Origin of the sequence: Curtobacterium sp. MCPF17_046 (assembly GCF_003224295.1) — a bacterium.
In the GTDB taxonomy this organism is placed as follows: domain Bacteria; phylum Actinomycetota; class Actinomycetes; order Actinomycetales; family Microbacteriaceae; genus Curtobacterium.
The window spans coordinates 1-56,427 of record NZ_QKLB01000020.1; the positions used below are offsets into that span (position 1 = coordinate 1).

The 56,427-nt window shown below is 72.2% G+C and carries 48 protein-coding genes and 1 tRNA gene; 32 read left to right on the forward strand and 17 right to left on the reverse strand.

The genetic code is table 11. The features are described 5' to 3' along the window. Positions 1–97 (reverse strand): NAD(P)-binding domain-containing protein (locus DEJ32_RS14420; protein WP_146234170.1); only part of this gene is annotated, 97 nt, incomplete at its 3' end. Positions 98–210: 113 nt separating this feature from the next. Between DEJ32_RS14420 and DEJ32_RS14425 the strand changes: the two genes are divergently transcribed. Continuing rightward, complete coding sequence (locus DEJ32_RS14425) at positions 211–738, forward strand: gluconokinase (RefSeq protein ID WP_110901782.1); 528 nt, start codon at positions 211–213, stop codon at positions 736–738. Positions 739–818: 80 nt separating this feature from the next. On the opposite strand, the gene DEJ32_RS14430 is transcribed toward DEJ32_RS14425, so the two are convergent. After that, positions 819–1,064 carry an SHOCT domain-containing protein gene (locus DEJ32_RS14430; RefSeq protein ID WP_258369085.1) on the reverse strand — a complete coding sequence of 82 codons (246 nt, stop codon included), beginning with the start codon at positions 1,062–1,064 and terminating at the stop codon, positions 819–821. A 216-nt stretch (positions 1,065–1,280) separates the two neighbouring features. Here DEJ32_RS14430 and DEJ32_RS14435 point away from each other — a divergent pair, with 216 nt between their 5' ends. The 7 genes from DEJ32_RS14435 to mfd all read left to right on the forward strand — a co-directional run bounded on the left by DEJ32_RS14435 (position 1,281) and on the right by mfd (position 11,178). Continuing rightward, positions 1,281–2,657, forward strand: a complete 1,377-nt coding sequence (locus DEJ32_RS14435; RefSeq protein WP_110901783.1) for a sensor histidine kinase — start codon at positions 1,281–1,283, stop codon at positions 2,655–2,657. A gap of 29 nt (positions 2,658–2,686) precedes the next feature. Continuing rightward, entirely contained in the window at positions 2,687–3,352 is a 666-nt protein-coding gene (locus DEJ32_RS14440; protein ID WP_110901802.1) for a response regulator transcription factor, read from the forward strand. Positions 3,353–3,597: 245 nt separating this feature from the next. Next, a complete protein-coding gene (gene manD, locus DEJ32_RS14445; RefSeq protein ID WP_375342326.1) occupies positions 3,598–4,938 on the forward strand; it encodes a D-mannonate dehydratase ManD in 1,341 nt (446 codons plus the stop codon). After that, on the forward strand, positions 4,935–5,978 hold the full coding sequence (locus DEJ32_RS14450; protein ID WP_146234171.1) for a hypothetical protein: 1,044 nt from the start codon (positions 4,935–4,937) through the stop codon (positions 5,976–5,978). The genes manD and DEJ32_RS14450 overlap by 4 nt, the downstream gene beginning before the upstream one ends. A 209-nt stretch (positions 5,979–6,187) precedes the next feature. After that, complete coding sequence (locus DEJ32_RS14455; protein ID WP_110901785.1) at positions 6,188–6,826, forward strand: 50S ribosomal protein L25/general stress protein Ctc; 639 nt, start codon at positions 6,188–6,190, stop codon at positions 6,824–6,826. 27 nt (positions 6,827–6,853) lie between these two features. Continuing rightward, positions 6,854–7,438, forward strand: a complete 585-nt coding sequence (gene pth, locus DEJ32_RS14460; protein ID WP_110823613.1) for an aminoacyl-tRNA hydrolase — start codon at positions 6,854–6,856, stop codon at positions 7,436–7,438. A 146-nt stretch (positions 7,439–7,584) separates the two neighbouring features. Beyond that, the gene (gene mfd, locus DEJ32_RS14465) at positions 7,585–11,178 is read left to right on the forward strand and encodes a transcription-repair coupling factor (protein ID WP_110901786.1); all 3,594 of its coding nucleotides are present in this window, start codon (positions 7,585–7,587) and stop codon (positions 11,176–11,178) included. Between the two features lie 100 nt (positions 11,179–11,278). Here mfd and nhaA read toward each other — a convergent pair whose 3' ends face one another. Further along, positions 11,279–12,457, reverse strand: a complete 1,179-nt coding sequence (nhaA, locus tag DEJ32_RS14470; RefSeq protein WP_110901787.1) for a Na+/H+ antiporter NhaA — start codon at positions 12,455–12,457, stop codon at positions 11,279–11,281. Positions 12,458–12,584: 127 nt separating this feature from the next. Here nhaA and DEJ32_RS16415 point away from each other — a divergent pair, with 127 nt between their 5' ends. The 8 genes from DEJ32_RS16415 (at position 12,585) to DEJ32_RS14510 (ending at position 21,461) form a co-directional block, all read left to right on the forward strand. Then, on the forward strand, positions 12,585–13,508 hold the full coding sequence (locus DEJ32_RS16415; RefSeq protein ID WP_220033038.1) for a MazG family protein: 924 nt from the start codon (positions 12,585–12,587) through the stop codon (positions 13,506–13,508). Between the two features lie 216 nt (positions 13,509–13,724). Further along, on the forward strand, positions 13,725–14,969 hold the full coding sequence (gene hisS / locus DEJ32_RS14480) for a histidine--tRNA ligase (RefSeq protein WP_110901788.1): 1,245 nt from the start codon (positions 13,725–13,727) through the stop codon (positions 14,967–14,969). Positions 14,970–15,067: 98 nt separating this feature from the next. Beyond that, the gene (gene eno / locus DEJ32_RS14485; protein WP_110890349.1) at positions 15,068–16,351 is read left to right on the forward strand and encodes a phosphopyruvate hydratase; all 1,284 of its coding nucleotides are present in this window, start codon (positions 15,068–15,070) and stop codon (positions 16,349–16,351) included. Positions 16,352–17,121: 770 nt separating this feature from the next. Next, on the forward strand, positions 17,122–17,697 hold the full coding sequence (locus DEJ32_RS14490) for a septum formation initiator family protein (protein WP_110823980.1): 576 nt from the start codon (positions 17,122–17,124) through the stop codon (positions 17,695–17,697). Between the two features lie 35 nt (positions 17,698–17,732). After that, the gene (locus DEJ32_RS14495) at positions 17,733–18,281 is read left to right on the forward strand and encodes a DUF501 domain-containing protein (RefSeq protein WP_110823620.1); all 549 of its coding nucleotides are present in this window, start codon (positions 17,733–17,735) and stop codon (positions 18,279–18,281) included. A 43-nt stretch (positions 18,282–18,324) separates the two neighbouring features. Beyond that, on the forward strand, positions 18,325–19,797 hold the full coding sequence (locus DEJ32_RS14500) for an NAD(P)/FAD-dependent oxidoreductase (RefSeq protein ID WP_110901789.1): 1,473 nt from the start codon (positions 18,325–18,327) through the stop codon (positions 19,795–19,797). Between the two features lie 95 nt (positions 19,798–19,892). Beyond that, positions 19,893–19,966: transfer RNA gene (locus tag DEJ32_RS14505), tRNA-Leu, on the forward strand. Positions 19,967–20,138: 172 nt separating this feature from the next. Continuing rightward, positions 20,139–21,461 carry a threonine/serine exporter family protein gene (locus DEJ32_RS14510; RefSeq protein WP_181420699.1) on the forward strand — a complete coding sequence of 441 codons (1,323 nt, stop codon included), beginning with the start codon at positions 20,139–20,141 and terminating at the stop codon, positions 21,459–21,461. 298 nt (positions 21,462–21,759) lie between these two features. Here the strand turns inward: DEJ32_RS14510 and DEJ32_RS14515 are convergent, their stop codons facing one another. Continuing rightward, entirely contained in the window at positions 21,760–23,973 is a 2,214-nt protein-coding gene (locus DEJ32_RS14515; protein WP_181420700.1) for an Ig-like domain-containing protein, read from the reverse strand. Between the two features lie 388 nt (positions 23,974–24,361). Here DEJ32_RS14515 and DEJ32_RS14520 point away from each other — a divergent pair, with 388 nt between their 5' ends. Further along, positions 24,362–24,943: a LemA family protein gene (locus DEJ32_RS14520; RefSeq protein WP_258367419.1), complete on the forward strand. Its 582-nt coding sequence runs from the start codon at positions 24,362–24,364 to the stop codon at positions 24,941–24,943. Between the two features lie 13 nt (positions 24,944–24,956). On the opposite strand, the gene DEJ32_RS14525 is transcribed toward DEJ32_RS14520, so the two are convergent. Continuing rightward, on the reverse strand, positions 24,957–26,174 hold the full coding sequence (locus tag DEJ32_RS14525) for a winged helix-turn-helix domain-containing protein (protein WP_110901791.1): 1,218 nt from the start codon (positions 26,172–26,174) through the stop codon (positions 24,957–24,959). 94 nt (positions 26,175–26,268) lie between these two features. On the opposite strand from DEJ32_RS14525, the gene DEJ32_RS14530 reads away from it, so the two are divergent. Together DEJ32_RS14530 and ilvA are read left to right on the forward strand one after the other, a co-directional pair. Continuing rightward, entirely contained in the window at positions 26,269–27,525 is a 1,257-nt protein-coding gene (locus tag DEJ32_RS14530) for an AI-2E family transporter (RefSeq protein WP_258369086.1), read from the forward strand. A 46-nt stretch (positions 27,526–27,571) separates the two neighbouring features. Beyond that, positions 27,572–28,816 carry a threonine ammonia-lyase gene (ilvA, locus tag DEJ32_RS14535; RefSeq protein ID WP_110901804.1) on the forward strand — a complete coding sequence of 415 codons (1,245 nt, stop codon included), beginning with the start codon at positions 27,572–27,574 and terminating at the stop codon, positions 28,814–28,816. 223 nt (positions 28,817–29,039) lie between these two features. Here the strand turns inward: ilvA and greA are convergent, their stop codons facing one another. Both greA and DEJ32_RS14545 read right to left on the reverse strand, forming a co-directional pair. Next, a complete protein-coding gene (gene greA / locus DEJ32_RS14540) occupies positions 29,040–29,528 on the reverse strand; it encodes a transcription elongation factor GreA (RefSeq protein WP_110823625.1) in 489 nt (162 codons plus the stop codon). A 102-nt stretch (positions 29,529–29,630) separates the two neighbouring features. Next, the gene (locus tag DEJ32_RS14545) at positions 29,631–30,149 is read right to left on the reverse strand and encodes a DUF4307 domain-containing protein (RefSeq protein WP_181420701.1); all 519 of its coding nucleotides are present in this window, start codon (positions 30,147–30,149) and stop codon (positions 29,631–29,633) included. Between the two features lie 36 nt (positions 30,150–30,185). Here DEJ32_RS14545 and mca point away from each other — a divergent pair, with 36 nt between their 5' ends. Together mca and DEJ32_RS14555 are read left to right on the forward strand one after the other, a co-directional pair. Continuing rightward, entirely contained in the window at positions 30,186–31,076 is an 891-nt protein-coding gene (gene mca, locus DEJ32_RS14550; RefSeq protein ID WP_110890345.1) for a mycothiol conjugate amidase Mca, read from the forward strand. Then, positions 31,073–31,378, forward strand: a complete 306-nt coding sequence (locus DEJ32_RS14555; protein WP_110890344.1) for a hypothetical protein — start codon at positions 31,073–31,075, stop codon at positions 31,376–31,378. The genes mca and DEJ32_RS14555 overlap by 4 nt, the downstream gene beginning before the upstream one ends. An 84-nt stretch (positions 31,379–31,462) precedes the next feature. On the opposite strand, the gene DEJ32_RS14560 is transcribed toward DEJ32_RS14555, so the two are convergent. Further along, positions 31,463–32,179: a hemolysin III family protein gene (locus DEJ32_RS14560; RefSeq protein WP_110823629.1), complete on the reverse strand. Its 717-nt coding sequence runs from the start codon at positions 32,177–32,179 to the stop codon at positions 31,463–31,465. Positions 32,180–32,255: 76 nt separating this feature from the next. Between DEJ32_RS14560 and DEJ32_RS14565 the strand changes: the two genes are divergently transcribed. From DEJ32_RS14565 to DEJ32_RS14575, 3 genes are all read left to right on the forward strand, one after another. Further along, positions 32,256–33,041 carry an isoprenyl transferase gene (locus DEJ32_RS14565; protein ID WP_258365747.1) on the forward strand — a complete coding sequence of 262 codons (786 nt, stop codon included), beginning with the start codon at positions 32,256–32,258 and terminating at the stop codon, positions 33,039–33,041. Between the two features lie 139 nt (positions 33,042–33,180). Continuing rightward, on the forward strand, positions 33,181–34,296 hold the full coding sequence (locus tag DEJ32_RS14570) for an aminotransferase class V-fold PLP-dependent enzyme (RefSeq protein ID WP_110901794.1): 1,116 nt from the start codon (positions 33,181–33,183) through the stop codon (positions 34,294–34,296). A 228-nt stretch (positions 34,297–34,524) separates the two neighbouring features. Beyond that, positions 34,525–35,874 carry a PhoH family protein gene (locus DEJ32_RS14575; protein ID WP_375342327.1) on the forward strand — a complete coding sequence of 450 codons (1,350 nt, stop codon included), beginning with the start codon at positions 34,525–34,527 and terminating at the stop codon, positions 35,872–35,874. A 452-nt stretch (positions 35,875–36,326) separates the two neighbouring features. On the opposite strand, the gene DEJ32_RS14580 is transcribed toward DEJ32_RS14575, so the two are convergent. From DEJ32_RS14580 to xseA, 5 genes are all read right to left on the reverse strand, one after another. After that, positions 36,327–37,739, reverse strand: a complete 1,413-nt coding sequence (locus DEJ32_RS14580) for an aspartate ammonia-lyase (RefSeq protein WP_110901807.1) — start codon at positions 37,737–37,739, stop codon at positions 36,327–36,329. 165 nt (positions 37,740–37,904) lie between these two features. Beyond that, complete coding sequence (locus DEJ32_RS14585; protein ID WP_110890341.1) at positions 37,905–38,519, reverse strand: carbonic anhydrase; 615 nt, start codon at positions 38,517–38,519, stop codon at positions 37,905–37,907. Positions 38,520–38,617: 98 nt separating this feature from the next. Continuing rightward, on the reverse strand, positions 38,618–39,256 hold the full coding sequence (locus tag DEJ32_RS14590; protein ID WP_110823633.1) for a DUF4245 domain-containing protein: 639 nt from the start codon (positions 39,254–39,256) through the stop codon (positions 38,618–38,620). Then, positions 39,253–39,519, reverse strand: coding sequence for an exodeoxyribonuclease VII small subunit (locus DEJ32_RS14595; RefSeq protein WP_110823634.1), 267 nt, complete (start codon positions 39,517–39,519; stop codon positions 39,253–39,255). Before DEJ32_RS14595 ends, DEJ32_RS14590 begins: the two co-directional genes overlap by 4 nt. Positions 39,520–39,664: 145 nt before the next feature. After that, entirely contained in the window at positions 39,665–40,930 is a 1,266-nt protein-coding gene (gene xseA / locus DEJ32_RS14600; protein WP_110901795.1) for an exodeoxyribonuclease VII large subunit, read from the reverse strand. A 124-nt stretch (positions 40,931–41,054) separates the two neighbouring features. On the opposite strand from xseA, the gene DEJ32_RS14605 reads away from it, so the two are divergent. Together DEJ32_RS14605 and DEJ32_RS14610 are read left to right on the forward strand one after the other, a co-directional pair. After that, positions 41,055–42,119, forward strand: coding sequence for a 4-hydroxy-3-methylbut-2-enyl diphosphate reductase (locus DEJ32_RS14605; RefSeq protein ID WP_110901808.1), 1,065 nt, complete (start codon positions 41,055–41,057; stop codon positions 42,117–42,119). Next, the gene (locus DEJ32_RS14610; RefSeq protein WP_110901796.1) at positions 42,116–42,847 is read left to right on the forward strand and encodes a DUF6264 family protein; all 732 of its coding nucleotides are present in this window, start codon (positions 42,116–42,118) and stop codon (positions 42,845–42,847) included. The genes DEJ32_RS14605 and DEJ32_RS14610 overlap by 4 nt, the downstream gene beginning before the upstream one ends. Positions 42,848–42,869: 22 nt before the next feature. Here the strand turns inward: DEJ32_RS14610 and DEJ32_RS14615 are convergent, their stop codons facing one another. Further along, complete coding sequence (locus tag DEJ32_RS14615; RefSeq protein WP_110901797.1) at positions 42,870–44,129, reverse strand: M18 family aminopeptidase; 1,260 nt, start codon at positions 44,127–44,129, stop codon at positions 42,870–42,872. Between the two features lie 116 nt (positions 44,130–44,245). Beyond that, on the reverse strand, positions 44,246–45,274 hold the full coding sequence (gene fbaA / locus DEJ32_RS14620; protein WP_110823638.1) for a class II fructose-bisphosphate aldolase: 1,029 nt from the start codon (positions 45,272–45,274) through the stop codon (positions 44,246–44,248). Between the two features lie 156 nt (positions 45,275–45,430). Here fbaA and glpX point away from each other — a divergent pair, with 156 nt between their 5' ends. After that, positions 45,431–46,420, forward strand: a complete 990-nt coding sequence (glpX, locus tag DEJ32_RS14625) for a class II fructose-bisphosphatase (RefSeq protein ID WP_110823639.1) — start codon at positions 45,431–45,433, stop codon at positions 46,418–46,420. Positions 46,421–46,536: 116 nt separating this feature from the next. On the opposite strand, the gene rmuC is transcribed toward glpX, so the two are convergent. Continuing rightward, entirely contained in the window at positions 46,537–47,799 is a 1,263-nt protein-coding gene (rmuC, locus tag DEJ32_RS14630) for a DNA recombination protein RmuC (RefSeq protein ID WP_110901798.1), read from the reverse strand. Positions 47,800–47,888: 89 nt separating this feature from the next. After that, a complete protein-coding gene (locus DEJ32_RS14635; RefSeq protein WP_309146402.1) occupies positions 47,889–48,524 on the reverse strand; it encodes an exonuclease domain-containing protein in 636 nt (211 codons plus the stop codon). Between the two features lie 90 nt (positions 48,525–48,614). On the opposite strand from DEJ32_RS14635, the gene DEJ32_RS14640 reads away from it, so the two are divergent. From DEJ32_RS14640 to DEJ32_RS16420, 5 genes are all read left to right on the forward strand, one after another. Further along, entirely contained in the window at positions 48,615–49,172 is a 558-nt protein-coding gene (locus DEJ32_RS14640; RefSeq protein ID WP_110901799.1) for a hypothetical protein, read from the forward strand. A 9-nt stretch (positions 49,173–49,181) separates the two neighbouring features. Further along, positions 49,182–49,391 carry a hypothetical protein gene (locus tag DEJ32_RS14645; RefSeq protein WP_110901800.1) on the forward strand — a complete coding sequence of 70 codons (210 nt, stop codon included), beginning with the start codon at positions 49,182–49,184 and terminating at the stop codon, positions 49,389–49,391. A gap of 118 nt (positions 49,392–49,509) precedes the next feature. After that, positions 49,510–50,583, forward strand: a complete 1,074-nt coding sequence (gene ychF / locus DEJ32_RS14650; protein ID WP_110823645.1) for a redox-regulated ATPase YchF — start codon at positions 49,510–49,512, stop codon at positions 50,581–50,583. Between the two features lie 124 nt (positions 50,584–50,707). Further along, positions 50,708–56,197 carry a DUF6531 domain-containing protein gene (locus DEJ32_RS14655; RefSeq protein ID WP_110901801.1) on the forward strand — a complete coding sequence of 1,830 codons (5,490 nt, stop codon included), beginning with the start codon at positions 50,708–50,710 and terminating at the stop codon, positions 56,195–56,197. Next, positions 56,194–56,427: hypothetical protein (locus DEJ32_RS16420; protein WP_220033039.1), on the forward strand; the 234-nt coding region annotated here is incomplete at its 3' end. The genes DEJ32_RS14655 and DEJ32_RS16420, both read left to right, overlap by 4 nt.

Consider the following 56,427-nt stretch of genomic DNA (forward strand, 5'->3'; position numbering starts at 1 on the left):
TGTTCCCCTCACGCGACGCGAGGTTCCGCGCCAGGTTCGAACCCATCACCGCGAGGCCGATGACCCCGATGTTCGCCTGTTCGTTGTTGTCTGCCACGTCGACTCCTTCGTGTCTGGACGGCCGTCGCCAATCTATGCAGCGCCCGATGTGCTCATCCAGGTCTTCCGCATCCTGGGGACAGTCGGTCCCCCCGTTCGTACTGTGGAGACATGGCCGATGCGACCGTCCTCCCGCCCGTGCTCGTGATGGGGGTCTCCGGATCCGGCAAGTCGACGATCGGTGAGGCCCTGACACAGGCGCTCGTCGACCGCGGACAGGCGGTCGAGTTCGTCGACGCGGATGCGCTGCACCCGGCGGCGAACAAGGAGAAGATGCACGCCGGCATCCCGCTCACCGACGACGACCGTCGCCCCTGGCTGGACGCGTGCTCGTCCCGCATCGCGGAGGTCGAGGCCTCCGGCTCGCGGTGTGTGATGGCGAACTCGGCGCTGAAGCGCGCGTACCGGGACCGCCTGCGTGAGGACGCCCCGGACCTCTTCATCGTGTTCCTCGACGGGTCGCGCGAGCTCATCGCCGATCGGCAGCGCCACCGTCACCACGAGTACATGCCGAACTCCCTGCTCGACTCGCAGTTCGCGACGCTCGAGCGCCCGGGCGCGGACGAAGCCGTCGCGGCGGTGCCGATCCACGGGATCGTGGACGACACCGTCGCGGCGATCCTCGCCGTCCTGCCCTGAGCCCGTCCTGCCCCGAGCCCGTCCGGCCCTGAACCCGCCCTGCCCTGAGCCCGTCGCGCTCGACGACCTGACCGTCGGGTCTACTTCCGGCTGAGCTCCGACCGTCGAGCGCGGTACTCCTCGGCGTCGATCTCGCCGCGGGCGAACCGGTCGGCCAGCACCGACCGCGCGTCGGCGATCGCCCGTCCGGCACCGCGGCGGAGGACGCCGAAGACGACGGCCCCGACGACGAGCAGGAGCAGGAGCGCCGGGAACACGGGGAAGCCGTGGGACGGCATCCCGCCTCCGTGCCAGTACGGAGCGGTGGCAGCGAGTGTGGTGAGCATGGGGACCTCCGAGGTCGGGTGTGGTGCCGCGGTCGCGACACGACAAGGCTGTCGGTCGGGAGGCCCCACCCGCGTCCGCCAGGAGAGCCCACTCGGACCTGCTCCCGCCGGCTCACCCGCGCCGGTTCGTCCACAGGCGACTACTCCTCCGGGCGTAGTCCACAGGCCCTCCCGCTGCGCGATGTGTCGGCGGAGGGCCGACCGTAGGCTCGCTGCATGACCACCGACACGCGCTCCGACACCCGCCCGGCGGGTGGACGGCGGTTCGCCCGCGTGGGACGGGTGCTGCCGGTGGCGCTCGTGCAGGTCGTCGGCACCGTCGCCGCCACCCGGTGGGCAGCCGGGGTCGGTCCCGGTGCCGTCGGTGCTGGTGGCCCGCCGTGGACAGAGCGCTTCGGTGACGGCGTCGACCCGGTGTTGCTCGGACCCCTGGCATGGGTGCTGCTCGTGGGCGGGATCGTCGTCCTGCCCTTCCGGTGGCGGTGGCCGGTCGTGGTCCTGGCCCTGACCCTCGGCACGACGATCGGCTACGCCCTGGTCGTCAGTCCGCGTGGGCCGTTCGTCGCGGCGCTGACCATGGCGCTGGCGAACGCCTGGTTCCGCGGCCACCGCGTCCCCACGTACGTCGCTGCCGCGGTCGCGCAGGTCGTCCTGCCCTCGGCGGACACCCTGACCGGCCGCGCGCCCTTCCCGACCGTCACCACGATGACGCTCTGCCTGGCGTGGCTGACGGTCACCATCGCCGTCACCGAGCTCGTCCGGGTACGGGTGGCCCGCGCCGCCGACGCCCGTCGCGCCCGCCTCGCGGCGGAGCAGCAGCGCGCCGGCGCCGAGCGCGTCCGCATCGCCCGGGAGCTCCACGACTCGGTCGCCCACAGCATGTCGCTCATCAACCTGCAGGCGGGGGTGGCCCTGCACCTCGGGGCCGAACTCCCCGAGCAGACCCGGGAGTCGCTGCTGAACATCCGCGACTCCAGCAAGCAGGCGCTCGTGGAGCTCCGGACGATCCTCGGCGTGCTGCGGGCCGTCGACGCACCGTCTGGCACCTCCGACCGCACCCCGGTCGCCGGTCTCGACCGCGTCCCCGACCTGGTCGATCGAGCCCGCCTGGCCGGGATGGACGTGGAGCTGCGCCTGGACGGCCCGGTGGAGACCGTCGCCGGCGTCGTCTCGCGCAACGCCTTCCGCATCGTGCAGGAGTCCGTCACGAACGTCATGAAGCACGTCCCTGACCACCACGCCTCGGTCGTGGTCGACGTGGGGGCCGAGGTCGTCGACATCACGGTGACCGACGTCCCGGCGCCGGTCGCGATCGGCGCCGGTGCCCCGCGGACCGAGGAGGCGCCCCGCGGGCACCGCTCCTCGTCCGCCCTCGCCCGTGCGGCGGGCCAGCACACCGTGACCGAGCAGGCGGACGGCGGCAGCGGCAGCAGTCCGGGGAACGGGCTGGTCGGGATGCACGAACGGGCCACGGCTGTCGGCGGCACACTCGCCGTCGGCCCGACGCCCGACGGCGGGTGGTCGGTCCACGCACGCCTGCCGATCGGCGAACCCGCACGCACTGCGTCCGGAGCGACGGAGACGACCGCATGACCATGTCCGCGACTCCCACCACGCCGGATCTGATCCGGATCGTGTTGGTGGACGACCAGAGCCTCATCCGTGCCGGACTCCGCGCACTCGTGTCCGCCGAGCCGGGGATGCAGGTCGTCGGTGAGGCGTCCGACGGCGAGGACGCCGTCGCGGTCGTCGCACGGGAACTGCCGGACGTCGTGCTCATGGACATCCGCATGCCGGGGACCGACGGCCTCGTCGCCACACGGCGGATCTCCGAGGACCCGGCGCTCAGCGCGGTGCACGTGGTGGTCCTCACGACCTTCGAGGAGGACGACACCGTGTTCGAGGCGATCCGTGGTGGTGCAGCCGGGTTCCTCGTGAAGGACACCGAGCCCGCCGAACTCCTCCGGGCGATCCGCACCGTCGTCGCGGGGGAGTCGTTGCTGTCGCCGGGCCCGACCCGGTCGCTCGTCGAGGCGTACGCGGCGCACGCGAAGCCGGCAGCGCTCGCACCCGAACTCGACGCCCTGACCGACCGCGAGCGCCAGGTCATGCGCCTGGTCGCGAGCGGCTTGACGAACGCCGAGATCGCCGAGCGCCTGTTCGTCAGTCCGGCCACGACGAAGACCCACGTCTCCCGGGCGATGATCAAGCTCGGCGCTCGCGACCGCGCCCAACTCGTGGTCTTCGCCTACGAGACCGGCCTCGTCACCCCGGGGTGGACGGGATGACGGGCACCAGCACGAGCAACGAGGGCGACGACCGAGCCGACAGCGTCGACGAGGTCCTCGAACGTGAGATCCCTCGCTACGTCGACGCGCTCGACCGCCTTGCGCGGTGCGCCCCCGGGCCTGTCGGGCCGGCCGCTGCCGATGGACACACGGCCGCCGCCGGTGCAGGCTCGACAGGTGGACGCCGGATGCATCCCGCACCGCCGCGGAGGAGCACCGCGCCCGCCTCGAGGAGGAGCAACGCCGTGACCGATCCCGCGAACCCGACCCCCGGTGCGACCGACGCACGCTCTGCGGGCGGAGGCACAGCCTCCAGGCCGGACACCTGGGCGAGCACGGACCGTGGACAGCTCGTCGACCGTGCCGAGGTGATCGTCACCAGTCCGGACCGGAACTTCGTCACCCTCAAGCTGACCACCGCGGACGGCGTCATCGGTCTCGGTGACGCGACCCTGAACGGCCGCGAGCTCGCGGTCGCCGCGTACCTGTCCGAGCACGTCGTCCCGCTGCTCACCGGTCGGGACGCCAGCCGCATCGAAGACGCCTGGCAGTTCCTCTACCGCTCGACCTACTGGCGTCGGGGTCCGGTGACGATGGCCGCGATCGCCGCCGTCGACATGGCGCTCTGGGACATCAAGGCCAAGGTCGCCGGGATGCCGCTCTACCAGCTGCTCGGCGGTGCTTCCCGGACCGGGCTGATGGCGTACGGGCACGCGTCGGGCAAGGACCTCCCGGAGCTGTTCGACTCGATCCGCCAGCACCAGGCCGAGGGGTACCGGTCGATCCGCGTCCAGACCGGCGTGCCGGGGCTCGAGTCCATCTACGGCATCGCCTCGAACCGCACCACCGAGGGCAACGCCGGCGTCCGCTACGACTTCGAGCCCGCGCAGCGTGGGGCGTTCCCGGCCATGGAGGACTGGGACACCCGCGCGTACCTCCGGCACCTGCCGACCGTCTTCGAGGCGGTCCGCAACGAGTTCGGTCCCGAGCTGCCGCTCCTGCACGACGGACACCACCGGATGACCCCGATCCAGGCCGCCAAGCTCGGGAAGTCGCTCGAGCCGTACGACCTCTTCTGGCTCGAGGACTGCACCCCCGCCGAGAACCAGGAAGCGCTCCGACTCGTCCGGCAGCACACCACGACCCCGCTCGCCATCGGTGAGGTCTTCAACACGGTCTGGGACTTCAAAGACCTCATCCGCGACCAGCTCATCGACTACGTCCGCGGCGCCGTCACGCACATGGGCGGCGTGACCCCGCTGCGGAAGACGATGGACTACGCCGCGATGTACCAGGTGAAGTCCGGGTTCCACGGGCCGACCGACATCTCGCCGGTGGGGATGGCGGCCCAGATGCACCTCGGACTCGCCATCCACAACTTCGGGATCCAGGAGTACATGCAGCACGGCCCGAGGACGAACCAGGTGTTCCAGCAGACGGCCACCTTCGCGGACGGGTACCTGCACCCCGGCGACGAGCCCGGCATCGGCGTCTCGCTCGACGTCGACGAGGCCGGGAAGTACCCGTTCGAGCAGGCGTACCTGCCGTTCAACCGCCTGGCGGACGGCACCGTGCACGACTGGTGAGCGTTCCCGGGCGCCGCACCGTGCCCGACGGGCAGAGTGGTGGCGTGGACCCCGCAGCGCTCGCCGACGTCGCCCGCGACCTGTTGCGCGCCGCTCCTGGCGACTTCGTGGCCGCGCGGACGGCACGGCAACGAGCGGTCCGGAAGGACGACCGGGAGCTCGCGGCCGCGATCGGGAAGCTGAAGAAGCCCGCGCCGGCCGCGTGGATCGTCGACCTGCTCGCCTCCGAGGACGCCCTCGACGACGCCGTCGACCTCGGTCCCGCCCTCCGGCAGGCGCAGGCCTCCGCGGACCCGCAGCAGATCGCGACGCTCCGGAAGCAGCGGTCACAGGTCGTGGCGGCGCTCGCCGACACCGGGGCCGACCGGGCGTCCGCAGCCGGGCACCCGCCGACCCCGACCGTGCTCGAGCAGGTCCGCGCGACCATCGAGGCCGGCATGGCCGACCCGCACGCCGGCGCCGCGATCCGATCGGGCCTCCTCCTGCGGCCCCTCGAGGCCGTGGGGTTCGAGGACGTCGACCTGACCGACGCGGTGGCCGTCCCGGACGCCGTCCCGGACGCGTGGTCCGGCAGCGACGCGCCTCCCATCCCGATCACGGCCGGGAGGCGCGGTGCACGCCGTCCCGCCGCGCTCGGTCCCGCAGACGACGAGCCGGGGACCCCTGACGAGCCGGATGCTGCTGCCGAACCGGATGCTCCGGACGGGCCCGACGTGCCGGCTCCCGACGAGGACCAGCGCGACCCCGCAGCCGAGCGCCGCGAGGCGCGCGAGGCCGAGGCGGCAGCGAGACGTGCCTCCCGCCAGGCCGATGCCGCTCTCGACCAGGCGGAGTCCGCCCTCGAGGACGTTGAGGACCGACGCGCCGACCTCGACCGCCGCCGTCGCGACCTCGAGCGACAGCTCAGCGCCCTCGACCAGGAGCGAGCCGACCTCGACGCCGAGGCCGAGCGGCTCGGGCAGGAGCGCGACGACGCCGAGGCCGCGAGCGACCGCGCCCGGGAAGCCCTCGTCGCCGCCCGGCACCACCGTCGCCGCTGACCAGTCACGGCACCGTCGCGACACGCCCGGAGCCCCTGCTAGACTCGGTGACTGACTTCGGCGAGGGCCGCGCAAGCGGCCGTGATCGACGCGGTGGGAGACCCGGCCAGCCCTGGGAACGTTCCTCACGCGTGCACGCGTTCGAGTTGCAACACCACAGACCCCCCGATGCCGGCACTCCGGCGTCGTCCCCGACACCAGGAGGCATCATGGCTGACTACACCAAGCTCGCAGCGGAAGTCCGCACCAAGTTCGGCAAGGGTGCGGCCCGCAAGCTCCGCGCCGCCGACAAGATCCCCGCCGTCGTCTACGGCCACGGCACCGAGCCGCAGCACATCAGCCTGCCGGGCCACGAGACGATGCTCCTCGTCCGTACCGCCAACGCGGTCGTGGACCTCGACATCGAGGGTGCGGCCCAGCTCGCCCTCGTCAAGGACGTCCAGCGTGACCCGGTGCGTCAGATCATCGAGCACATCGACCTCGTCGTCGTGCGTCGTGGCGAGAAGGTCACGGTCGACGTGCCCGTCGTCATCGAGGGCGAGTCCTTCGCCGGCACCATCCACGTGCAGGACCTGGCGAGCGTCTCCCTGCTCGTCGAGGCGACCGACATCCCCGAGCACGTCGTCGTGGACGTCGAGGGCCTCGAGGACGGTGCGCAGGTCCACGCGTCCGACCTCAAGCTCCCGGCCGGTGCCGAGCTCGAGACCGACGCCGAGTCGCTCGTCGTCCAGATCGTCACCCCGCGTGGCACCGCTGACGACGACGCCGCCGACGAGGCCGCTGCCGAGGCGGGCGCCGAGGCCGGCACCGAGGGCGGCTCCGCCCCGGCCGACGCCGACTCCGAGTAAGACGACGACGACGTCTGGCCGACGCTGATGGCGGAGCGCACGTTCGTGGTGGTCGGGCTCGGGAACCCCGGGCCCGACTACGCGGGCAACCGTCACAACGTCGGCCAGATGGTCCTCGACGAACTGGCCGCCCGGATGGGTGCCACGTTCAGGAAGCACAAGACCCCGAACCAGGTCGCCGAGGGGCGCCTCGTACCGGGGGGCCCGAAGCTCGTCCTCGCGAAGCCCGGGTCGTTCATGAACACGTCCGGCGGTCCGGTCTCCGCCGTCCTCGGGTTCTACAGCGTGCCGCCGGCGGACCTGATCCTGGTCCACGACGAGCTCGACCTGCCGTTCGACTCCGTGAAGCTCAAGGGCAACGGTGGCCACGGCGGGCACAACGGCATCCGCGACGTCATCAAGGCGACGAACACGAACGAGTTCGCCCGCGTGCGGGTCGGCATCGGACGCCCACCCGGCCGTCAGGACCCGGCCGACTACGTGCTGCGTGACTTCTCCGCCGCCGAGAAGAAGGCGCTGCCGAACCTCCTCGCCGACGCGGCCGACGCCGTCGAGGCGATCGTGACCGACGGCCTGCTCGCCGCGCAGCAGCGCTTCCACGCCCCGGCTTGACCACCGTCGCCATCGGACGACCTGGAGCCGGGCAGCTCCTGAGCCGGAACCGGCCGGGAGGCCCGCCCCGGCTCCGCCACGCGCCTCCTGTTCGCCCGTCGCGCACGCCGCGACCGCTGTCGGGGGCCGCCGGTACCATCGTGTGAGTGACGATCTCGGGCCTCATCCCTGCGCTCTCGCGCGCCTCCTCCTTCGATCGTGCGCTCCGTGCCGCTCCTCGCGACGCCGACTTCTCGGTGGTCGACGGCCTGCGCGTGCCCCTGTTCGCCGCCCTGCTGGCCGAGCGCTCGGGCCCGCAGTGCGCCTTCGTCATCACCGCGACCGGGCGGGAGGCCGAAGCCGTCCGTGACGCCCTCAGCTGCACCGTCCCCGACGCGGACGTGCTCGAGTTCCCGGCGTGGGAGACCCTGCCGCACGAGCGTCTCAGCCCGAGCCCGCAGACCGTCGGCACCCGCATCGCGACCCTCCGCGCACTGCAGCGGTGGCAGGACGCCCCTGCCGCGGAGCGCCGGACGACCGTCGTGGTCGCGAGCGTCCGGGCAGCGCTCCAACCGATCGCCGACAACCTGACCGAGCTCGCTCCGGTCGTGCTGCGGAGCGCGTCGCGGGGCAACGACCTCGGCGCGATCGCCGCACAGCTCGTCGACCTCGCGTACGCCCGGGTGGACCTCGTCACCCGCCGCGGGGAGTTCGCCGTCCGCGGCGGCATCCTCGACGTCTTCCCGCCGACGGCCGACCACCCCGTCCGCGTCGACTTCTTCGGTGACGAGATCGAGGGCATCAAGGCGTTCTCGGTCGCCGACCAGCGGTCGACGGACGACGACCTCGACGCGGTGGAGCTCACCGCATCACGCGAACTGCTCCTGAGCGACGACGTCCGACAGCGGGCGCGCGAGATGCTCCACGAGTTCCCGAACCTGTCGCAGATGCTCGCGAAGGTGTCCGAGGGGATCCCCGTCGAGGGCATGGAGTCCCTCGCCCCGGCGCTGGTCCGCAAGCTCGTGCCGGTGACGGAGTACCTGCCCGAGGAAGCGACGATCGCGGTCTTCTCGCCGGAGCGGGTGAGCGGTCGCGCGCACAGCCTGGCCGAGACGAACCAGGAGTTCCTGCAGGCGGCGTGGAGCGCGGCCGTGGCGGGTGCCCAGGCGCCCATCGACCTCGATGCGGGCAACTTCCTCACGGTCCGGCAGCTGAAGAACACCCGCGGGCAGCGCACGTGGTGGACGGTGTCGCCGTTCGACTCCGGCGCCGACGAACCGCTGAGCGACGCCGACGCGGCCGCCGAGGCGGGGGAGTACATCCGCGTCCCGGGCGAGGCGATCCCGAGCTTCGCCGGGAGTGCGGACGGTGCGGTCGCCCACGTCAAGGCGCTGACCGACGACCAGTGGGCCGTCGTCGTGACGGCCCAGGGCCAGGGTCTCGTCGAACGTGCGGTGCAGGTGCTCGCCGACGCCGGGGTGGCCGCGCGCGCCGAGACGCTGGACGGGCCTCCCGAGCCGGGCGTCGCCATCGTCACGACGGCCAGCGTCGAGCACGGCTTCGCCGTCGCGGACCCGCGCATCGCGCTCCTCAGCGAGGCCGAGTTCTACGGCCGCAGCGTCCAGCAGGGCGCCCGCACCGTCAAGAAGCTCGCGAGCCGGCGCAAGAACGTCGTCGACCCGCTGCAGCTGAAGCCGGGCGACGTCGTCGTGCACGCCACGCACGGCATCGGCAAGTTCGTGGAACTGGTCAGCAGGGAGGTCAGTTCCGGCGGCCGGAACGCCGTCAAGCAGCAGCGTGAGTACCTGGTGCTCGAGTACGCGCCCTCGAAGCGGAACTACCCCGGCGACAAGCTCTTCGTGCCGACCGACCAGCTCGACCAGCTGTCCCGGTACGTCGGCGGCGAGAACCCGACCCTGTCGAAGATGGGCGGCTCGGACTGGTCGGCGGCGAAGTCGAAGGCGCGCAAGGCCGTGCGCGACATCGCGGTGGACCTCGTGAAGCTGTACTCCGCCCGCATGGCGTCGAAGGGGCACGCGTTCGGGCCGGACACCCCGTGGCAGCGCGAGCTGGAGGAGGCGTTCCCCTTCGCGGAGACCGTCGACCAGCTGACGACCATCGAAGAGATCAAGCGTGACATGGAGAGCCCGATCCCGATGGACCGGCTGCTCTCCGGAGACGTCGGCTACGGCAAGACCGAGGTCGCGGTCCGCGCCGCGTTCAAGGCGGTGCAGGACGGCAAGCAGGTCGCTGTGCTCGTCCCGACGACGCTGCTCGTCCGCCAGCACATGGAGACGTTCCAGGAGCGGTTCGCCGGGTTCCCGGTGAACCTGCGCGCCCTGAGCCGGTTCCAGACCGAGAAGGAGACGAAGGAGACCCTCGCGGGCCTCGCCGACGGCACCGTCGACGTCGTCATCGGCACGCACCGGATCCTGTCGCAGAGCGTGCAGTTCAAGGACGTCGGCCTCGTCATCATCGACGAGGAGCAGCGCTTCGGTGTCGAGCACAAGGACCAGCTCAAGAAGCTCAAGACGAACGTCGACGTCCTGGCGATGTCCGCGACGCCGATCCCGCGCTCGCTCGAGATGGCGGTGACCGGCATCCGCGAGATGTCGACCCTCGCGACCCCGCCGGAGGACCGGCACCCGATCCTCACGTTCGTCGGACCGCAGTCGGACCTGCAGGTGGCCGCGGCGATCAAGCGCGAGATGCTCCGCGAGGGCCAGGTGTTCTACGTGCACAACCGCGTGAAGGACATCCAGTCGGTCGCGTCGCACCTGGCCGAGATCGTGCCGGACGCCCGCATCGCCGTGGCACACGGGCAGATGGGCGAGCAGGCCCTCGAGCAGGTCATGGTCGACTTCTGGGAGCGCCGGTTCGACGTGCTCGTGTCGACGACGATCATCGAGACCGGTCTGGACATCGCGAACGCGAACACCTTGATCATCGACAAGGCGGACAAGTACGGCCTGTCGCAGCTCCACCAGCTCCGCGGCCGTGTCGGTCGTGGGCGCGAGCGCGGGTACGCGTACTTCCTGTACGACGCCGAGAAGCCGCTGTCCGAGACCGCGCAGGACCGCCTCGAGACGATCGCGGCGAACAACGAGCTCGGCGCGGGCATGCAGGTCGCGATGAAGGACCTCGAGATCCGCGGTGCCGGCAACCTGCTCGGCGGCGAGCAGTCCGGCCACATCGCGGGCGTCGGGTTCGACCTGTACCTGCGGATGATCGGCGAGGCGGTGTCGCAGTTCCGCGGGGACGTGGCGGAGGGACAGACCGAGCTCCGGCTCGAGATCCCCGTCGACGCGCACATCCCGGAGGACTACGTCGAGTCCGAGCGCCTCCGACTCGAGGCCTACCAGAAGCTCTCCGCCGCGTCGGCCCCGGCCGCGCAGCCCGAGGCGATCGACATGGTCCTCGACGAGCTCACCGACCGGTACGGCACCCCGCCGCAGGCCGTGCTGACGCTGATCGAGGTGTCCCGCCTCCGCCGGATGGCGCAGCAGGTCGGCCTGTCCGACGTGGTCGTCATGGGGTCGAACCTGCGGGTGGCGGGCAAGGAACTCGCCGACTCGGCGCAGGTCCGCCTCAAGCGGATGTTCGCGGGTGCACGCTGGTTCCCGCAGCAGGACGCTGCGAGCATCCCGGTCCCGAAGCCGCACGGCGAGACCCTGCCGGACGACGCCCTCATCGGTTGGGTGGAGAGCATCCTCACCGCGGTCTACGGAGCGCCCGCCCGGGCGGAGGCCCCGGCCGCCTGACGGTCCTCGTCCGGTGACCACCGGACGGACGGGAGGCCCGGGACGGATCCGTCCCGGGCCTCCCGTCCGTCACGTGGTCGCGCCGGTGCGTGAGCGAGCGCTACTCGGTGGCCTCGGCCTCGGACAGCTCGCGCCGCTGGCGGTACCGGCGCGCCCGCACCGACACCACGACCGCGGACGCGACCATCGCGATGCCCGACCCGACGAGGACCGCGAGGACGCCCTCGTCGACGATCTCCTCGTTCGCCGCGAACGCCAGTTCGTTCATGAGCAGCGACACGGTGAAGCCGATGCCGCCGAGCACGCCGACCGTCATCACGGAGCCGACCGAGAGGGTCGACCGACCCGGTCCGCGGAAGAGCCGGCCGGCCACGACGCCGAACAGGGTGATGCCGATGACCTTGCCGACCGGCAGCGCCAGGACGACCGCCCAGAAGGTCGGGGAGAGCTCGCCGATGCCGACGGTGGGGATCACGACCGCTGCGGAGACGAAGGCGAAGACGGGGAGCACGATCGCGTTCGACCACGGCTCGACCTGCTCGTGCAGGGTGCCGCCCGGACGTCGGGGGAGGACCAACCCGAGGGCCACACCGGCGATGGTCGCGTGCACACCCGAGTGGTACACGAGCCACCACGTGACGAGGCCGACGAGGACCATCGCGACGACGAGGAACGGCTGCGCGGCACTGCCCGGGCGCAGCCGGCGTCCGAGCAGTGCGAAGACCACGAGCAGGACCGCTGCTCCGCCGAGCGCGAGGAAGTCCGTGCCGTGCGCGAAGACGACGGCGATGATGACGATCGCGATCAGGTCGTCGAGGACCGCGAGGGCGAGCAGGAACACCCGGATCGTCGCGGGCAGCCCGCGCCCGAACATCGCCAGGACCCCGAGCGCGAACGCGATGTCGGTCGCGGTGGGGATCGGCCATCCGTGGGTGTACGGCGTCCCGGCGGTGACGAGCAGGTAGACGAGCGCCGGCACGAGCACACCGCCGACCGCGGCGATGGCCGGGACGACGGCCGTCTTCGGGTTCGCGAGCTCGCCGGCGACCAGCTCGTGCTTCAGCTCGATGGCGACCAGCAGGAAGAAGACCGCGAGCAGGCCGTCGCTGACCCAGTGGGCGATGGAGAGGTCGAGGCCGACTGCTCCCCACGGGGTGTGCCAGTCGAGGCCCCGCTCGAGACCGGGGCCGAGTGCGGTGTTGGCGACGACCAGTCCGAGGCCGGCGGCGGTGAGGAGGGCGATCGCGCTGAATCGGGGCGAACGGACGAAGGACGGCATGCGGCTCCGGTGGAGATCGGGTACGGGGAACGGACCGTCGACCAGACTTCCCGACACACCTCCACCAGGATAGCGGGACGGCCCGGGAGCCCGATCCACGCGGAGCCGCGGGTGGCAGCATGGCGGCATGACTGCCGTTGCCGAACTCGTCGCCGTCGTGGACCGCCTGCTCGACCCCGAGCACGGATGCGTCTGGAACCGCGAGCAGACCCACGCCACCCTCGCCCGGTACGCCGTCGAGGAGACCTACGAGCTCGTCGACGCGATCGACGGCGGGGACGACGACGAACTCCGCGAGGAACTGGGCGACGTCCTGTACCAGGTGGTGTTGCACGCGGGGATCGCCGCGCGGCAGGGGAGGTTCGACCTCGACGACGTGGCCGACTCCGTGCGCGAGAAGATGCAGCGGCGCCACCCGCACGTCTTCGGCGACGAGGAAGCGCACACGGTCGAGGACGTCATCCGGGTCTGGCGTGCCGCGAAGGCCGCCGAGAAGTCGTCGCGGACGAGCGCGTACACGGGCGTGCCGCGGGCGATGCCGCCGCTCGAACGTGCCGTGAAGCTCCTGGAGCGGTTGGAGGAGCGTGGTGACCTGCACGCCGCGATGGCCTCCGTGACGGACGGCGCCGTGCTCGAGGTGGTCGATCCCGTCACCGGTGCCCCCGTCGCTCCCGGTGTCGGCGGGGATCCCGCTGCCGCCGACGTCCCCGGAGCCCCCGTCACTCCCGGTGGCGCCGACGGAGCGGCGGCCTCCGGCGCGGTCGGTGCTGCGGACGTCGTCGGTGCCGCGGACCCCGGTGACGCCGCTGCCGGGCAGCAGCCGGGGACCCGGGTCGACGCGGCCTGGGGCGCCGGGATGCTCGCCGAGGTGGCCGTCGCGCACGAACAGGGTCTGGACCCGATCGCGAGTCTCCGTGCCGCGGTGGCGATGCTCGAGGTGGCGGGCCGCAGCCTCGAGCAGGACGACCGCGGAGAGGACCGGGCAGACGACCGCGGGGGCGACCGCGCAGACGACCGTGACGACCACGACGAAGAGCGGGCGTCCTCCTAACCCGAAAAAGGAGGACGCCCGCGAGCGGGAGACGGCGTCACCAGGGAGCGACGCCGACAGGGGATCCCGCTCGAACCGCGGAGGCGCTTGCAGCACGCCGCCTCCGCTGCCGGCCGACGCGCGGATCAGGCACGCTCCGACCGAGGTTCTGGATGCAGAATATCAGCGGACACGCGCTGCTGCAAGAGGCGGTCCTGCTCTGCGAGAATCGACGGCATGGCGACGACCGTGACGGCCCCCAGGGGCATGCGAGACCACCTCCCCGCCGACAAGGCCCGGCGGGAGCACGTGCTCGGCGTCATCCGCGGTGTGTACGCGCGACACGGGTTCGACGAGATCGAGACGCCGGTCGTCGAGGACGCCGCCCGCCTCCACTCCGGACTCGGTGGCGACAACGAGAAGCTGGCCTTCGCCGTGATGCGCCGCGGGCTGACCACCGAGGACCTGCGGCAGGCCGACGCGCCGCTGGACCTCGCCGACCTCGGGCTGCGGTTCGACCTGACCGTCCCGCTCGCCCGGTTCTACGCCTCGCACCGCGCCGAACTGCCGAGCGTGTTCCGTGCCGTGCAGATCGCGCCCGTGTGGCGTGCCGAGCGTCCGCAGAAGGGGCGGTACCGCCAGTTCGTGCAGTGCGACATCGACGTCCTGGGCGAGCCCGGGCAGCTCGCCGAGATCGAACTCATCCGGGCGACCACCGCAGCGCTCGACGCGCTCGGCATCGTCGGCACGTCGATCCGGATCAACGACCGCCGCATCCTGCTCGCGCTCCTCGCCTCGTGGGGGGTCACCGAGCAGTCCGCAGCCGACCGGGCCCTCATCACGGTCGACAAGCTCGACAAGATCGGGGCCGTCGGCGTCGCGGAGGAGCTCGGGACCACGCTCGGCCTCGACCCCGCCGCCACGGCCGACACGATCCGGGCGCTCGAGTCCGCCAACTGGGACAGCGTGCGCGGTGCCGACTGGCTCGACGCCGAGGCGTTCGCCGACCTCGAGCGACTGCGCGCGGCGCTCCCGGGCGTCGACCTCCGCTTCGACCCGACGCTCGTCCGCGGCATGGGGTACTACACCGGCACGATCTTCGAGGTCGCGCACCCCGACTTCGGGTACAGCCTCGGTGGGGGCGGCCGCTACGACGGCATGATCGGGCGCTTCCTCGGGCAGGACGTCCCGGCGGTCGGGTTCTCGCTCGGGTTCGAGCGGCTCGTGGACCTCGTGTCGCTGCCCGGTTCGGCCGAGTCCGACGCCGTCGTGCTCGTGTACGACAAGGACGTCGACCCGGTCCGGTTGGCCGCGCTGAAGGCCGAGGCACTGGACACGCACCACCGCGTGCGCCTCGAGAAGCGCACGAAGAACATGAAGAACCTCCTCGCCGGACTCGCGGAGCAGGGCTTCGGCTCGTTCGCCACCGTCGGGACCGACACCACGTCGCTCGACGGCGTGGAGTTCCGTCCGCTCGCCTGACGGACTCCTCCCGGTCATCCACAGCCAGGCGTCGCGGTGCAGCGGCGTCGCTAGGATCGACAGCGCAACCACCACAACCCAACGACAGGGAGTTCCCCGTGGCAGTGATCGATGCCGTAGGCGCACGCGAAGTCCTCGATTCCCGAGGCAACCCGACGGTCGAGGTCGAGGTCCTCCTCGACGACGGTGTCGTCTCGCGCGCCCTCGTCCCGTCCGGTGCCTCCACCGGCGCCTTCGAAGCGTACGAGCTGCGCGACGGCGACGACTCCCGGTACGGCGGCAAGGGCGTGCTCAAGGCCGTCGAGGCCGTGCTCGACGAGATCGGCCCGGCGCTCGAGGGCTTCGACGCCACGGACCAGCGTCTCGTCGACGCCGCGCTCATCGAGCTCGACGGCACCGAGAACAAGTCCCGCCTCGGCGCGAACGCCATCCTCGGCGCCTCGCTCGCCGTGGCCCGCGCCGCGGCCGATTCGGTCGACCTGCCGCTGTTCCGCTACCTCGGTGGTCCGAACGCGCACACGCTCCCCGTGCCGCTCATGAACGTCGTCAACGGCGGCGCGCACGCCGACACCAACGTCGACATCCAGGAGTTCTTCCTGGTGCCGTACGGCGCCGAGTCCTTCTCGGAGGCCCTGCGCTGGGGCGTCGAGACCTACCACGCCCTCAAGGGCGAGCTGAAGAAGCAGGGCCTCGCGACCGGCCTCGGCGACGAGGGCGGCTTCGCGCCGGAGCTCGCCTCGAACCGCGCCGCGCTCGACTTCCTCCTCGCGGCGATCGAGAAGGCCGGCTTCACCCCGGGCAAGGACATCGCGCTGGGCCTCGACGTCGCCAGCACCGAGTTCTTCCACGACGGCAAGTACTCCTTCGAGGGCAAGCAGCTCTCGAGCGCCGAGTTCACGCAGTACTTCGTCGACCTGGCCCGTGACTACCCGCTCGCCACGATCGAGGACCCGCTGGCCGAGGACGACTGGGAGGGCTGGACCCACCTGACCGCCGAGCTCGGTTCGAAGCTGCAGATCGTCGGCGACGACCTGTTCGTCACCAACCCGACGCGGCTCCAGCGCGGCATCGACGAGAAGGCCGGCAACTCGATCCTGGTCAAGGTGAACCAGATCGGCACGCTGACCGAGACCCTCGACGCGGTCTCCCTCGCGCACCGCCACGGCATGACCGCGATCCTGTCGCACCGCTCCGGTGAGACCGAGGACACCACGATCGCGGACATCGCGGTCGCGGTCGACGGTGGTCAGATCAAGACCGGCGCCCCGGCCCGCTCGGACCGCGTCGCCAAGTACAACCAGCTGCTCCGCATCGAGGAAGAGCTCGGCGACGCGGCGGTCTACGCCGGCCGCTCCGCCTTCCCGCGTTCGGCTTCGCTGTAACCCAGCACCCGCCGAGACGCCGTCCTCCGTTCGGAGGGCGGCGTCTCGCCGTTCCGCGGAACGGACCCGCCCGCGCGTGCCACCGACTCACGCGAGCCGCCTCGTCTGCGCGAGACGCCCTGTCCGCGCGAGCCGTTCCTCCCGTCTGCGCGAGCCGTTCCTCCCGTCTGCGCGGGACGCCCCGTCTGCGCGAGACGCCCCCGTCTGCGGACGACGCCGCGGTGCGCGCGAGACGCCTCCGAATTCGGCGGCGTCTCGCCGAGGTGGCGGCGGTTCGGCGGCCCGGCGGCGTCTCGTCGGTCAGTTGACGTCCCGGGGCCCGAGCCAGCCGGGAGACCCGGGCCCCACCTCGAGGTCGGTGGAGCGTGACGCCCCCGTCTGCGTACGACGCCGCGGTGCGCGCGAGACGCCTCCGGATTCGGCGGCGTCTCGCCGAGGTGGCGGCGTCTCGGCGGCCCGGCGGCGGCCCGTCGGTCAGTTGACGTCCCGGGACCCGAGCCAGCCTGGAAGCCCGGGCCCCGCCTCCAGGCAGGTGGAGCGTGACGCCCCCGTCTGCGCGTGAGGCCGCGGTGCGCGCGAGACGCCTCCGGATTCGGCGGCGTCTCGACGAGGTCGCGGCGTCTCAGCGCGGCGGGGGCGTCTCGGGGACCGAGCCGGACTGGAGGCGCGGGGCGCGGGGCGCTTCCAGCGTCGGCAGCCGTCGCTGAGAGGGTGCGCAACGCGCGCGCGGCGGGATGCCGAGCCCCGACGGCCGCGTTATCGTCGTCGTCGTGCCCAGCCAGAAGCCCCGCGTCCGCCGCGTCCCCGTGGCCATGCCCGAGGGAGCGACCTCGGGACAGCCGTGGTACCGGTCGCTGCACTTCTCCGGGTTCAGCTTGCTGATGCTCGCGATCATCGTGCTCTTCGTCGTGGTGCTCGCCCCCTCGCTCCGCACGCTCGTGCAGCAGCAGGACCAGATCACCGACATGCAGCGGCAGGTCGCGGCGCAGAAGGCCGACGTCGCGCAGAAGAAGCACGACGTGGCGCGCTGGGACGACCCCGCTTACATCGAGGCACAGGCGCGCGACCGCCTGCTCTACGTGTACCCGGGCGAGGAGAGCTACCTGGTGATGGGCAGCGAGGCCGGCGCTTCGGCCACCCCGGCGCCGAGGACCGAGTCCGGCACCCCGGTCAGCTCGACGGTGCAGACGCCGGACGTGGACTGGGTGCGGTCGATGCTCTCGTCCGTCCTCGAGTCCGGGCTGTCGGACGAGACCGATGACGAACTCGAGCGCCGCGGCGACACCGGTGACGGCAGCGGCAGCGACACCGACCGCGGGACGGACAGCGGCTCGTCCCCCGAGTAGGGCCGACGCGCGGAGTCGGGTAGGCTCACGTGCCCGTGACGACCCCTCCGTTCGACCCGCCGACCGCGCACGACGTGCAGGTGGTGACCGCCCAGCTCGGACGCCCCGCCCGTGACGTGATCGGCATCGCTGCTCGCTGCGTCTGCGGCAACCCGACGGTCGTGTCCACGAAGCCCCGCCTCGGCAACGGCACCCCGTTCCCGACGCTCTACTACCTCTGCCACCCGGCAGCCACCGCAGCGGTCAGCACCCTCGAGGCGAACCAGGTCATGCCCGAGCTGGCCGCCCTCCTCGAGGACGCGGACACCGCTGAGCAGTACCGCCACGCGCACCAGGCGTACCTCGACGACCGTGAGTCGATCGAGCACGTCGAGGAGATCGCGGGCATCAGCGCCGGTGGCATGCCCACCCGCGTGAAGTGCCTGCACGCGCTCGTCGGGCACGCCCTCGCCGCCGGACCCGGCGTCAACCCCATCGGAGACCTCGCGCTGGAGCGCGCGGACTGGTCGCCGTCTCGGTGCGAATGCCGGGCCTATGATGAGGATGCAGACGCCGGAGTCGGGGTGGGTGGCGGCGAGTCCTGACCAGCCGCCCAGCAGTCCAACCACCCCAAGGAGATCACCAACCGTGCCCAAGATCCTCGTCGTCGGCGGCGGCTACGCCGGCTTCTACACCGCATGGAAGCTCGAGAAGCACCTTCGCAACGGCGAAGCCGACGTCGTCATGGTGGACCCGCTGCCGTACATGACGTACCAGCCGTTCCTCCCCGAGGTCGCCGCCGGGTCGATCGAACCGCGTCACGCCGTGGTCTCGCACCGCCGCCACCTCAAGTCGACCCGTGTCGTCACCGCGAAGGTCACCGGGGTCGACCACGCGAACAAGACCGCGACCATCACCCCCGCGGTCGGCGAGCCGTGGCAGGAGTCGTACGACCAGATCGTCATGACCGCCGGCGCCGTCTCGCGCACCTTCCCGATCCCGGGCGTCGCGGACGAGGCCATCGGCCTGAAGACCATCGAAGAGGCTGCGGCGATCCGGGACAAGATCCTCACCAACTTCGCCAAGGCAGCGAACCTGCCGGCCGGCCCCGAGCGGCAGCGTCTGCTCACGGTCGTCGTCGTCGGTGGTGGCTTCGCCGGTATCGAGGTCTTCGCCGAACTCCGCTCCTTCGTCTCGGACCTGCTCAGCAGCTACCCGCAGATCGCCTTCGAGGACACGCACTTCCACCTCGTCGAGGCGATGGGCCGCATCATGCCCGAGGTCTCGCTCGAGACCTCGCACTGGGTGCTCAAGAACCTCGCCGAGCGCGGGGCCACCGTGCACCTCGAGACGCAGCTCGCCTCGGCCGTCGGTGGCGTCTGCCAGCTCAAGGCCAAGGACGAGTCGATCGAGGTCATCGAGTCCGACCTGATCATCTGGACCGCCGGCGTCATGGCGAACCCGATGGTCAAGGGCACCGACTTCCCGCTCGAGCCCCGCGGCCGCATCACGGTGCAGCCCGACCTCCGCATCGTCGACGAGGGCACGGTCATCGCCGACGCCTGGGCCTGCGGTGACGTCGCGGCCGTCCCGGACCTCACCGGTGGTGGCGTCGGCGGCATGTGCGTGCCGAACGCCCAGCACGCGGTCCGTCAGGCCAAGCAGCTCGCGAAGAACCTCGTCGCGACCCTGCGCGGCGAAGCCACCGTCGACTACAAGCACGAGAACCTCGGTGCCGTCGCCGGCCTCGGTCTCGGCATCGGTGTCTTCCAGTCCGGGAAGTTCGCGATGAAGGGCTTCCTGGCCTGGGGCGCCCACCGCGGCTACCACGGTCTGGCCATGCCGTCGTGGGAGCGCAAGATCCGCGTCGTCGGCGACTGGGTCTCCGGCTTCTTCCTCGGTCGCGACATCGTATCGCTCGACGACCGTGAGACGCCCCGCGCCGCGTTCGAGGCGTGGGCCTCCCGCCCGAAGCCGGCCGTCGAGGCCGCTCCGGCAGCCGAGTCCCCGGCCGAGGGCCAGCCCGCCGGTGCTGCCGGTCCCGCGTACGCCACGCCCGCCGAGGACGTCTCGAAGGCCGCCGAGCCCGTCGGCGCCGGCGAGTCCGCCAAGACCGAGTAGGCAGCGCACACCCACTGTCGAGAGGGCGGTCACCCGACGGGTGGCCGCCCTCCGGCGTCGGTAGGCTGTCCCGGCGCGGCCGCCCGTCGCCGTGCGCCCCCGTGGCCCAATCGGTAGAGGCATGCGACTTAAAATCGCCGAGATGAGGGTTCGAGTCCCTCCGGGGGTACGGAGACCGGACGGGCATCCGACTCAACATCGCCGAGATGAGGGTTCGAGTCCCTCCGGGGGTACGGAGACCGGACGGGCATCCGACTCAACATCGCCGAGATGAGGGTTCGAGTCCCTCCGGGGGTACGGAGACGGGACGGCACGCCCGCCGTACTCGTTACGCTGACCAGGTGGTCGGGATCGGGAGCGCGCTGACGAACCTCCGGGACGCGCTCCGGCGCCCCGAGGCCCACGTCGAGGTCATCGACGGCGGGACGGTCCCCGTCGGCATGCTGCTCGGCACGCTCGGCGCCCTGCTCCTCGACGCGGGCAGCTCGGTCACCGACGTCCGCTCAGCGCTCGAGAAGGCCCGCGACGCAGCGGGCGTCGGCAACGGCCTCGCCATCGGGGTGCTGCCCGCGCTCGTCATCGTCAGCGAGACCGCGACGGGCGCCGCGACGATCGTCAACGCCGAGGGCATCGAGCTCTCGTTCCGCCAGTCCGCCCGCGCGAACCGCCTGGTGCTCGGTCTGGAGCGCGGCGCGATCGCCCTCGCCGAGATCCCCGCCCGGGTCCGGAGCATCCGCCAGGGCACGCGACCACCGGCCCCGCTGCCGTGGGTGCTCGGCAACGCACTGACCTCCGCCGGGCTCGCGGTCGTGTTCCGGTGCCCGTGGTGGGCGGTCCTCCTCGCGCTGGTGGTCGGGGCGCTCGTGGGGGTCATCGGCCTGCTGCTCCGGCGCTTCCGTGAGGCCGTGGCCGTCGTGCCGTTCCTCGCGGCCTTCTGCTCGACGGCCGTCGTCGGACTCGTCGCGGCCGGCACGGGCTTCGACCACGTCCCGCTGTACGCCGTGTGCGCGCCGGTCGCGGTGTTCGTGCCCGGAGCACTCATCACGAACGCCCTGCTCGAACTCACCGCCGCCGACATCGTCACGGGGTCGGCCCGGCTCATGCAGGGGCTCATCATGCTCGGCTTCATGGCCGCCGGGATCGCGGCGGGGAGCACGGTGACCGGCCTCCGCATCGACCCGACCTCGGCGGCACTCGTCGGCGAGGTCGCGGGCATCGGCACCGACCGACCCGGTTGGGAGGCCGTCCCGGCGCTCTGGGCGTCGTGGGTCGCCGTGGTGGTCCTCGCGACCGGCATCAGCCTCGTCTTCGGATCCGGGTGGCGCCTGACGGCGGCGTCGGTCGTCGTCATGGTCACCGCCTACGCCGTCGTGTCGTTGCTCACGCCGCTCAGCGGCAGCGTCGTCGCGACGGGCCTCGCCGCGGCGCTGCTGTTCGTCGCGACGCGTGTCCTCGAACGCATCGTCCCGGTGGTGCCGGCGACCGTGTCGTTCCGGCCGGCGTTCCTGCTGCTCGTGCCCGGCACGGTCGGGCTGGTCGCGGTCGCGACGTTCGACGCCGCCGCGCTCGCGACGCCGCTCGCGACCTTCGTCAGCCTCTGCGTCGGGACGAAGATCGGCGGGCTGCTGCCCGGCCTGTTCGCCCGGTCGGCGCCGACCCACTGACCGAGGGGATCCGGCAGCCGGCGCCGGGACCACCTGGCGTCACACGACCGGTGCACGTCGTCCCGTTCTGGAGGCTCGGTCTCCGCCCGCCGGACAAGGGAGCGGACTGCGCGTGGTGGGCTTCCCGGCCGACGCCGTGCCGGTCACTGTCGGACCGGTGCCCGGTCCGTTGGGCTTGTGCGGGCCTCCCGGCCGACGCGTGCCGGTCGCTGTCGGACCGGTTGCCGCTCCGTGCGGAGCCTGCGGGCCGCCCCGCCGGCGCGCATCCGGTGCGCGCCCGCCGCCGCCACGGAACCGGTCAGGACGCGGAGGCACCTCCGCGGAGCCGGGGCCAGAGCAGGACGGCTGCCGCGAGGGCGACGACCACCGCGACCGCGGAGGCCCAGGCGACGAGCGGCAGGTGCGTCCCGGTCGGGCCGGAGTAGACCGCCGCGGCCAGACCGACGGCGACGGCCGCGAGGGCGCCGTACCGCGGACGGGACGCGGCGGCGAGGGCTGCTCCTGCCGACCCCCGGAGCGGCAGGAGCGTCACGACGAGTGCGCCGAGGCCGCCGACGCAGAGCGTGCTGGCGAACTCGGACACGAGCGAGGCGGTGAACCCGGACCCGGCCGTCACACTGTGCACGACCCATCCGACGGCGGCGAGGACGAGCAGCGTCACCGACCGCCACGTGGCGCTCCGCGCACAGGCCGCGACACCGTTCCCGAGTCGCATGGCGGCGGTGTCCACGTCGGTGCGGCCGACGGGCACCAGGAGGACGCCGACGACGAGGGCGGGGGAGAGGTCCGCGGTGCGGGTGAGGCCGCTCGCGACGACCGCCGCGAGCACGAGACCGGGTGAGACCCGGAAGGTGACGGCTCGTCGATCCTCACCAGCAGCCCACCGCGTCGCGAGCACGACACCGGCCGTGAGCACGACGACGCCGGCGAGGACGGCCAGGGCGAGTCGGACGTAGCGAGCCTCGAGGGCGATCCCGGTGCCCAGCAGCGTGGACACCGCGGCGAGCGTCGTGCCGACCGCGATCGAGACCCAGGCCGGCAGTGCGTCGTCACCGCGTGTGCGCTCGGACCGGGGCCGGTTGCGGCCCGTGAAGCCGGATGCGGGACGCGGCAGTCGCCCGCGGAGGGCGCCGGCGAGGACCCGCACCGGTCCGGCCACCAGGAGCAGGAACGCGGCGGCGACGCCGACCGCGATCGCGAGCGTGCGCCAGGAGAACGAGGACTGGATCGTGGGGACCGCGTGGTCGTACGCCGTGGCGACCGTCCAGTCACCTGCTGGGCCGGACCAGTCCGGCCGCCCGTCGTGTCGGCCGTCGGTGCCACCGCCGGGCACGCCCGCGGAGGGTGGGCCGTCGGCGGGGGCCCCCGGTCCGCCACCCGGTCCGTCGTCGGGGTCGGACTGCTGTCCTCGGCCGGGCCGGGGCGTCGGGGCCACGGCGCCGCTGCCGGAGGAGGGGCGGTCGGCGCCCGGGTCCGATCCGGACCCGTCGGTGGGCGACGGCCCGGCGGCCGACGGCCCGTTCACGCGGACCGGGACCGCGGGCGCCGCCCGGGAGGTGTTGCCCGCGACGTCCTGCGCCCCCGCGCTGATGCGGTGGGCGCCGCCACGGAGCACGTCGGCGACGCGGCACGACCACGCCCCCGAGGCCGTGACCTCCGCCCGGCACACCGCGACGTCGTCGACGTAGGCGGTCACGATCGTCCCGGGCTCCGCCGTGCCGGCGATGCGGACCGAGCGTCCGTCGACGACCGCGGACGCCGACGGAGTGCCGATGCGGGGAGCGGCCGGGGCCGTGCGGTCGATCGTGATGGTGCTCGGCGGCGAGACCGCGCTCCGGAGGTCGGAGCGGTACCCGTCGGCCGTGCTCGCGGTCTGCGTCGCCGTCACGGTGGACGGGCCGTCTGCGGGCGCACCGGGACCGACGGCCCAGGAGACGTGCCAGGTGCCGGCGGGTCCGACGATCGCGGTGCGCACAGCCGTGCTGCCGGCCCGGGTGACCGTCACGGTCGCGCCTGGTCGGCCGGTGCCCGTGACGGCCCCGGCGGTCGGTCGCCGGGTGGTGACGACCGGTGGGACGATCACGTCCGACGGAGCGGCGTCGGCGCTCGGGAGGGACGAGGTGGTCGTGTCGAGGACGGTGAAGACCTGCGCCGGTCCCGAGTGCACGGTGCCCACGCACGACCAGGTGCCGTCGGCCCTGGCGGTCGTCCGGCACACCGAGGCGGACGGGACGGCGGGGTCGGCGACGCGGACACCGTGCCCCGGGGCGGCACGGCCCGAGAAGCGCGCGAGGTCGGTCGTGAGGTCCCCGGGGTCGGCGATGGTCGGCGCCGTCGGGGCGCCGCCCGACGGCGGTGCCACGGGTGTCCGGCTCGGTGACGGGCTCGGTGCGGCGGGCGCCGGGACCGGGTTCGCGAACGTGGGTGGCTCGGTCGGCGGCGCGGTCGTGCCGGCACCGGGCAGGGTGGAGGGGACGGCGGCCACCGGTACGGCGTCGAGCGGTACCAGCACGAGGGGTACCAGGACGAGACCGACCGCAGCGACGAGCAGGCGGGCGACCGTGCCACGGCTCCGGGATCGCCGAGCCCGGGTACCGCCCCTCGCACCCCGGTGTCCCACGTCGCCCCCTGCCGTGTCCATCCCCTCCATCCCACGTGATCAGGCGCCCCGGGTCAACACCCCGCGCGGACGATCCGGCCGGTTCTGCGCCGATCGTCGCCCGAGCCGGGCGTGGTCCGCGAGCAGGGTGTGCGGCACTCGGGAATCGGCCGTGAAGATCCTCCCCCGGTGAGGGCGCTCCGACCTGCTCGGTAAGATCGTCGAGGACCTCCCTGGTCCGCCCGACGGACCCTGGTGGTCCGGCACGACCGCGGCCCGACGCGCAGAGGAGCACGACCGAATGGACACCGGACTCATCACGGCACTCATCGTGGTCGGCGTGGTGGTCGTCGTCCTCGTGGTGATCGGGATCTGGCTCTGGGTCAGTCACAAGTCGCTCGTCGCACTGCAGGGACGGGTCGACAGCGCTTGGTCGGAGATCGCCGAGCACCTGCAGCACCGTGCCGAGTTGATCCCGACGATCGTGAGCACCGTGCAGGGGTACGCCGCGCACGAGGAGTCCGTCTTCTCCGCCGTGGACCGGGCCCGCACCGAGACGCTCTCCGCCGGGGACGCCGTCGCGGCCTCCTCCGCCGAGGGGCACATGCAGAAGGCACTGAAGAGCGTCTTCGCGGTCGCCGAGCACTACCCGCAGCTCCAGTCGAGCCAGGGGTTCCTCGAACTCCAGTCGCAGCTCGTCGCCACCGAGGACAAGATCCAGTCCGCACGCCGGCACTACAACGGCGGCGTCCGCGAGCTCAACACCAAGGTGAAGTCGTTCCCCACGTCCACCTTCGCGAAGCACCGCGGGGTCGGGCCCGCTCCGTTCTTCGAGACGGCCGAGCCCGCCGCGATCGCGGAACCCCCGCGCGTCCAGTTCTAGGCGGCTCCGTTCGTCAGCCGTCCCGTCGTGGACGGACACCCAGCGCGCCGGCCAGGTCCGCGGCGGCCGTCCCGCGGTCGGTGACCTCGACGTCGCCGAGCCCCTGCCACGCCGCTGTCCGGCGGAGCAGCGCCGCCAGGCGGTCGACGTCCACCACCGACCCGGGCTCGTGCCAGGCCGTCCTAACGTGCAGCACCCCGCGCTGCCGGTCGCTCTTCAGGTCGACGCGCCCCACGAGCGCCTCGTCCTGCAGTACCGGGAGCACGTAGTACCCGAACACCCGCTTCGGTGCCGGCGTGTAGATCTCGATCCGGTAGTGGAAGCCGAACACCCGCTCGGCACGCGGCCGGAACCAGACGACCGGGTCGAACGGGCTGAGCACGGCGTCGGCGTCGACCCGTCGCGGCACCCGTGCGTCGACGTGCATCCACGCGCGGTCCTTCCACCCCGCCACCGACACCGGGACGAGCTCGCCGGCGTCCTCCAGGTCGGCGATCGCCGCAGCGGTGTCGTCCGCGCGCAACCGGTGGTGGTCCGCCAGGTCCGCGCGGGTGCCGATGCCCACCGCGCGGGCCGAGCGTCGGACGAGTTCCCGGACGGCGTCCTGCCGGTCCGGAGCGGTCGCGAAGTACCCGGCCGGCAACACCTGGTCGGGGAGCGCGTACACCCGCTCGAAGCCGGCACGGCCCGCGCTGACGACGTCGCCCCACCGGAAGAGCTGTTCCAGCCCGTGCTTGACGTCGCTCCAGCCCCACCAGGGGCCCCGGCGCACGTTCGACTCGTGCTCGACGGCGCTCGCCGGCATCGGCCCCTGCGCCGCGAGCAGCGCGAGGAGCTCACCGCGCACCCGGGCGGTGCGTTCGACCCCGGCGATCCGGTTCGGCCGCGTCGCGTCCCGCTCCCGGTACGCGTCCATGCGCCAACGGAACAGGCGGAGGTCGTCGCGCGGGACGAACGCCGCCTCGTGCGCCCAGTACTCGATCCACGGGCTGCGCTGGGTGAGCGTCAGCCGGTCGAGGGCCGCCTTGTCGTAGGCGCCGAGGCGTGCGTACAGGGGGAGGTAGTGGCTCCGCTCGAAGACGTTGACGGAGTCGATCTGCAGCAGGCCGAGACGTGCCGCGCCGGCCGCCACCGTGCGCGCGGTGACCGCTTCCGCTCGGGGCCGGCCGAACCCCTGCGCGGCCAGGGCCACCCGGCGGGCCTCGGAGGCGGAGAGCGTGGTCCTGACCATGGGGGAACGCTACCGACGGCGCCCGACACCGCGTGCCGATCCGGTCCGTGCCGCGCCCGGTACTCCTGCGGCATCGCGTGGATACAGTGAGCGCATGGCTTGGGTCAAGAAGGCGCACCCCGATCCCGTGGTCGAGGAATCGGTGCCGATCGGCATGCGGATCGCGGGGGCGTTCTCGTGGCGGGTGCTCGTCATCGCGGGCGTGATCGCGCTCTTCGTCTGGCTGATGACGATCTTCAGCGACATCCTCGTCCCCTTCCTCGTCGGCATCGTGATCTCCGCGCTCCTGGTGCCGATCTCGAACCGGCTGCAGCGGCACCACGTGCCGAAGTGGCTCGCCGTCATCCTCAGCCTGCTCGGGGGGCTCGCCGCGGTCGCAGCGCTGCTCTGGCTCGTCATCGACCAGATCATCGCGTCGTACCCCTCGCTCCGCGACCGCACGGTGTCCCAGTTCGGCAACGTCCGCGAGTTCGTGCTGAACTCCGGATTCGGGATCTCACAGGCGGACGTCGACAACTGGATCGGGGAGGCCACGACCTGGGTGCAGGACAACACCGGGACGATCCTGTCCGGTGTCGCCACTGCCGGCTCGAGTGCCACGCACGTGTTCGAGGCGCTCTTCATCATCCTGTTCACCACGATCTTCCTGCTCATCGACGGCAAGAACGTCTGGCGCTGGACCGTGCGGCTCTTCCCGCGCAAGGCCCGCGCCACCGTGGACGGGGCCGGCGTCGCGGGGTGGATCACCCTGACGAGCTTCATCCGCGTGCAGATCTTCGTGGCCTTCGTCGACGCCGTGGGCATCGGCCTCGGTGCGTTCATCGTCGGACTGTTCTTCGGCGGCATGCCGCTCGTCATCCCGATCGCCGCGATCGTGTTCCTCGGTGCCTTCATCCCGGTCGTCGGCGCGATCGTCACCGGCTTCCTGGCGGTCTTCGTCGCGCTCATCTTCAACGGTCCGCTCGCCGCGGTGCTGGTGCTCGGCGTCGTCCTGCTCGTCCAGCAGATCGAGGGCCACATCCTGCAGCCCCTCGTGATGGGCAACGCCGTCAAGGTGCACCCCCTCGCGGTGGTGCTCGGTGTGACCGCCGCGTCCGGGCTCGCCGGCATCGCCGGGGCGTTCTTCGCGGTCCCGCTCATCGCGACGCTCAACGCGATGGTCACGACCATCGCGAGCGGCCGGTGGCGGGGACTCGACTCGGAGCACGTCCGCGAAGCGACCCCGAAGCGCGGCCAGCACGGCCGCATCCAGCTCCTCCGACGACGTCGTCACCAGATCGGCGACGACGTCCCGGCACCGGGCAGCGACGCGCAGCCCGCGGCCGAGCCCGGGACCGCCAGCACGAACTGAGCGTCACGTGGCACGCGACCGCTCCGCGACCGACGATGATGGGACCGTGACCGACACGACTGCAGCCCCGATCCCGACGCTCGCCGACATCGAGGCCGCGCGCGAGACGATCGCCGGGGTGGCGCGGGTGACCCCGATGGAGACGTCGAAGTTCCTCGAGGGCCTGCTCGGGTCGCCGGTGCACCTCAAATGCGAGAACCTGCAGCGCACCGGCGCGTACAAGGTGCGCGGTGCCTACAACCGGTTGTTCACGCTGTCGGCCGAGCAGCGGGAGGCCGGGGTCGTCGCCGCCAGCGCCGGCAACCACGCGCAGGGGGTCGCCTTCGCCGCGCGCGAGCTCGGCATCCCGGCGACGATCTTCACGCCGGTCGGCGTCGCCCTGCCGAAACTGCAGGCCACCCGCCGGTACGGGGCGGACGTCGTCCTGCGCGGGCACTCGGTGGAGGAGGCGCTCTCCGCCGCGAAGGACTTCGCCATCCGCACGGGCGCCGTCTTCATCCCGCCGTTCGACCACCCCGCGGTGATCGCCGGTCAGGGCACGGTCGGCCTCGAGATCGTCGACCAGGTGCCCGACGTCGACACGGTCGTCGTGCCGATCGGCGGCGGCGGCGTCATCTCCGGCATCGCGATCGCGGTGAAGGGGATGGCCGAGCGCCTCGGTCGTGACATCCGGGTCATCGGCGTGCAGGCCGAGAACGCGGCCGCCTACCCGTCGTCGATCCAGGCGGGGGAGCCCGTCACCATCACGACGAGCCCGACGATCGCGGACGGCATCGCGGTCGCGCGCCCGGGCGACATGAACTTCCCGATCATCCGCGATCTGGTCGACGAGATCGTGACCGTCTCCGACGACGACGTCGCCCGGGCACTCCTCGTGCTGCTCGAGCGCGCGAAGCTCGTGGTCGAGGCCGCCGGTGCCGTCGGCGTCGCGGCGATCATGGCGGGCGCGGTGCACGACACCGGCCGGACCGTGGTCCTCCTCAGCGGCGGCAACATCGACCCGCTCATGATGGAGCGGATCATCACGCGCGGACTCGTCGCCGCGTCCCGCTACATCGGGATCCGGATCATGCTGCCGGACCGTCCGGGTCAGCTCGCCCGCGTCTCGCAGATCATCTCGGACGCCGGTGCCAACGTCGTCGAGGTCCTGCACACCCGTCACGGCCAGGGCGTGGTGATCAGCGAGGTGGCGCTCGACCTGTCGATCGAGGCGCGCGGGCCCGAACACGCCGACGAGGTCATGGCCCGGCTGCAGGAGGCCGGCTTCCGCCCGGAGCAGCTCACGAACTGACGCGCGCTCCTCCGGCGGGACCGCGCTGCGCACGGCGACGGCCTGGAGGCCCGGGCCGGCCCGGCGGACGGCGGTCGCGCCTCCAGGCCGTCGCGACGGTCAACGACCTCCGGCCCGCCGTGCGCGGCGGGCACACGACGGCCCGGCGTGTACCAGGAGGGTCCACGCCGGGCCGGAGGTCGGGTGCCGCGAAGGCCGCGAAGGCCGCGAAGGCCGTGAGGGCCTACGGCTCGTACCGCTCGACCTTCGTGACCTCGACGGCGATCTCCTTGCCGTTCGGGGCCGTGTACGTCGTCGCCTCACCGGCACGGAGGCCGACGATCGCGGCGCCGACCGGGCTGACCGGGCTGTACACGGTGAGGTCCGAGCCCTCCGCGACGATCTCGCGGTTGCCCACGAGGAACGTCGAGGAGTCGCCGGCGATGGTCGCGGTGACGACGGTGCCCGGTTCGACGGTGCCGTCGAACTCGGCTTCGGTGACGGTGGCGTGCTTGAGGAGCTCGGTCAGGGAGCGGATGCGGGCCTCGATCTTGCCCTGCTCGTCCTTGGCGGCGTGGTAGCCACCGTTCTCCTTGAGGTCGCCCTCTTCGCGCGCGGCCTCGATGCGGCTCGCGATCTCGATGCGGGCCGGGCCGGTGAGCTGTTCGAGCTCGGCGGTGAGACGGTCGAACGCCTCCTGGGTCAGCCAGGTGCCCTGCGTGTCGTTGCTCATGTCGTTTCCCTTCGGCCGCGACGGTCGGGACCGGTCACGGCGTGTGGCGCAAAAGAATCGAGACCGGCCGGCGGCCGGTCTCGAATCGTGATTCCGAGCAGTCTAGGGAACCCAGCACGAGTGGATCAAGCCGGTGACGGCCCGCGACGTCGTGTTCACGGGCGTCGAGAGCGAGCGGCTGCGCTGGTCGTCCGCCGGCACCGTCACCACCCGCCAGCCGACGATCGTGTAGCCCTTGTCGAGCGCCTGGACCGCGCACTCGACCTCGGTGCCCGGGTCGACCGCCAGCTGGGTGTGCACGACGACCTGGTGGTCCGAGAGGACCTCGTACCCGACGTCGTCGGTGTCGAGCCCGTGGTCGGTCTGTCCGGGGCCGGCCCAGATCGCCCACACCGCGAACACGACGGCGATCGCGACCGCGGTGACGATCGCGAGCAGCCTGCCCCGGCGTCGGGTGCCGGCGCCGCGACCGTAGCGGTCGTCCAGTGCCGCCCGGTCGGCGGGTGCCGCGCTACCGGCTGCTGCGGGCCCTGCTGCTGGGGCGGTGTGCTGATCGGACAGTTCGGGGCTCCCGGGGTGATTATCCTGATCCCAGGGTAGTTCACGCTCGCCGTGCGCCACCCGCGTCCGAAGGTCCGTGAGCAGTGGAGGAACGCTGTGCCCCGTCGTCTGCTCGCCGTGCACGCCCATCCCGACGACGAGTCGAGCAAGGGCGCGGCCACGGCGGCGAAGTACGTGGCCGACGGTGCGGAGGTCCTCGTCGTCTCGTGCACCGGGGGCGAGGCCGGGGACATCCTCAACGAGCAGCTGCCGGACGCGTCGAAGGCCCGCGCGCACCGCGACATGGCGGGCTTCCGCCGCACCGAGATGGCGGCCGCGCAGGCAGCCCTCGGGATCGACCACGTCTGGCTCGGGTACCACGACTCCGGACTGCCGGACACCGAGCAGGGTGAGACGGTCCGCCCCGGCACGTTCGCGACGGTCCCGCTCGAGTACAGCACCGCGGCCCTGGTCCGGGTCGTCCGTCGCTTCCGCCCGCACGTCCTGGTGACGTACGACGAGAACGGCGGCTACCCGCACCCGGACCACATCCGGACGCACGAGGTCTCGGTCGCTGCGTGGCGTGACGCCGCGGATCCCGAGAAGTACCCGGAGGCCGGGCCCGCCTGGTCCGTGTCGAAGCTGTACTACGAGCGCACCATGAACCCACGGCGGTTCTCGGCCTTCCACGAGGCCCTGCGGGAGCGCGACCCCGAGAACCCGCTCCTCGAGCAGCTCGGCGAGTGGGTGCAGCGGTTCGCGGACCGGCCGGACCTCGCCACGTCGCACGTCGACGTGCACGAGTACTTCGAGGCGCGGGACGCCGCACTCCGGGCGCACGCGAGCCAGGTGCCGCCGGACAGCCCGTTCTTCTACTGGCCGAACGACCTGCTCGCCGAGGTCTGGCCGACCGAGGACTACCAGCTCGTCGAGGCCCGAGTGCCGACCGAGCTCCCCGAGTCCGACCTGTTCGCAGGGATCCCATCCGAAGAGGACGCGCACGCGTGAGCACCATCGCCGCCGTACTGGCAGCCACCCCCAGCCCGAGCCCGAGCGGTGTCCCCGACGTCGACGTCACCCCCGGGGTCGCCGGCTTCGTCGCCATCGCGGTGGTCGCGATCGTGACGATCCTCCTCGTGCTCGACATGACGCGGCGCATCCGTCGCACCCGCTACCGCGCCGAGGTGCGGGAACGCCTCGAGGCCGAGGTCGCGGGCGAGCCCGACGACGGCGCCGCGACCGACGAGCCGTCGCGGCGGGCCGCCGAGGACGGCCGGGCCGACGTGGGTGACGACACCGAGCGCGGCTGACGCGTCCGCACGACGGACGGGAGGCTCCCCACCAGCTGGTGGGGAGCCTCCCGTCCGTCGTGGGTGCGGCGTCCGCGTGCCGCCTCAGCGCACCGGGTCGAGGGCGATGACCAGGATGCCCGCCCACTGCGCGGCGAAGGCGACGACCGTGAGGGCGTGGAAGACCTCGTGGAAGCCGAAGAACGTCGGCGACGGGTCCGGGCGCTTGAAGCCGTAGACGGCCGCTCCGAGGATGTACGCCACCCCGCCTGCGAGCACGAGCACGGTCATCGGCACGCTCGCCGCGAAGAGCTGCGGCAGGATGAGGAACGCCGCGCAGCCGAGCGCCAGGTAGAGGGGCACGTAGAGCCACCGCGGTGCGCCGATCCAGAAGACGCGGAAGGCGACGCCGAGCAGCGCCCCGCTCCACATCACCCAGAGCACCACGACCATGAGCGTGTGCGGCAGCGCACAGACCGCGACGGGGGTGTACGTGCCGGCGATGAGCAGGAAGATGTTCGTGTGGTCGATGCGCTTCAGCACGCGCTTGACGACCGGGCCCCACGGGAACCGGTGGTACGTCGCGGAGACGCCGAACATGATCATCGACGTCGCCATGAACACCGCACTCGCCGCCTTCGCGGCAGGGGTGGCCGCGAGCGCGATGAGCACGATGCCCATCGCCACGGCGAACGGGAACGTGCCGGCGTGGATCCACCCGCGCCAGGCCGGACGGGGCGCGTCCGTCGTGGCGGCGTCGGCGCTCGCCTCCTCCGTGAACGGGACGTGGGGGAGCGCTGGCGCGTCCTGGTCTGACTGCATGCCCTCGACGCTACGACCGGATCACGGAAGAGCGGCTGGGAGTCGCCGTGCGGAGTGGTTGCACTACAGTCGACGCGTGACGGGCAGGCTGGGATGGGCGGGGCGTGGGCTCCTCTACCGTGCGTACCAGAACCGCATCCGCCGTGAGATCGAGGGCGCGCAGAAGCCCAAGCACGTGGCGATGATCGTCGACGGGAACCGCCGGTGGGCCCGGCAGCTCGGTCTCGAGACCGCGGCACACGGCCACCGGGCCGGCGCTGCCAAGATCCCCGAGTTCCTGTCCTGGTGCGAGGACCTCGACATCCAGGTCGTCACGCTCTACCTGCTCTCGGCCGACAACCTGAAGGGTCGCGGCGGCGAGGAGCTCGACCAGCTCGTCGGGATCATCGCCGACCTGGCCGAGCGCCTGTCGCACCACCGCACGTGGCGGGTCCAGCACGTCGGGTCGAACGACGGCCTGCCGCCGGAGCTCGTCAGCGCGCTCGAGCGGGCCGAGGAACGCACGGCGGACCACGCCGGGCTGCACATCAACCTCGCGGTCGGGTACGGCGGTCGGCGGGAGATCGCGGACGCCATGCGGAGCATCGTCCGGTCCCACGGCGAGGGCGGTGGAACGCTCGACACCCTGGCCGAGGTGCTCACGCCCGAGCTCATCGGCGACCACCTGTACACGCAGGGGCAGCCGGACCCGGACCTCATGATCCGCACGTCGGGGGAGCAGCGGCTGTCGGACTTCCTGCTCTGGCAGAGTGCCCACAGCGAGTTCTACTTCGTCGAGGCCTTCTACCCGGACCTGCGCGAGGTGGACTTCCTCCGTGCGGTCCGCGACTTCGGGTTGCGCTCGCGACGGTTCGGCGGCTGAACCGCTCCACAGGGTCGGAGCCGGGGTGGCCGGGGCCGATCGCCCGGCACCGCGCGCCTGGCGTTCCGCGGACTGCATTCGACCGCCTGCACCGGTCCCAGTAGGCTCACAGGGTTCTGCCCACTGGAAGGTGCACCCCGTGACCACGATCGACGAGTACGTCGCCGGCTTCGCCGAGGAGCCCGGCTACCTCGACCACGCCGCGTTCGGCCCCGTGCAGACCGCCGTCCTCGAGGAGCAGCGTGTCCTCGGCCACATCCAGGAGCACATGCGCTTCGGGGCGATGGAGACGCTCGACGAACAGGACGCCCGGGTCCGCGCCGTCGCCGCCCGTCTCGTCCGCCGCCGGGAGGACCAGGTCGTCTCGCAGACCGCGACCACGCCCGGCCTGCTCCACACCGCCTTCGGCCTGACCGGTGGGGTCCTCGTCGCCGCCGACGAGTACCCGTCGCTGCCGCTCGCCCTCGCGAGTGCCGCGTCGGCGACCGGCGGCCGCGTGCAGCCCGTCGTCATCGAGTCCGGCGCCGGCTGGCTCACGCCCGAGCTGATCCGCGAGCGGCTCTCCGACGACGTGACCGCGGTGGCGCTGTCCCTCGTGGACTGGCGCACCGGCTACCTCGCCGACCTCGCCGCGATCCGGGACGTCATCGGCGACCGTCTGCTCATCGTCGACGCCATCCAGGGCTTCGGCGTCGTCGACGCCCCGTACGAGGTGGCGGACGTCGTCGCCACGGGCGGCCAGAAGTGGCTGCACGCCGGGTGGGGCACCGGCTTCGTGTCGTTCAGCGACCGGGCCCTCGAGCGCGTCCGGCCGGCGCTGTCCGGTCCGCACGGCACGACGGGCTGGCCGTCCGAGGTCCCGACCGTGCGCCCCGGTGCGACGGCCTTCAGCATGTCGCGGGTGGACCCCGTGTCCCAGGCCCGTCTCGCCGTCTCCCTCGAACGCCTCACCGCCGTCGGCGTCGCCGCCGTGCAGGAGCGCGTCGCGAAGCGGGTGGACCGGGTCATCGCCATCGCCGACGAGTTCGGCCTGCCCGTCGTGTCGAGCCACGACCTCCCGGAGCGCGCCGGAATCGTCGTGCTCCGCCCGGGTGCCGGACGGCTCACCGCACTGAGCGCAGCGCTGCACAACCACGGCGTCACCGCGACGGCCCGCCTCGGTGAGGTGCGGGTCTCGGTGTTCGCGTCCACGACGGACGAGACGCTCGGGATGTTCCGGGACGCCTGCGTCTCGTACGCCACGATGACGGCCTGACGCCTGACGCCGGCCGCTGGCCGCGCCTCCCGGCCGTTCAGCCGGCCGACACACGACCGTAACCGCGCGATCAGGCGTGTCGCTGGTGCGCTGCGCCCACCCGTCGTAGCTTGGCGACATCGGGCAACGCGCCCGGTCGGAGCGGCCACGGTCGGTGCTCCGGGACCGCTCCAGTGGCCGCGTCGAGGACATGGACCGGGTCGCTCGCGGCCCGGGGATGGAGTGGTCGTGACCTCTCAGAACGTCTCCCGCGGAACCTCGTCAGCAGCGCCGGCATCGACGTCGGCCGCCCAGCGCACCTACGTGCTGGACACCTCGGTGCTGCTCAGCGATCCGCGCGCCCTGTTCCGCTTCGCCGAGCACGCGGTCGTCCTGCCCGTCGTGGTCGTCAGCGAACTCGAGTCGAAGCGCAACGACCCGGAGATCGGGTACTTCGCCCGGCAGGCGCTGCGCATCCTCGACGAGCTGCGGGTCGAGCACGAGCGACTGGACTTCCCGGTGGCGGTCGGGGACGGCGGCTCGCTCCGCGTCGAGCTGAACCACTCGAACCAGTCCGTCCTGCCGTCCGGGCTCCAGCTCGGTGACAACGACTCCCGCATCCTGGCGGTCGCGTCCAACCTCGCGAACGACGGGCTCGACGTGGTGGTCGTGTCGAAGGACCTGCCGCTCCGGGTGAAGGCCGCGTCGATCGGCCTCGCCGCCGAGGAGTACCGCGCCGAACTCGCCGTCGACACCGGGTACACGGGCATCACCACGCTGCAGGTGTCCGGCGACCAGGTCACGGCGCTCTACGAGACCGAGGAGCTCCGCACGGTCGACCTCGACGGCGTCCCGGTCAACACCGGGGTCGTCATCTCCTCCGAGCGCGGCTCCGCACTCGGCCGCGTGCACACCGCCAGCTCGGTGTCGCTCGTGCGCGGGGACCGCGAGGTCTTCGGCCTCCGCGGGCGGTCCGCCGAGCAGCGGCTCGCCATCGACGCCCTGCTCGACCCGGAGATCGGCATCGTGTCCCTCGGAGGGAGTGCCGGCACCGGCAAGTCCGCGCTCGCACTGTGTGCCGGTCTCGAGGCCGTGCTCGAACGGCAGCAGCACAAGAAGATCATGGTGTTCCGCCCGCTGTACGCCGTGGGCGGCCAGGAGCTCGGGTTCCTGCCCGGAGACGCCTCGGAGAAGATGAACCCGTGGGCGCAGGCCGTGTTCGACACCCTCGGGGCGCTCGTGTCCGACAACGTGCTCGACGAGGTCGTCGAGCGCGGCATGCTCGAGGTGCTGCCGCTCACCCACATCCGGGGCCGCTCCCTGCACGACGCGTTCGTCATCGTGGACGAGGCGCAGTCGCTCGAGCGCAACGTCCTGCTGACGATGCTGTCCCGCATCGGGCAGAACTCGCGCGTGGTGCTCACGCACGACGTGGCGCAGCGGGACAACCTGCGGGTCGGCCGGCACGACGGGGTCGCGTCGGTGATCGAACGGCTGAAGGGGCACCCGCTGTTCGCACACGTGACGCTGACACGGTCGGAGCGCTCGGCGATCGCGGCGCTCGTGACGGAGCTGCTGGACTCGCCCGACCTGGCGTAGGGGCGGGCGGCCCGGCCGGCTCGATTCGCGCTGAGCGACAGACCTCGCGTTGGTCGGCGCGAGGGCTGTCGCTCAGCGCGATCCGACGTCCGGCGCGACGGCGCCGGCCGGGAGGCTCGGGGTGCGGGACGGCACGGGTCCGGCGGCGCGGACCGGTCTCGCACACCAGGAACCGCTCCGAACCACGGATTCGCGTGGTCCGGAGCGGATCCGGTTGTGCGCCGCCGACCCGCGCCAGTGCGCTGCTGTCGGGTGATCGCTGCGGACGGGAGGCTCGGGGTGCGTCGCCGCCGAGCCTCCCGTCTGGCCGCCGGGGTGGGATGGGCCCGGCGGCGCAGGACGGGCCCGTCGGGGCGGGACGCCGCCGGACGCCCGAGACGCCGCCGGGAACGGCGGCGTCTCGGTGACGGAGCGGCGTTTCGTGCAGACGCCGGTGTCTGGTGCTGGCCGGGTCAGGCGGGGCGGGTCATGCTGAGGACGTCGAGGGCGCGGTCGAGCTGCTCCTCGGTGACCTCGCCGCGCTCGACGAAACCGAGGGCGACGACCGCCTCCCGGACGGTGATGCCCTGGGCGACCGCCGTCTTCGCGACCTTCGCTGCCGACTCGTAGCCGATGACGCGGTTCAGCGGCGTGACGATCGACGGCGAGGACTCGGCGAATGCGCGCGCCCGCTCGAGGTCCGCCTGCAGCCCGTCGACGGTCTTGTCGGCGAGGACGCGGGTGCTGTTCGCGAGCAGACGGATGGACTCGAGCAGCGCCGTGCCCATCACCGGGATCGCGACGTTGAGCTCGAACGAACCGGACGCGCCCGCCCACGCGACGGTCGCGTCGTTGCCGATGACCCGCGCGGCGACCATGAGCGTGGCCTCGGGGATCACCGGGTTCACCTTGCCCGGCATGATCGACGAGCCCGGCTGCAGGTCCGGGATGTGCAGTTCGCCGAGCCCGGTGTTCGGGCCGGAGCCCATCCAGCGGAGGTCGTTGTTGATCTTCGTCAGGCTGACGGCGATGACCTTGAGGGCGCCGGAGACCTCGACGAGGGCGTCGCGGGCTCCCTGCGCCTCGAAGTGGTCGAGCGCCTCGGTGATCGGCAGTCCGGTGTCCTCCGCGAGCTGCGCGATGACCTGCTGCGGGAAGCCCTTCGGTGTGTTGATGCCGGTGCCGACCGCGGTGCCGCCGAGCGGGACCTCGGCGACGCGGGGGAGGGTGGCGGTCACGCGCTCGATGCCGAGGCGGATCTGGCGCGCGTACCCGCCGAACTCCTGGCCGAGGGTGACGGGCGTGGCGTCCATCAGGTGGGTGCGGCCGGACTTCACCGCGCCGGCCCACTCGGTCGCCTTGCGCTCGAGTGCCTCGGCGAGGTGCTCGAGTGCCGGCACGAGCGAACGGATGAGGGCGTCCGTGACCGCGACGTGCACGGAGGTCGGGAAGACGTCGTTCGACGACTGTGACGCGTTGACGTGGTCGTTCGGGTGCACCTCGGTCCGGGCGGTCCGGGAGGCGAGCGTGGCGAGGACCTCGTTCATGTTCATGTTCGAGGAGGTGCCGCTGCCGGTCTGGTACACGTCGACCGGGAAGTGGTCGTGGTGCTCGCCGCCGATCACGGTGTCCGCGGCGGTCGCGATCGCCTGGGCGACGTCGTCGTCGAGGATGCCCAGCCGGCCGTTCACCAGGGCTGCGGCGCGCTTGATCCGCGCGAGCGCCACGATCTGCGCGGACTCGAGGCCCGTGCCGGAGATCGGGAAGTTCTCCACGGCCCGCTGTGTCTGCGCACGGTACAGCGCCGACGCGGGGACCCGCACCTCGCCCATCGTGTCGTGCTCGATGCGGAACTCGCCGTCAGCGGGGGTGGTGGTGTCGGTCACGTCGTCGTGGTCCTTCCTCGTGGTGCTCACACCGGGTCGCGGTCGCGGGCGGTGTCGGTGTCCGCTCGGCGGCTCGTCGCTGCCGGGGCGGTGTCGTCGTCGGACGTGGTCCGTCCGGGCGCCCACCCGTGTCCCCACGGGGCAGGCGTCCGCCGCACGGACCGGTCAGGCCTGTCCGACGACGGTGTCGATCGTGACCTCTCCCGTGGTGAGGTCGTAGGTCGCGCCGACCACGGCCAACCTACCCTCCGCGATGGCGTCGGACACCGCGCCGGAGCGGTCGAGGATGGTCTTCAGGCTCGACTCGAGGTGTGCGGCACCGACCGACTCCTGCGCGACGTCCGGGTCCGTGGCGCGGACACGCTCGACGCTCGGCGCGATGGCGTCGACGAGGGCCTGCAGGTGCGGCGCGGGAACGGGCTCACCCGACCGGGCAGCGGCGACGGCTCCACACTTGGTGTGCCGGAGCACGACCACCAGGGGCGTGCCGAGCGCGACGACGGCGAACTCGATGGAGCCGAGCACGACCTCGTCCACGATCTGTCCGGCGTTCCGGATCGCGAACACGTCACCGATGCCGGCGTCGAACACGTGCTCGAACGGCACGCGCGAGTCGGAGCAGCCGAGGACGGTGGCGAACGGAGCCTGCGAGCCCTGCAGCTCGGAGCGACGCTCGGGGTCGATCCGCCCGGTCCGGCGCTTGTCGGCGGCGAAGCGTGCGTTGCCCTCGACGAGGAGTCGGAGGGCCTCGGCGGGGGTGGAGGCGGCGCGGTCGGTCATCGTGTGTCGTTCCTCGGGCGTTCGGGTTCTCGGGACGGGTTCGTGGTGGTTCTCGGCCGGTGCTGGCCGCGGTCGGCCGCAGGACCGGCCGCCGGCGGCTAGTTCCGGAGTTCCTCGCCGATCGCGGTCGCGACGGTGCGGAACGAGCGGTCGTCTGCGGTGCCGGCGAGCACGACGGTGTCCCGACCGGAGGTCGTCACGAGGGCGTACGCGTTGTTGCCCGCGTCCTTGCCCTCGTCACGACGGTCGTAGACGGTCCACTCGACGCCACCGATGTCGCGGGAGCCGGTCGCCGGCTTCTGGTCCAGTTGGTCGGCGATCCAGGTGTCGTTCGCGTCGATCCCCTGGTGCATGCCGATGTACTGCGAGTCCGGCGTCAGCAGGCCGATCGTCCAGACGGCGACCCCACGAGCGGAGCCCGACTCGTAGTCGGCGTGGTTCGAGGTGTACGAGGACGGCAGCGTCGGGACCAGGAGGGTGGCACCGGACACGTCCGCCTGCTGTGCCACCTGGCGGTAGTCCACGGCGCGGTCGACGGCCTGGTCGGGTCGCACCACGACCGCCACCAGGAAGAGCACGATGCCGAGCGACGCGATGAGCGCCAGGACGAGGTTGAACGCCGTCTGGTGCTCACGCCGCGCACGACGGGCGGTGTCCTTCCGCGCCCAGGTCTCCTCGGCGGTCTCCGGGCGGCCGAGCTCGGCGACGATCGGTCGACCGGTGTCCGGATCGGTCATCGGGCACCACCGACCGCGGAGTCGTCGGCCGTGGGACGGTCCTCCGTTGCGGCACGCGCAGCGTCGAGGCGCGCGCGGGCCCCCATGAGCCACTCCTCGCAGCGAGCAGCCAGGGCTTCCCCGCGCTCCCACAGGCCGAGGGAACGCTCGAGGGTCGCGGACCCCTGCTCGAGTTCGGAGACGACACGGACGAGTTCGTCACGCGCCGCCTCGTAGCTCAACGAGCGGACGTCGGGCTGCTCGGACTGCTGCTCGGAAGACACAGTCCGATCCTACCGAGCCGCCACCGACGGTTCCGCTGTCCGGCGGGGTCCGTGGAGAACTCGCGCCGAGGCGGGCGGAGCGTCGCCCGGGAGGTCGGGACGGGCCTCCGAGCCGGAACGGACCGACCGGGGCGGGCCTCCCGCGTCAGGCGGCGTCCTCGGCCGCCCCGCCGGCACCCGATCCGTCCGGACCGGGCCCGTCCGCTTCCAGCGTGCCGACCGCGGTCCCCGCTCCGAGCGTCACGTGCACCGCGGTGGCGCCGTGGAGCTCGTTCGCGCCGCGGACCACCGCGCCGTCCTGCGTCTGCACGATCGCGTACCCGCGTCGGAGGGTGTCGCGCGGGGACAGGGCCCTGAGCCGCCCCGTCAGGTGCCCGACGTCGGAGTGGGAGCGCTCGATCCGACGGTCGAGCAGCTCCCGGGCGCGGGAGAGGTCACGGGCGACCTCCTCGGCACGTGTGTCCACCAGCCAGGCCGTCGAGGCGAGCGCGGGCCGGGACCGCAGCGCGGCGATCCGGTCCGCCTCGACCGACAGGGTGTGCGAGAGCCGCAGGCCGAGACGGGCTCGGGCCTGTCGGACGTTCGCGAGCTCCTCGGCCACGTCCGGGACGACCCGCTTCGCCGCGTCGGTCGGGGTGGAGGCCCGGAGGTCGGCGACCTCGTCGAGGATCGGCCGGTCGGCTTCGTGCCCGATCGCCGACACGAGCGGTGTCGTCGCCGCGGCGGCCGCGCGGACGAGGCCTTCGTCGCTGAAGCCGAGCAGGTTCTGGAAGTCGCCGCCACCACGAGCGACGATGATGACGTCGACCTCCGGGTCGGCGTCGAGCTCCTGGATCGCCGCGGTCACCTCGGCCACGGCACGGTCGCCCTGCACCGCCGTGTGCACCGTCCGGAACTCGACCTGCGGCCACCGCAGCTGGGCGTTCCGCTTGACGTCCTTCTCGGCGTCGGAGTCCTTGCCGGTGATGAGGCCGATGCGATGCGGCAGGAAGGGCAGACGCTTCTTCCGGGACGGGTCGAACAGCCCCTCCTCCGCCAGGGCACGCCGCAACCGCTCGAGCCGTTCGAGCAGGTCGCCCAGCCCGACGTGCTTCATCTCGACCACCTGCATCGTCAGCGAGCCGCCCTTGACCCAGTAGTTCGGCTTGACGGCGGCGACGACGCGGTCGCCCTGCTTGAGGTCGGTGGGCACCCGGGAGCGGACGCTCGACCAGATGGAGAAGGACACGGTCGCGTCGACCTCGACGTCCTTGAGCTTGCCGTAGACGTTGCCGCCGGCGACGTTCCACTGCGTGATCTCACCCTCGACCCAGGCGACGCCGAGGCGGTCGATCCAGTCGCGGAGCTTCGCGCCGAGCAGCGCGACGGGCCACGGGTCCTCCGCCGTGGGCGGCCCCTGTTCGATCGCCATCGTGCTCCTCCCGGTCGTGCGGACCATGGTGTCGGACGCCGGTGACATCCCGGCCGTCCGCGCGTTCTCCACGGGCTCGTCCGTGCCCAGGCTGCGCGGGTCCTGCTCACCTATCATCGGGGACGTGACGATCACCAACGGCCACTCGGTCCCGCTCGCCCCGCCGCGGGTCCCCGCAGCGCGCGGACGGCTGCGTGACCTACCGGTCAGCGGGAGCAAGCGGGTGCTGCTCGCGGCGCCGCGCGGCTACTGCGCGGGGGTCGACCGCGCCGTGGTCGCGGTCGAGAAGGCGCTCGAGCAGTACGGCGAGCCGGTGTACGTCCGGAAGCAGATCGTCCACAACGTCCACGTGGTGTCCACACTCGAGCAGCGCGGCGCCGTGTTCGTCGACGACGTCGCCGAGGTGCCCCGCGGGTCGCACGTCGTCTTCAGCGCGCACGGTGTCTCCCCGGCGGTGGTGGCCGGAGCCGCCGCACGCGACCTGCACGCCATCGACGCCACCTGCCCGCTCGTGACGAAGGTCCACCGCGAGGCCTCCCGGTTCGCGAAGGCGGAGCGCACCATCATCCTGATCGGGCACGCCGGCCACGAAGAGGTCGAGGGCACCATGGGTCACGCGCCCGAGCGGACGATCCTGGTGAGCGGCCCGGCCGACGTCGCCGCGCTCGAGGTCCCCGATCCGGACAACCTCGTGTGGTTGTCGCAGACCACGTTGAGCGTCGACGAGACGATGGAGACGGTCCGGCTCCTGCGGGAGAAGTACCCGTCGATCGAGAACCCGCCCTCCGACGACATCTGCTACGCCACCCAGAACCGGCAGGTCGCGGTCAAGAAGGTCGCACCCGCCGCGGACCTGGTCATCGTGGTCGGGTCCGCGAACTCGTCGAACAGCGTGCGCCTCGTCGACGTCGCCCTGGAGTACGGCGCCAAGGACGCGCACCGGGTCGACTACGCCGAGGAGATCCGGCAGGAATGGCTCGACGGGGTCGAGACCGTCGGCGTGACCAGCGGCGCCTCCGTCCCGGAGGTCCTGGTCGCCGAGGTGCTCGACCAACTCGCCGACGCCGGCTACGGCACGGTCGAGGAAGTCGTCACCGCGCACGAGGACCTCATGTTCTCCCTCCCGCGCGAACTCCGCACCGACGCCGACGGCAAGCCGACGCGTCCGCTGGGCGGGCGCACCCGATGAGCGCTCCGGACGGACGCCCGACCGGGTGGGACGTCGTCCCGCCGCGCGGGACCACGGCCGTGGACGCTCAGGAGGCCCGGATCGCCCCCGATACCGCGGGTGCCGCCACGCAGACCCCGGGCGCCGTCCCGGCTGGGCGACCGGCTCCGCAGTACGGCGAGTACGCGCCCGAGGGCTGGGTGAACCCGGTCCTCGTCGAACAGGAACGTCAGGAACGCGAGGACCGCGAGCGCGCTGCCGCGTCGGCCGCTCCCGGGGCCGCCGGCGGGTCGGGTCGTCCCGCTGTCCGAGCACGAGCTGCTGCGACGGCCGACCGGACGGCGACCACCGGGGACGCCGCGTCCGCCCGACGGCTCGGCGCGTCCCCCGTGGACGTGCTGCTGACCTTCGTGCTCCTCGGCATGGGGCTCGTGAGCGTCGTCCAGTCACTCTCGATCGGGTCCGTCGCCTCGACGGTGCGCGAGGAGCTCGAGACGAACTACACCGCTCTGCAGGACCCCGGAGCGCTCAACGGCGCGGCGATGATCAGTTCGGTCGTCATGCTCGTGGTCTTCGCGCTCGTCCTCTGGTGGTCCGTCGTCCGGCTCCGCGCAGGTCGGAGGAGCTTCTGGGTGCCGTTGCTCGGGGGAGCGGTGGCGACCCTGCTCAGCGCGGTGGTGTTCGCCGCCGTGGTCTTCCGGGACGACGGGTTCGTCGCAGCGATGATGCGGCAGGCCGCCGGAGGCTAGGCCCAGCGCCGATGCCACGCCGTCAGGCGAGGAAGGCGGCGACCGCCCCGTGCAGGTCGGCGAGGTCATCGACGTGCACGAGTTCCCGCACCGAGTGCATCGAGAGCAGACCGAGGCCGATGTCGATCGTCGGGATGCCGAGACGCGTCGCCGCGATCGGTCCGATCGTCGAGCCGCCCGGGATCGTGTTCACGTTGACGAACGGCTGGAACGCCACGCCCGCGGACTCGCACGCCGCCGCGAACACGGCGGTGCCCTTCGCCTCGGTCATGTACCGCTGGTTCGCGCTGATCTTCAGGAGCGGGCCACCACCCGGGCGCGGGCGGTTGGTCGGGTCGTGCTTCTCCGAGAAGTTCGGGTGCACCAGGTGCCCCGCGTCGCTCGACAGCAGCCACGATGCCCGGAAGGCACGGGCGGACTCGGAACGGCTCGCCCCGAGCCCCTCCTGCACGCGGGCGAGGACGTCCTCGAGGAACGGCCCGCCGGCACCGGACGGCGACGAGGACCCGATCTCCTCGTGGTCGAACGCGGCGAACACCGGGATGTGGTCGCCGTCGCCCGGTGCCTCGACGATCCCGCGGAGGCCGGCGTGCACGCTCGTCAGGTTGTCCATCCGGCCGGACGCCAGGAACGCACGGTCGATGCCGATCCGCGACGGGGCCTGCGAGTCGGCGAGGAACAGGTCCCACGCCACGGCCGTCTCGCCGAGTCGGGAGCGCAGCCACGCCTCGACGTCGGTGCCGCCGGTGGTCCCGTCGGTGCCCACGATCGGCAGCGTGTGGCGCTGCTTGTCGATGCCCGGGCCGTCGTTCGCGCCGCGGTCGAGGTGGATCGCGAGGTTGGGGATCCGCGCGACGGCGTCCACGGTGTCGAACAGGCTCGCGGTGCCGTCGGCGTGGACGACCCGTCCGGCGATGCGGAGGTCACGGTCGAACCACGTCGACAGGACCGGGCCGCCGTAGACCTCGACGTTGAGCTGTTCCCAGCCGCCGACGCGGACGGACGGGTTCGGCTTGATCCGGAACCCGGGGGAGTCGGTGTGCGCGCCGAGGATGCGGAACGGCGTCGTCGCCGTGGCTCCTCCGGGGAGGCGCCAGGCAATGACCGCGCCGTCGCGGACGACGACGTAGGCCCCGGGCTCGGTCGGCCATGCGTCGGTCTCGGCGAGGTCGGTGAACCCGGCGGCCACCAGGCGGTCGCGCGCGACCGAGGCGGCGTGGAACGCGGTCGGCGACTCCGTGACGAAGTGGGCGAACTCGCTGGCGATGGCGTCGACGGTCATCCGTCCATCGTGGCACGGCGGCGGTGGGCGGACGCAGCAGAGGCCACGGGACGCAGAACGGGGCACGTCCGTCGGACGTGCCCCGTTCCTCCCGGTCCGGACCGGGTGCTCGCTGCTCAGCTCTGGGACTGACCCGCGGACCCGAGGACCTTCGTGGCCTCGACGACGCGGGCGGCCATCGCCGTCTCGGCGACCTTGCCCCAGGCGCGCGGGTCGTACTGCTTCTTGTTGCCGACCTCGCCGTCGATCTTGAGGACGCCTTCGTAGTTGGAGAACATCGAACCGGCGATCGACCGCGTGAACGCGTACTGCGTGTCCGTGTCGATGTTCATCTTGATGACGCCGTTGCGGACGGCCTGGTGGATCTCGTCGTCGGTCGACCCCGAACCGCCGTGGAAGACGAGGTCGAGCGGGTTCTGACCGGTGCCGTGCTTCTGCGCGATGGCATCCTGGATCTCGCCGAGGAGTTCGGGCCGGAGCTTCACGTTGCCCGGCTTGTAGACGCCGTGCACGTTGCCGAAGGTCAGCGCGGCGATCCAGCGGCCCTGGTCGCCCATGCCGAGTGCCTCGACGACCCGCTCGACGTCGCCCGAGGTCGTGTAGAGCGCGTCGTTCGTGCCCTCGTGCTGCACGCCGTCCTCTTCGCCGCCGACGACGCCGATCTCGACCTCGAGGATGGCGTTGATGTTCCGCGTCTTCTCGATCATCGTCTTGGCGATCTCGATGTTCTCGTCGAGGGGGACCGCCGAGCCGTCCCACATGTGCGACTGGAAGATTGGGTTGCGGCCCGCGCGGACCTCTTCCTCGCTCGCCGCGATGAGCGGGAGCACGAAGCCGTCCAGGGCGTCCTTCGGGCAGTGGTCCGTGTGCAGCGCGACCGTGATGGGGTAGTTCTTCGCGACCTCGTGCGCGAAGGCTGCCATCGCGAGGGCGCCGGCTGCTCGGTTCTTGACCGTGTGCCCGGCGAAGTAGTCCGCGCCACCGGTCGTGACCTGGATGATGCCGTCGGAGCCGGCCTCGGTCAGACCCTGGAGGACCGCGTTGATGGTCTGGGACGATGACACGTTGACCGCGGGGTAGGCGAACTTCCCGGCCTTCGCGCGGTCGATCATCTCGGCGTACTGGTCCGGCGTTGCGATGGGCACTGGGTTCTCCTTCGACTTCTTCGGTGATGTCGCAACCGATGCTAGTCAGGGGCGGTTGGTGGGCGGTGGATGTGGTCGGCACCTGTGGACGGAGCACGGTGTGCACATCCGTGCGCGCGGGGAGGCCGGGAGGGTGGCGGTCGGTAGGCTCGGGTCGTGACTCCCACGACTGAGACCGGCTCCCTGTTCCTCCAGCCCGACCGCAACCTGGCGCTCGAACTCGTGCGTGCGACGGAGGCCGCCGCGATCCGGGCACAGCCGTGGGTCGGACGTGGTGAGAAGAACCTCGCCGACGGTGCCGCCGTCGACGCGATGCGCAAGTTCCTCGGCACGGTGAACTTCGACGGCGTCGTCGTCATCGGTGAGGGCGAGAAGGACAACGCCCCGATGCTCTACAACGGCGAGCACGTGGGCAACGGCCACGGCCCGGCCTGCGACATCGCGGTCGACCCGATCGACGGCACCTCGCTGACGGCCGCCGGGCGACAGAACGCCATCTCCGTCATGGCCGTCTCGGACCGCGGCTCCATGTACGACCCGTCCGCCGTGTTCTACATGGACAAGATCGCCGCCGGGCCCGAGGGCCGCGGGGTCCTGGACCTCGAGAAGCCCATCGGCGAGAACATCCGTGCGCTCGCCAAGGCGAAGGGCAAGGACCTCGAGGACATGGTCGTCGCCGTCCTCGACCGCCCGCGCCACGACGAACTCATCCGTCAGATCCGCGCGACCGGTGCCGGCACCCGACTGCTGCTCGACGGTGACGTCGCCGGTGGCATCGCAGCGGCGCTGCCCGGGTCGAACATCGACATGTGCGTCGGCGTCGGCGGGACGCCCGAGGGCATCATCACCGCCTGCGCGATCAAGGCGCTCGACGGCGTGATCCTCGGCAAGCTCCAGCCGAAGGACGACGAGGAGCGCGAGCGCGCCGTCGCCGCCGGTCACGACCTCGACAAGGTGCTCGACCAGGACGACCTGGTCACGGGCGACAACACGTTCTTCGTCGCGACCGGTGTCACCGACGGCGTCCTCGTCGACGGTGTCCGTCGTTCGCGCGGCGTCATCCACACCGACTCGCTCGTGCTCCGGTCCCGCTCGAACACGATCCGCCGCATCCAGGCGGACCACCGCGCCGAGAAGTGGTTCTGATCCGCTGACCCGCGGCGCGCCGAGGATCCGCACAAGGAGAACCCGCTCGAACCACGTACTCCCGTGGTTCGAGCGGGTTTTCGTGGCCCCGGCCCCGACCCCGGTCCCGGCGCTGCTCAGTCGCGCTCGGTGCTCGCGACGAGCTCCGGCGCCGTCAGCAACCGCGGCTCGTCCTCGATCGACGTCGGGTCCGCGATGACCTTCGACTCGTCGAGCAGCGACAGCCGACGGGCGCTCGGGAGCACCTGCCGCTCGAGTGACCCGACGAACCGGTTGTAGTCGACCACGGCACCGCGGATCGACCGGCCGAGCTTGTCCACGTGCCCGGCCATGGTCGACAGCCGCCCGTGCAACTCGCGGGACACCCGGAACAGCTCGCGTGCCTCCTGCGTGACGACGTCCTGCTGCCATGAGAACGCGACGGTCTTCAGCACGGACCACAGCGTCACGGGCGAAGCCAGTGCCACCCGCTTGCGGAACGCGTGGTCGAGCAGGCCGGGGTCGGCGGCCAGGGCGCTCGCGATGAGGGACTCCGACGGGATGAACGCCACCGTCAGCTCGGGGGAGGCGTCGTAGCCCGACCAGTACTCCCGGGCCGCCAGGGCGTCGACGTGCGCCCGGAGCGCCCTGACGTGCTGCGCCATGAGGTGTTCGCGCCGCGCACCTTCCGCCCCGGTCGCGGACGCCGGGATGTCCATCGCCTGCAGGTACGCGGCGAACGGCACCTTGGCGTCGACGGCGATGTTCTTCCCGCCCGGCAGGTGCACGATCATGTCCGGGCGAGCCGCCCCCGCCGTGGTGGTCACCGACGACTGCACGTCGAAGTCGACCCGCTCGAGCAGCCCGGCGGCCTCGACCACGTTCCGCAACTGCGTCTCGCCCCACACCCCGCGCGTGCTGTTCGACGACAGCGCGCTGGCGAGGGTCTCGGCCGTGGCACGGAGGCGTTCCTCGGACTCGGCGGCCGACCGGAGCTGCGCCGACAGGGCGCCGTACTGCTCGCTGCGGGAGCGCTCGAGCTCGGCGATCTTCTCCCGCATGACCTGCAACGTGTCGGCGACCGGGCTGAGCGCGGAGAGCACCTTCGACTCGTCCTGCGCCCGGTTCGACTCGGCGCCGTGCATGCGCTGCACGAGGTGCTCCAACTCGGCCGCCCGGCGCTCGAGGGAGTCGACCTGTCGGCGGTACTGCGCGTCCTGCGCGTCGAGCCGCTCCTCGGCGTCACGTCGGGCCGCGTCGAGTTGGGAACGGAGGCCGTCGGCCGTCGCGTTCGCGGTCGCTGCGTCCACTCCGGCACGGGACCGGGCGAGTGACCACGCGACCACGGCCCCGACGGCGATGCCGATCACGAGACCGATGACCAGGGCGAGGATCTGCATGACGCGACCCTGGCAGGTCCCACCGACACCGGGCCTCCCGACCGGCGGCGAGCCGTGCGACGGGCCGGACGGGGCCCGTCGGACCGCGGTCAGTCCGAGAAGACCATGGGGCGGCGTGACAGCCGCGGCTGCGGCGTCGTCGCCTTCGGCTTCTCGACACGGGCGCGGACCGGGTTGATCGTGACCCGGGTCACGGCGCCGAGCGCCTCCACCGTCGGGACGCCGTGGAACCCGGCCGCGTGGACGACGATGGCGGCGCAGGCCTCGGCGTCGGCCGCCGCGTCGTGGTGCTGGAAGCCGGAGAAGCCGGCTGCCGTCGCGGCCGACGGCAGCCGGTACGAGTCGAGCGTGTACGTCTTCCGTGCGACCGCCAGCGAGCACATCGAGTGGTGCTCGGCGATGTCGATCCCCGTCGCCGCACACCCACCCGCGATGACGCCCATGTCGAAGCGGGCGTTGTGTGCGACGAGCACGTCGCCCTCCGCGAACGCCACGATGTCCGGGTACTGCTGCTCCCACGTCTTGGCGTGGGTGACGTCCGACTCGACGATCCCGTGGATCCGCGTGTTCCACTCGAGGAACGCGTCATGCCCGGCGGGCGGACGGATGAACCAGGAGGCCCGTTCCACGACGCGGCCGCCGCGCACCTTGACGAGACCCACGGAACACGCGCTGGCGGGCGAGTTGTTCGCGGTCTCGAAGTCGATCGCGGTGAAGTTCAACACGCGATCGATCGTCGCACGGGGATACGACAACTCCGGAATCGAGCGCGGCGTGGTGCCGGCAGCGGGAGTCCCCGCTCGTACGCTGTGGCGATGGAGACCGGTCCCGCACGCACCCCGCTCGTCCTCGTCCTGGCGGGTGCCGGGTACGGACAGCAGGCTCCGCTCCTCCGGTGGTCGGCGACCATCGCGCGGGAGTCCGGCTGTGCGGTCCTCGCACCCGACTGGACGGTCGACGACGCTGCCCGCGCCGACCCGGTCGGCTTCGTCACGCAACACGTCGCCACCGCGCTCGGCGATCGGCTGCCCGACCTGGTGGTCGCCAAGTCCTTCGGGTGCTCCGCCCTGCCCTGGGCGGTGGCGAACGAGGTCCCCGGCGTGTGGCTGACCCCGGTGCTCACCGACGACACGGTGCGCGACGCGCTCGCCACGGTCAGCGACGGAGAGGTCGCGGTCGGCGGTTCCGCCGATCCCATGTGGCGGCCCGACCGTCTCCCGCACACCCGGGCGCGGCTCGTGACCGTCGACGGAGCCGACCACGCGCTCGAGGTCCCCGGTGACTGGCGACGCTCCCAGCGCCTCCAGGTCGAGGTGCTGAGCGTCGTCGAGGAGCAGGTGGCGGCCCTGGTCCGACCAGGCGGGCGGCGGTAGCCTCCCGTCATGGCCGACCCACGCGACCTCGACGACCTGCTGGCGCAGGCCGAGGTCGTCGACGCACCGCCGCGCACCGCACGACGGGCGATCAGCCTGGCCCTCGTGCTCGCTGGCACCTGCGTCGCGATCGCCGTCGGCGCCCTCGCCGGGTTCCGCGGGCTCGTCATCGCGGCGATCTGGTACGCCACGTTGGATCCCGCGTCGAGCGGCGGCTGACGGACACACTGGAGGCTCCCCACCGGCACGGCCCTGTCCGTCGCCGCGCGTCGGCTCGGAACCTGCGGCGGGACCCAGGGGCGGCCCCGTCACGCCGCCGCCGGTAGGCTCTCCTCCCGTGGCACTCACCATCGGAATCGTCGGTCTCCCGAACGTCGGCAAGTCGACCCTGTTCAACGCCCTGACCAAGAACCAGGTGCTCGCGGCCAACTACCCGTTCGCCACCATCGAGCCGAACGTCGGGGTGGTGAACCTGCCGGACCCGCGTCTCGACCAGCTCGCGGAGCTGTTCGGCTCGGAGAAGACCGTGCCCGCGCCGGTGTCGTTCGTCGACATCGCCGGCATCGTCAAGGGTGCGAGCGAGGGTGAGGGGCTCGGCAACAAGTTCCTCGCCAACATCCGCGAAGCCGACGCCATCGCGCAGGTCGTCCGCGGCTTCACCGACGACGACGTCGTGCACGTGGCGAACAAGGTCTCGCCGGCGGACGACCTCGAGGTCATCAACACCGAGCTGATCCTCGCCGACATGGAGACCATCGACAAGGCGCTCCCGCGGTACGAGAAGATGCTCAAGCTGAAGCAGGCCGAGCCGATCGTGCTCGAGACCGCCCGCGACGCCCGTGCCGAGCTCGAGAAGGGCGTGCTGCTCTCCGCGACCTCGATCGACCTCGAGCCGATCAAGGAGCTCGGGCTGCTCAGCGCCAAGCCCTTCATCTTCGTGTTCAACGTCGACGAGGCGATCCTGACCGACGAGGCCCGCAAGGCCGAGCTCGCCGCCCTCGTCGCCCCGGCGAACGCGGTGTTCCTCGACGCCCAGGTGGAGTCCGAGCTCATCGACCTCGACCCCGCGGACGCCGCGGAGCTCCTCGAGTCGACCGGTCAGACCGAGTCCGGTCTCGACCAGCTCGCGCGCATCGGGTTCGAGACGCTCGGGCTGCAGACGTACCTGACTGCCGGTCCGAAGGAGTCGCGTGCGTGGACGATCGGCAAGGGGTGGAAGGCTCCCCAGGCTGCCGGTGTGATCCACACGGACTTCGAGAAGGGCTTCATCAAGGCGGAGGTCATCTCGTTCGACGACCTCATCGCCACCGGCTCCATCGCCGAGGCCCGTGCGCAGGGGAAGGCCCGCATCGAGGGCAAGGACTACGTCATGCAGGACGGCGACGTGGTGGAGTTCCGCTTCAACAACTGAGGCCCGGTGTCCTGCCCGCACCCGTGGTGCTCGTCGCCACCGGTGGGTACGGTGGAGCCGTCGCGCGCGATGCGCGGCGGGTCGGCAACCCGGCCCGGGGAAGCAACACGGGGGAGTGCCGGTCATGACCGAATTCGTCGAGGTGCCACTGCTCCCGCAGTCGGATTCGTCCAACGGTGGGAAGTTCACGTACTCCACCGCGTCGGCACTGCAGTCGAAGCTCCTGGCAGAAGCAGCTCGGCTCGAAGGGCAGGCTGGATCCCGGGCCTCGTACGTCTCGACGGCGAAGCACGACTTCGAGGGCCACTTCTCGGAGTTGTTCGCCACGAACGCCACCACGGCGTCGCAGGACGCGTCGAACCTCGCCAGTGCCCTCCGCACGGTCGCCGGGTACGTCGGCAAGATGATCGCGGCCGGTCACGAGGAGGACGCCCGCCGCAAGGAGAACAACGAGTGGGTCCACCGGCACAACAACAAGGACTTCGGCGACCAGTTCCACGACTTCTGGTTCGGTGAGGACGAGCGTCCGAACGTCGATCCCGGACCGGCCCCGACCTTCCCTGCTGCCCAGGCCTCGACCGGCTCCCGCCAGACCCCGGCTCCCGGTGGCGGTGGAGGCGGAGGGGGAGGTGGTACTTCCTCTGCGCGGCCGGAGGACCTGCGGTCCTTCGCAACCGGATCCCGCGGGCTCGACGACGCCCTCGCGGCGACCCCGGGCGGCATCGAGGCGGCGCTCGCCGACTTCGCGAGCGACTGTTCATGGGGCCACATCGATGCGGCCGGAGTGGTGGGCGCCTACCGCCGGTACCTCAGCGCGAACGCCGAGGACGCCTCCTGGGCCGACACGATCGCCGCCGCCTTCGAGGCCGCCGGCGGCGCCGGGGCGGTCTCGACCCTGAGCGACGCAGCGCTCGGCGCGGCACTGCAGGCGGCCGGCGTCTCGGCGAGCCGTTCGAGCCTCCAGATCGACCCGCCGACCGCGGCGGGTGCGATGCCCACCAGCGGGTACGCGAACGACCCGGTGAACACGTCGACCGGCAACTTCCTCGAGCCGGAGACGGACTTGGCCTTCGTCGGGGCATCCGGCCTGGCCTTGACGCGCATGTACAACTCGATGCCGTCCGCGCTCGGGACGCCGGGGGTGTTCGGACCGGGATGGGCATCGGTCCTCGACCAGGCGCTCCTGCTGTCCGACACCGGTGCCCGCTGGGTCCGGGACGACGGGCGAGCAGTGGACTACCCGCGCGACGGTGACGGCTTCGGTCGTGCTGTCGGCGAGAACTCCTGGCTGCACCGGGAGCCGGGCGAGGGTCCCGACGGGGCCCGTCTCGTCGTGCGCGACAACCAGGGCGGGTGGTGGGCGTTCGACCCGACCGGTCGCTGGCTCGCGTCCGGACGTGGGCACGGCGAGACCACCACGGTCAGCCGTGACGGTTCGGGTGCCGTCATCCGCCTCGAGCACGAGTTCGGCCGGAACCTCGAGGTGGAGTACGTCGGCGGGCGCGTGGCCGTGGTCCGTGCGTCGGACGGACGCCGGATGGAGTACGGGTACGAGAACGGGTACCTCGGCCGCGTGACCGGTGCACTCGGGACACGGACGTACCGGTGGAACGAGGACGGCCTCATCGCCGCTGTCGTCTCGGCCGCCGGCGTGGTCGAGGCCGAGAACACCTATGACGAGCAAGGACGTGTCGTCCTGCAGGTGTCCCAGTACGGGCGGCGCACGAGGTTCGCCTACCTCCCCGGTCGCGTGACCGCTGTGTCGGACGAGGACGGCACCCGGTCGAACTCGTGGATCGCGGACGCGAAGGGACGCCTGGTCGGGATGCTCGACTCCGCCGACCAGCGGCAGTCGATGACGTACGACGCTTCGGGCAACCTGGTCTCGTCCACGCGTCGAGACGGGTCCGTCACGGTCCACGCCCACGACGAGCGCGGTCGGCGGACGCGCACGGTCACCGCCGAGGGTGCGGACCTGACCTGGGGGTACGACGCGCAGGACCGGGTCACCACCTTCGTCACCGCGTCGGGATCGGTCATCAGCTACGAGTACCCCGATGACGTGTCGCGGAACCCGTCGGTCATCCACGACGCCCTCGGTGGGCGCACCGAACTGGAGTGGGATCGCGGTCGGCTGCTCAGGGTCGTCGACCCGACCGGCGTGCCGCTGCACTTCGCGTACGACCGGGCCGGTGACCTCGTCGCGATCCGGAACGCCTCGGGGGAGACGTCCCGGACCGAGCGCGACGCCGCGGGACGTCCGACCGCTGCCGTCAGTCCGTCGGGTGCGCGCACCGAGTACCGGTACGACGGAGCGGGGCTGCTCGTGCAGCGGACCGACGCGGACGGTGCGGAGTGGCGGTTCGAGCACGACCCTGCGGGACGGCCCACGGCGGTCGTGGACCCGACGGGCGCGCGGACCCGGTTCGAGTACGGAGCGAACGGCGAGCTCGTCCGCACCACCGATGCGCTCGGCAGGACCGTCGAGCGCGAGTTCGACGACCTGGGCAACGTGGCCGCGGTCGTGCTCCCGGGTGGCGGGAGGTGGGCGTTCGCGCACGATGCGCTCTCGCGGCTCACGAGCGTCATGGACCCCGCTGGCGGCACCTGGTCGCGCGAGTACGACGTGGCCGGGAACCTGACGGCGAGCATCGACCCGACCGGACTCCGGACCTCGGCGACGACGGAGCGCGACACCGGCACCGTCACGATCGCCGACGCCTTCGCCCGCACCACGGTCCGCTTCGACGAGTACGGCCGCCCGGTGCGGGTCGAGGCCGAGGACGGCTCGGCCGAACTCGTCACCTACGACGCGGCGGGCAACGCGGTCGAACTCGTCGACGGCGAGGGCGGCTTGACGACGCTCGAACGCGATCCGGCCGGTCGGGTCGTCGCCGTCGTGGCGGCCTCCGGCGCGACCACGGCGTACGAGTACGACGCGTGCGGTCGCCCGTGGCGGACCACCGACCCGGTCGGCGGGGTCACGGAACTCGTCTGGGACGCCGATCAGCGTCTCGTCGCCAGGACGTTCCCGACGGGCGAGTCCGAGCACTTCGAGTACGACGCGGTCGGACGCCTCACGGTGCAGCGGGTGCCCGGGGTCGGGACCACGCGGTTCGAGTACGACCGGGTCGGGCGGCTCGTCGCGACCCGGGGCCCCGCCTTCGGTACGCGTCGCTTCACCTACGACGCCGTCGGGCAGCTCGTCCGCACGGTGAACGGGGTCGGTGGCGTCACCTCGTACGACCACGACGACCTCGGGCGGGTCACCCGGGTCACGGGGCCCACCGGCGCCGTCACCGAGTACCAGTACGACGACCTCGGCCAGGTCACCGGCATCACCGACCCCCTCACGCGCCGAACGGTCCTCCGGTACGACGCGGCAGGTCGACCGATCTCGCGGACGGATGCGGACGGCCGCACCACCACGTGGACGCACGACGCGTCCGGGCGGCCGGTCAGCACCTCGGTCGACGGTCGGCTGGTGTCGGTCGTCGAGCACGACGCCGCCCGGCGTCGGGTCGTCGTGCACGACCACACGCGCGACGACGGCAGGGTCGTCGACCACGAACTGCGCTTCGACGGTCGTGGTCTGCTCACCTCCCGGACCCGGGACGGCTGGGGCATGACCTGGGAGTACGGACCGGACGGCGAGCGCATCGCGTCGACCGACACGAACGGCGTGCGGACGACGTGGACGCGTGACGCAGCCGGACGGGCGGTCGCCGTCGAGCACCCGGGACTCGGCCGTGTCGAGTTCGACCGCGACGCGAGCGGTCGGTGCATCGCCGCGCGTGCCGGTGGGCACGTGCAGAGCTGGGCCTTCCACGACGGGTTCATGACCCGGCACACGGGCGGGAGCGGTGCGACCCTCGTCGAGCGTGACGACCACGGGAGGGTCTCCCGGGTCACCCGGCAGGGCCCGGACGACGGCCCGGCCCGTGTGACCACGGTCGAGTACGACGCCGCGGGGCAACTCGTCGCGGTGGAGACGGACGCGGGCCGGTCGACGTGGGAGTACGACCTCGGCGGACGCCTCGTCGCGGAGTCCGGCCCCGACGGCACGACGACACACGAGTACGACGCAGCGGGGCAGATCCGTTCGACGGAGCACCCCGACGGGTCGCGCAGCGAGTACCTGCACGACGCCCTCGGGCGGCGCGTGGCCGTCACCGACCCGGACGGGGCGAGGACCGAGTACGGCTGGGGCACGATCGGTCGTCTGGCCGAGCTCGTGCACCGTCCCGTCCCCGGCACGAGCGACCACCCCGCGACGGAACACCGCCTGTGGGTCGACGCACTCGGCGAACTCGCGGAGGTCGACGACGCGTCGGTCTGGTGGGACACGGCCGCCGCCGTACCGACCCTCGTGGCGGTGGGAGGCGAGCGGGTGCTCGGGCTGCCCGCAGGGCTCACCGCGGTCGGGACGACCTGGACCACCGACCAGTGGCGTGGAGCACGGGCGACGGACGTCGGCGATCCCTGGGCGGTCACCGGGACCGTCGGCTCGTCGACCGCCGCGTCCGGGTTCCCGGACGACATCGGGGTCACGGCGACGGGTGGGCTCGTCGTCGCGGGCCTCGAGTGGCTCGGTGCGCGCGTGTACGACCCGACCGCCCGGGGCTTCCTGTCCGCTGATCCGCTGCCCCCGGTCATCGGCGCCGGGTGGGACGGCAACCCCTACGCGTACGCGGGCAACGACCCGCTCGGGGCCGTCGACCCGACCGGACTCCGCCCGCTCACCGACGCAGAACTGAAGGCGTACGACAGCTCGGCATCGCGCGGCGCGTTCGCTGCCGCCGGTGACTTCTTCGCCGACAACTGGGAGTACTTCGCCGGGGGTGCCATGGTCGTCGCCGGCGGCGTGCTCATGGCGACCGGTGTGGGCGGCCCGGCGGGGATGATGCTGATCAGCGCCGGAGCCGACACGATCATCCAGAAGGCCACGACGGGCGAGGTCGACTGGGGCGAGGTCGCGCTCAGCGGCGCCCTCGGCGGGTTCGGCGGTGCGGGCATCGCAGCCCGGGCGGGACTGACCGGGATGAAGGCGTCGGTCGTCGCGGGTGCCAGCTCCGGCGGGATCGGTGGCGGCGTCCAGGGAGCGTACGGCTACTACACGGGGCCGGGCCCGCACTCGGTCACCGGAGCGCTCTCCGCCACGGGCCAGGGTGCGCTCGCGGGGACCGTCACCGGTGGCGCCGGTGGAGCCGTGGGCCAGAAGGTCAGCGAGGGCATCATGGGTGCGGTGACGCGGAACGCCTCCGCCGACACGGCGGTCATGGGGCGCAGCATGGAGTACCGCGTCCATCCCTACGGAGCTGCGCACGGGTACTCCTCGTACGAGGCGCTGCCGTCCCGGGTCTACGACTGGACAGAGGCGCACCTCCCCACGTCGGTCCACGAGCGGGTGCACCTCTGGGCGAACGAGAAATGGGTGGACTACCAGAAGATGCAGGGCAAGGACATCGTCGACATCGGCGCTCCGGACGAAGCGTTGCGCCCAGCAGGGGTCGATCCACTCGGACCGAGCGCGTACTACGACATGGAGCAGAGCCGGGTGGCCGGGTACTCCGGGTACTCCCAGGACCCCCAGCCGAGTTGGGACCTGCGATGACGTCACCGACCTCGTCGCGCGCTCCGGAGCCGGGCCCACCGGAGACGCGGTACTTCCGCGTCGCAGGACGACCGCAACGCCGGTTCCTGTTCACGGCCGGCGTCACCACGTGGGAGGTGTCGAGCGGCGCAGGGACCTCGTTCGTGGTGGACACTGCAGGACTGCGCGACGCGCTCGGCATCACCCCCGGCGGTTCCCGGAACGACGAGCAGCACTGCCGGTCCCGAGCC

What these genes read in the sequence shown, in the direction of transcription:
- DEJ32_RS14585 (WP_110890341.1), bottom strand. Translation starts at nt 38,519, where the DNA reads ATGACCGACCGCGCCGCCTCCACCCCCGCCGAGGCCCTCCGACTCCTC.
- DEJ32_RS14520 (WP_258367419.1), top strand. Translation starts at nt 24,362, where the DNA reads ATGGACACCGGACTCATCACGGCACTCATCGTGGTCGGCGTGGTGGTC.
- DEJ32_RS14655 (WP_110901801.1), top strand. Translation starts at nt 50,708, where the DNA reads ATGACCGAATTCGTCGAGGTGCCACTGCTCCCGCAGTCGGATTCGTCC.
- DEJ32_RS16415 (WP_220033038.1), top strand. Translation starts at nt 12,585, where the DNA reads ATGACTGCCGTTGCCGAACTCGTCGCCGTCGTGGACCGCCTGCTCGAC.
- DEJ32_RS14425 (WP_110901782.1), top strand. Translation starts at nt 211, where the DNA reads ATGGCCGATGCGACCGTCCTCCCGCCCGTGCTCGTGATGGGGGTCTCC.
- DEJ32_RS14610 (WP_110901796.1), top strand. Translation starts at nt 42,116, where the DNA reads ATGAGCGCTCCGGACGGACGCCCGACCGGGTGGGACGTCGTCCCGCCG.
- DEJ32_RS14455 (WP_110901785.1), top strand. Translation starts at nt 6,188, where the DNA reads ATGGCTGACTACACCAAGCTCGCAGCGGAAGTCCGCACCAAGTTCGGC.
- DEJ32_RS14525 (WP_110901791.1), bottom strand. Translation starts at nt 26,174, where the DNA reads ATGGTCAGGACCACGCTCTCCGCCTCCGAGGCCCGCCGGGTGGCCCTG.
- DEJ32_RS14640 (WP_110901799.1), top strand. Translation starts at nt 48,615, where the DNA reads ATGGAGACCGGTCCCGCACGCACCCCGCTCGTCCTCGTCCTGGCGGGT.
- nhaA (WP_110901787.1), bottom strand. Translation starts at nt 12,457, where the DNA reads ATGCCGTCCTTCGTCCGTTCGCCCCGATTCAGCGCGATCGCCCTCCTC.
- DEJ32_RS14645 (WP_110901800.1), top strand. Translation starts at nt 49,182, where the DNA reads ATGGCCGACCCACGCGACCTCGACGACCTGCTGGCGCAGGCCGAGGTC.
- DEJ32_RS14430 (WP_258369085.1), bottom strand. Translation starts at nt 1,064, where the DNA reads ATGCTCACCACACTCGCTGCCACCGCTCCGTACTGGCACGGAGGCGGG.
- pth (WP_110823613.1), top strand. Translation starts at nt 6,854, where the DNA reads ATGGCGGAGCGCACGTTCGTGGTGGTCGGGCTCGGGAACCCCGGGCCC.
- DEJ32_RS14590 (WP_110823633.1), bottom strand. Translation starts at nt 39,256, where the DNA reads ATGACCGATCCGGACACCGGTCGACCGATCGTCGCCGAGCTCGGCCGC.
- hisS (WP_110901788.1), top strand. Translation starts at nt 13,725, where the DNA reads ATGGCGACGACCGTGACGGCCCCCAGGGGCATGCGAGACCACCTCCCC.
- DEJ32_RS14530 (WP_258369086.1), top strand. Translation starts at nt 26,269, where the DNA reads ATGGCTTGGGTCAAGAAGGCGCACCCCGATCCCGTGGTCGAGGAATCG.
- DEJ32_RS14560 (WP_110823629.1), bottom strand. Translation starts at nt 32,179, where the DNA reads ATGCAGTCAGACCAGGACGCGCCAGCGCTCCCCCACGTCCCGTTCACG.
- greA (WP_110823625.1), bottom strand. Translation starts at nt 29,528, where the DNA reads ATGAGCAACGACACGCAGGGCACCTGGCTGACCCAGGAGGCGTTCGAC.
- xseA (WP_110901795.1), bottom strand. Translation starts at nt 40,930, where the DNA reads ATGGCGATCGAACAGGGGCCGCCCACGGCGGAGGACCCGTGGCCCGTC.
- DEJ32_RS14615 (WP_110901797.1), bottom strand. Translation starts at nt 44,129, where the DNA reads ATGACCGTCGACGCCATCGCCAGCGAGTTCGCCCACTTCGTCACGGAG.
- DEJ32_RS14435 (WP_110901783.1), top strand. Translation starts at nt 1,281, where the DNA reads ATGACCACCGACACGCGCTCCGACACCCGCCCGGCGGGTGGACGGCGG.
- rmuC (WP_110901798.1), bottom strand. Translation starts at nt 47,799, where the DNA reads ATGCAGATCCTCGCCCTGGTCATCGGTCTCGTGATCGGCATCGCCGTC.